42 protein-coding genes (1 of these 42 cut by a window edge) are annotated in these 48,279 nt (G+C 56.0%); 23 read left to right on the plus strand and 19 right to left on the minus strand.

What is annotated here, in order from left to right:
• Positions 1-184, plus strand: partial view of a DUF1207 domain-containing protein gene (locus NB063_RS16340; RefSeq protein ID WP_250929813.1) — the end only. The gene continues 956 nt to the left of window position 1, outside the view; only the last 184 of its 1,140 coding nucleotides appear in the window; its start codon lies beyond the left edge, outside the window; it ends in the stop codon at positions 182-184.
• A gap of 653 nt (positions 185-837) precedes the next feature.
• On the opposite strand, the gene NB063_RS16345 is transcribed toward NB063_RS16340, so the two are convergent.
• The 9 genes from NB063_RS16345 to NB063_RS16385 form a co-directional block, all read right to left on the minus strand.
• On the minus strand, positions 838-2,955 hold the full coding sequence (locus NB063_RS16345; protein ID WP_250929855.1) for an alpha/beta fold hydrolase: 2,118 nt from the start codon (positions 2,953-2,955) through the stop codon (positions 838-840).
• A 303-nt stretch (positions 2,956-3,258) separates the two neighbouring features.
• Positions 3,259-3,714 (minus strand): DUF1569 domain-containing protein, encoded by a 456-nt coding sequence (locus tag NB063_RS16350; RefSeq protein ID WP_250929814.1) that lies wholly within the window; start codon positions 3,712-3,714, stop codon positions 3,259-3,261.
• A 164-nt stretch (positions 3,715-3,878) separates the two neighbouring features.
• Positions 3,879-7,964, minus strand: a complete 4,086-nt coding sequence (locus NB063_RS16355) for an ATP-binding protein (protein ID WP_250929815.1) — start codon at positions 7,962-7,964, stop codon at positions 3,879-3,881.
• Positions 7,961-9,259, minus strand: coding sequence for a metallophosphoesterase family protein (locus tag NB063_RS16360; RefSeq protein ID WP_250929816.1), 1,299 nt, complete (start codon positions 9,257-9,259; stop codon positions 7,961-7,963). The genes NB063_RS16355 and NB063_RS16360 overlap by 4 nt, the downstream gene beginning before the upstream one ends.
• A gap of 229 nt (positions 9,260-9,488) precedes the next feature.
• Positions 9,489-9,662 (minus strand): hypothetical protein, encoded by a 174-nt coding sequence (locus NB063_RS16365; RefSeq protein WP_250929817.1) that lies wholly within the window; start codon positions 9,660-9,662, stop codon positions 9,489-9,491.
• On the minus strand, positions 9,659-10,408 hold the full coding sequence (locus NB063_RS16370; protein ID WP_250929818.1) for an alpha/beta hydrolase: 750 nt from the start codon (positions 10,406-10,408) through the stop codon (positions 9,659-9,661). The genes NB063_RS16365 and NB063_RS16370 overlap by 4 nt, the downstream gene beginning before the upstream one ends.
• Positions 10,409-10,501: 93 nt before the next feature.
• Positions 10,502-11,737, minus strand: coding sequence for a sulfate reduction electron transfer complex DsrMKJOP subunit DsrP (dsrP, locus tag NB063_RS16375; protein ID WP_250929819.1), 1,236 nt, complete (start codon positions 11,735-11,737; stop codon positions 10,502-10,504).
• An 80-nt stretch (positions 11,738-11,817) separates the two neighbouring features.
• Positions 11,818-12,747, minus strand: a complete 930-nt coding sequence (locus NB063_RS16380; RefSeq protein WP_250929820.1) for a 4Fe-4S dicluster domain-containing protein — start codon at positions 12,745-12,747, stop codon at positions 11,818-11,820.
• Positions 12,748-12,858: 111 nt separating this feature from the next.
• Positions 12,859-13,530: a hypothetical protein gene (locus NB063_RS16385; RefSeq protein WP_250929821.1), complete on the minus strand. Its 672-nt coding sequence runs from the start codon at positions 13,528-13,530 to the stop codon at positions 12,859-12,861.
• Positions 13,531-13,648: 118 nt separating this feature from the next.
• On the opposite strand from NB063_RS16385, the gene NB063_RS16390 reads away from it, so the two are divergent.
• From NB063_RS16390 to NB063_RS16410, 5 genes are all read left to right on the plus strand, one after another.
• The gene (locus NB063_RS16390; protein ID WP_250929822.1) at positions 13,649-13,906 is read left to right on the plus strand and encodes a chaperone NapD; all 258 of its coding nucleotides are present in this window, start codon (positions 13,649-13,651) and stop codon (positions 13,904-13,906) included.
• A complete protein-coding gene (locus NB063_RS16395) occupies positions 13,906-16,347 on the plus strand; it encodes a molybdopterin-dependent oxidoreductase (RefSeq protein ID WP_250929823.1) in 2,442 nt (813 codons plus the stop codon). Before NB063_RS16390 ends, NB063_RS16395 begins: the two co-directional genes overlap by 1 nt.
• On the plus strand, positions 16,344-17,135 hold the full coding sequence (locus NB063_RS16400) for a nitrate reductase cytochrome c-type subunit (RefSeq protein ID WP_250929824.1): 792 nt from the start codon (positions 16,344-16,346) through the stop codon (positions 17,133-17,135). Before NB063_RS16395 ends, NB063_RS16400 begins: the two co-directional genes overlap by 4 nt.
• A complete protein-coding gene (locus NB063_RS16405) occupies positions 17,132-17,941 on the plus strand; it encodes a 4Fe-4S dicluster domain-containing protein (RefSeq protein WP_250929825.1) in 810 nt (269 codons plus the stop codon). Before NB063_RS16400 ends, NB063_RS16405 begins: the two co-directional genes overlap by 4 nt.
• Before the next feature lie 72 nt (positions 17,942-18,013).
• A complete protein-coding gene (locus NB063_RS16410; protein ID WP_250929826.1) occupies positions 18,014-18,304 on the plus strand; it encodes a hypothetical protein in 291 nt (96 codons plus the stop codon).
• A 451-nt stretch (positions 18,305-18,755) separates the two neighbouring features.
• Here NB063_RS16410 and NB063_RS16415 read toward each other — a convergent pair whose 3' ends face one another.
• The 5 genes from NB063_RS16415 to NB063_RS16435 all read right to left on the minus strand — a co-directional run bounded on the left by NB063_RS16415 (position 18,756) and on the right by NB063_RS16435 (position 22,561).
• A complete protein-coding gene (locus tag NB063_RS16415) occupies positions 18,756-19,262 on the minus strand; it encodes a hypothetical protein (RefSeq protein ID WP_250929827.1) in 507 nt (168 codons plus the stop codon).
• A 46-nt stretch (positions 19,263-19,308) separates the two neighbouring features.
• Positions 19,309-19,782 carry a hypothetical protein gene (locus NB063_RS16420; protein WP_250929828.1) on the minus strand — a complete coding sequence of 158 codons (474 nt, stop codon included), beginning with the start codon at positions 19,780-19,782 and terminating at the stop codon, positions 19,309-19,311.
• A gap of 755 nt (positions 19,783-20,537) precedes the next feature.
• Positions 20,538-21,158: a macro domain-containing protein gene (locus NB063_RS16425; protein WP_250929829.1), complete on the minus strand. Its 621-nt coding sequence runs from the start codon at positions 21,156-21,158 to the stop codon at positions 20,538-20,540.
• Between the two features lie 280 nt (positions 21,159-21,438).
• Positions 21,439-22,083, minus strand: coding sequence for an MOSC domain-containing protein (locus NB063_RS16430; RefSeq protein ID WP_250929830.1), 645 nt, complete (start codon positions 22,081-22,083; stop codon positions 21,439-21,441).
• On the minus strand, positions 22,076-22,561 hold the full coding sequence (locus NB063_RS16435) for a DinB family protein (RefSeq protein WP_250929831.1): 486 nt from the start codon (positions 22,559-22,561) through the stop codon (positions 22,076-22,078). Before NB063_RS16435 ends, NB063_RS16430 begins: the two co-directional genes overlap by 8 nt.
• A gap of 162 nt (positions 22,562-22,723) precedes the next feature.
• Here NB063_RS16435 and NB063_RS16440 point away from each other — a divergent pair, with 162 nt between their 5' ends.
• The 10 genes from NB063_RS16440 to NB063_RS16485 all read left to right on the plus strand — a co-directional run bounded on the left by NB063_RS16440 (position 22,724) and on the right by NB063_RS16485 (position 33,263).
• Positions 22,724-24,061, plus strand: coding sequence for a thymidine phosphorylase (locus NB063_RS16440; RefSeq protein WP_250929832.1), 1,338 nt, complete (start codon positions 22,724-22,726; stop codon positions 24,059-24,061).
• A gap of 45 nt (positions 24,062-24,106) precedes the next feature.
• Positions 24,107-24,772: a tRNA (adenine(22)-N(1))-methyltransferase gene (locus tag NB063_RS16445; protein ID WP_250929833.1), complete on the plus strand. Its 666-nt coding sequence runs from the start codon at positions 24,107-24,109 to the stop codon at positions 24,770-24,772.
• A 145-nt stretch (positions 24,773-24,917) separates the two neighbouring features.
• Entirely contained in the window at positions 24,918-25,886 is a 969-nt protein-coding gene (locus tag NB063_RS16450) for a glycosyltransferase family 10 domain-containing protein (protein ID WP_250929834.1), read from the plus strand.
• Between the two features lie 105 nt (positions 25,887-25,991).
• Positions 25,992-26,957, plus strand: a complete 966-nt coding sequence (locus NB063_RS16455; RefSeq protein WP_250929835.1) for a glycosyltransferase — start codon at positions 25,992-25,994, stop codon at positions 26,955-26,957.
• 165 nt (positions 26,958-27,122) lie between these two features.
• A complete protein-coding gene (locus NB063_RS16460; RefSeq protein ID WP_250929836.1) occupies positions 27,123-28,109 on the plus strand; it encodes a GDP-L-fucose synthase family protein in 987 nt (328 codons plus the stop codon).
• Complete coding sequence (locus NB063_RS16465) at positions 28,106-29,377, plus strand: DegT/DnrJ/EryC1/StrS family aminotransferase (RefSeq protein ID WP_250929837.1); 1,272 nt, start codon at positions 28,106-28,108, stop codon at positions 29,375-29,377. The genes NB063_RS16460 and NB063_RS16465 overlap by 4 nt, the downstream gene beginning before the upstream one ends.
• 5 nt (positions 29,378-29,382) lie before the next feature.
• Positions 29,383-30,312 carry an alpha-1,2-fucosyltransferase gene (locus NB063_RS16470; RefSeq protein WP_250929838.1) on the plus strand — a complete coding sequence of 310 codons (930 nt, stop codon included), beginning with the start codon at positions 29,383-29,385 and terminating at the stop codon, positions 30,310-30,312.
• 60 nt (positions 30,313-30,372) lie between these two features.
• On the plus strand, positions 30,373-31,080 hold the full coding sequence (locus NB063_RS16475) for an FkbM family methyltransferase (protein ID WP_250929839.1): 708 nt from the start codon (positions 30,373-30,375) through the stop codon (positions 31,078-31,080).
• Positions 31,081-32,247, plus strand: a complete 1,167-nt coding sequence (locus NB063_RS16480) for a glycosyltransferase (protein WP_250929840.1) — start codon at positions 31,081-31,083, stop codon at positions 32,245-32,247.
• On the plus strand, positions 32,244-33,263 hold the full coding sequence (locus tag NB063_RS16485; protein WP_250929841.1) for a glycosyltransferase: 1,020 nt from the start codon (positions 32,244-32,246) through the stop codon (positions 33,261-33,263). Before NB063_RS16480 ends, NB063_RS16485 begins: the two co-directional genes overlap by 4 nt.
• Here the strand turns inward: NB063_RS16485 and NB063_RS16490 are convergent.
• A complete protein-coding gene (locus tag NB063_RS16490; RefSeq protein WP_250929842.1) occupies positions 33,260-34,417 on the minus strand; it encodes a glycosyltransferase family 61 protein in 1,158 nt (385 codons plus the stop codon). The genes NB063_RS16485 and NB063_RS16490 overlap by 4 nt on opposite strands.
• Positions 34,418-34,478: 61 nt before the next feature.
• A complete protein-coding gene (locus tag NB063_RS16495) occupies positions 34,479-35,282 on the minus strand; it encodes an FkbM family methyltransferase (RefSeq protein ID WP_250929843.1) in 804 nt (267 codons plus the stop codon).
• Positions 35,283-35,637: 355 nt separating this feature from the next.
• Here NB063_RS16495 and NB063_RS16500 point away from each other — a divergent pair, with 355 nt between their 5' ends.
• From NB063_RS16500 to NB063_RS16515, 4 genes are all read left to right on the plus strand, one after another.
• Complete coding sequence (locus NB063_RS16500; RefSeq protein ID WP_250929844.1) at positions 35,638-36,432, plus strand: DUF1796 family putative cysteine peptidase; 795 nt, start codon at positions 35,638-35,640, stop codon at positions 36,430-36,432.
• 202 nt (positions 36,433-36,634) lie between these two features.
• Entirely contained in the window at positions 36,635-37,090 is a 456-nt protein-coding gene (locus NB063_RS16505; RefSeq protein ID WP_250929845.1) for a flagellar hook assembly protein FlgD, read from the plus strand.
• Positions 37,091-37,144: 54 nt separating this feature from the next.
• Positions 37,145-39,583, plus strand: coding sequence for a flagellar hook-basal body complex protein (locus NB063_RS16510; RefSeq protein WP_250929846.1), 2,439 nt, complete (start codon positions 37,145-37,147; stop codon positions 39,581-39,583).
• 270 nt (positions 39,584-39,853) lie between these two features.
• Complete coding sequence (locus tag NB063_RS16515) at positions 39,854-40,837, plus strand: VanZ family protein (protein ID WP_250929847.1); 984 nt, start codon at positions 39,854-39,856, stop codon at positions 40,835-40,837.
• A 23-nt stretch (positions 40,838-40,860) separates the two neighbouring features.
• Here NB063_RS16515 and proB read toward each other — a convergent pair whose 3' ends face one another.
• Complete coding sequence (gene proB / locus NB063_RS16520) at positions 40,861-42,060, minus strand: glutamate 5-kinase (protein WP_250929848.1); 1,200 nt, start codon at positions 42,058-42,060, stop codon at positions 40,861-40,863.
• A 166-nt stretch (positions 42,061-42,226) separates the two neighbouring features.
• Positions 42,227-43,087 carry a KPN_02809 family neutral zinc metallopeptidase gene (gene ypfJ, locus NB063_RS16525; protein WP_250929849.1) on the minus strand — a complete coding sequence of 287 codons (861 nt, stop codon included), beginning with the start codon at positions 43,085-43,087 and terminating at the stop codon, positions 42,227-42,229.
• Positions 43,088-43,309: 222 nt separating this feature from the next.
• On the opposite strand from ypfJ, the gene rimO reads away from it, so the two are divergent.
• Both rimO and NB063_RS16535 read left to right on the plus strand, forming a co-directional pair.
• A complete protein-coding gene (rimO, locus tag NB063_RS16530) occupies positions 43,310-44,788 on the plus strand; it encodes a 30S ribosomal protein S12 methylthiotransferase RimO (protein ID WP_250929850.1) in 1,479 nt (492 codons plus the stop codon).
• Between the two features lie 256 nt (positions 44,789-45,044).
• Positions 45,045-46,022: a hypothetical protein gene (locus tag NB063_RS16535; protein WP_250929851.1), complete on the plus strand. Its 978-nt coding sequence runs from the start codon at positions 45,045-45,047 to the stop codon at positions 46,020-46,022.
• Between the two features lie 85 nt (positions 46,023-46,107).
• Here the strand turns inward: NB063_RS16535 and NB063_RS16540 are convergent, their stop codons facing one another.
• Positions 46,108-47,217: a hypothetical protein gene (locus NB063_RS16540; protein WP_250929852.1), complete on the minus strand. Its 1,110-nt coding sequence runs from the start codon at positions 47,215-47,217 to the stop codon at positions 46,108-46,110.
• A gap of 448 nt (positions 47,218-47,665) precedes the next feature.
• Between NB063_RS16540 and NB063_RS16545 the strand changes: the two genes are divergently transcribed.
• Complete coding sequence (locus tag NB063_RS16545; RefSeq protein WP_250929853.1) at positions 47,666-48,085, plus strand: hypothetical protein; 420 nt, start codon at positions 47,666-47,668, stop codon at positions 48,083-48,085.
• Positions 48,086-48,279: the final 194 nt, after the last annotated feature.

The raw sequence follows: 48,279 nt of genomic DNA on the forward strand, positions 1-48,279 counted from the left end.
ATTCCGTGAAGCGACGGAGTTTCACATGGCCACGACGCTGCAAGCGGGTTGGCAATACCAGGGGCCGAAGTCCGATCGGCGACTGCGATTCGGTTTGCAGTACGGAGACGGCCCGACCAGTCAGTTCGAGTTCTTCCAGAAGAACGAAGAGTATCTCGGCTGGGGCATTTGGTTCGACTATTAACTGAATAGCGATGCTTTCCGGCAGACGTAGTGGAGTTTTCGCCGCTCACGTAGCTGAGTTTCTCTGAGCCTGTGAATCTATACGCCGGGGGCGAAGCAATGTGGCCGTTTGCTTGGAACGTCTCTTTTTAGCGGAATGGCGCGAGCGGGCTGTTGTGTTAGGCGTTTCGCAAAAATTAGTGAGCCGACAGCGCTAGCTGCGGGCCTCCAATGGGCGCGTACTAGCCGTTAGGCCGTCGGCTCAATAAAACAACAGCCCGCGAGCCGTCCGGTCCCGCGTTACCGGACGGCTCGCGCCGTTCCGATACTTTTGAAATCCCGCAGTAATTAAATCGACGTCCCCCGCCAACGAAGCTTACGGGAACGCTCGTTCGCAGAGCGAACGGCCACACTAATAACTTCACAGTCTCTCTGCGGTTCCGTATGCGGGTTACATTCGCAATTGTCGGTCTTGGAGATACTGAGCTGCGCGAAACGCAAACCACGGACCGGCACTCGTGGCTTTTGGATGTCGTTACTTCGTGACTCACCATTTGCCAAACACGGAATCGAAGCGACCGCAAGGCTTCTGCTTACTTCCCCTCATCAATGGCCGGGTAGGAAGCGTTCGCGTTTTTATCCCCTGCAACGGAAACGCTGCTGCAGGCAATCCGGTTATTTAAGATTGGTGGCAGAGCCGTTGCTGCTCCCCGAAAGTCGGAAGATGGCTTGAGAACCCGCTGGTTTTTCGAAACGGAATCGCGGATCGGAGATCAGCCCCGTGGCACCGTCGGCGATCAAAGGGGTGCGTGTCGGTGCGTCCCAGGCGAGCCGATCTTCCGAATCGACTTCTCGAAGATGATCGAGCAAAATCCGTCGCACTTCGAAGATCGCTTTACCAGTCATATGCAAACTCGTGTGCGTCGCGTCGACGACCAGTTCGCTTTGCACGTCTTCCATTTTCGCGCTGGTGTACTCGACCACTCCATCGCCTTTGTAATTGCGTCCTGCTAGCATCGGTGGATCATCGAGTACGCCGATGATGTTGTGATAACGAATGTCCGGTGATGTCTTCGCTCTCAACATGACAGGAAAGATCGGTGAATCGGGTGCGAGCGAATCGACCGCATTGGCTTCGGTCAACAATCGTGTATCGCGAAAGAAGCCGGGATTGGCACGAGTCAGGCGGGTACTCGTTGAGATTGCCATCTTTGGCAGTTTGATGATCTTGCCCGCCAACCAACGCGTCGCGGAGTTCGCCAGGTCGCTTCCGCGGTGCGGTGTACCAATCGTGATCACGCGGCTGATCGATTTGTTAGGGCGAAACTCCAATGCACTGACGAGTTTGTTGACGTCTTGCTGTGGCCCCCGCAGTTTTTCCTTCGGTTGATCGCTGACGATGTTCCAAAAGTCATCGCCGCTATCGATCGTCTGCATCCGCGAAATCAGACCGCCCATGCTGTGTCCGACCAGCACCATGTTATCGATGGCGCGGTCTTGACCGGTCGCATCAAAGGTCTGTCGCATCGCGAACAGATCACTGCGAAGTTGAGTCGCGCTGAGCCAGAAGGGTTGTCCGGATGGATAGAGGTAGAACCAAAACTGATAGCGTTGGCGGATTTCCGGGAAGCTCCGCAGGTCATTGAACATGTCCATCCACGTCAACGGACTCGACCACAATCCGTGCACCATGAGCACCGGGATGCGATTGGGGTCGTACGGTTCGAGCATGTACAGACCACGCTTTTGTTGTGCGTCATCTGGGTCGAGCAACCCTTCGGTTGCGCGGTCACGTTTGCGATACTCGGGGCTGTCGAGGAAGTAGGCTAGCGGCGTGGTCAGGTCGGTTTCGAGGGGGACCCAATCGGGACCCAGTTTGATTTGATTGGCTCGCAACGGATCGAAAAACTCGAGCACGCAGACGGGTGTCTCGTTCGGATCGTCAGCCGCGTACGGGTTCGGCACGCTGTGGCTGGCCAAGCGGAGTTGGTTTGGCGATGCGGCGTGTGATGGGAGCAGATCGCCAGAGGCGGCGTACTCGCCCGCGTTACCCGTCGAGCAACGCAGCAGTGCGGTGACGGCGTAGCTGAGACCTTCGGGATAATATTTCTCGCGTGGATCGTTGGGCCCGCGAGGTTTGCGGACGGCAACCAATGGCACGCCGAGCCCAAAGGTGGTGTGCCGATTGCGGAGCGTTTTGATGTCGAAATCGCTGACAAATTCGTAGCGATCGAATTCATCCGGCTTCCACGCCCCTCGCATTTCCGTGCGAATGACAAACTTACGATCCGCGGTTTGAATCGTATACGTCTGGCCCGGCCGCAAGCGGTTTTCGGCACACAGCACGCGAAGCAGGTCTTCGAGCGATTCGTTGTACAGATCACAGACAGCGCGAAACTGAGGATCGTATTGGTTGCGGACTTCGGCGAGCTGGGGGCCGAAGAGGTATCGGTAACTTGTCGTCAGCGCGATGCCGTAGTGGTTCATCGCGTCACTGGTGCGGCCAATACGCTCGGCCTTCTTACCTTCCACGTACGCCAGTTCGGAAACGGCGTAGGTCAATTCAGGGTCGAGATTCTGACGATTGAGAGTGCGCAGTTGATGGATGCAAATGTTGCTATCGCTCTCATACGTTTCACTGAGCCCATAACGTCGGAGAGTGTGTTGGGTCCGCTCGCTGATCTCGGGACCACGCCAACGCAGCAGTTGCAGCGAATTTTCGAGAGCGTTGTCGCGGATCGGCCGGTCCTGCAAATAGCGAGCGGTCGCACAACCCGTCGAACCACAGGCCATCAAGACCGCGATCGCCACACAACCGAACCACGCAGCGTTTTTCACGCCGTGAGTGCCAGCCGCATGACTCGGTTGAGTCGCTGGTGCCGGTCCGTTAGTTGTCGTGGAACAGAACATGCGAGCGAGACTAGTGAGATGCCCCGCGCGACGTCAACAAAAGATAGGTAATCTAGGCGTGATCCAAGAAGAAACTGCAAAGTCCACCGCTAGAACGTTTCCCACGCCCAGCAGTTCATGGATCGCAACGACATCTACAGACCGTTGATGACGACCGCTGCCTTGAGATAGAAGGCTCGTCAACTTTTAGGCTTCATGAACGAAGCCGAGGTGCAACTCGAAGTGGCGGCATTGCAGTTGCTCGGTTTGCGTGTAAGTCAAATTCCCGAACATCGGATTACGGGGGACTTCTGTCATCGACGCGAACCGCTGATGTGCGGCACGCAACTCAGCCAACGCGGTTTCAACAGGAACGTCTTCTTTAGACCAAAAGTATTCCTGCATTTTCGGCGGCAACTTGAATCCGGGTTTTGGCCGCCCGTTGAGGATCTTGCCACGAATCATGGGGCCAAAGATTTTCAGGAGGAGCGGGACTTTTGGCGGCGGAGCGTCACCGACGGCCATTCGGATCGTTCGCGCGAGATGGTCGAGGATTTGTCCGAATGAAAAACTGCCCGCAGTGGTGGTTTCACACGTGGCGAGCCTTTCGACTTCGGCCATCCCCTCGTCGAGCGTTTTGAAGTGAAGTTCGCGATGATTCATATGCTGACTCGAAGGCTCGTTGAAGAATTTGCGACGCACGATTTTATCGTCCGCTGAGAGGGAACTCGTTCGCTTCTCCCGCAATTCATCTTCGTTGAGGCAATTTGCCGCAGGCAGGGCCGCGGACTGAAATGCTATCGGCCGGCGTTCACCGGGCCGAACAATTAAGAAGCCCGGCCGAGTTTCTCGGCTTTCCACCACGATCCGTCATCATCACGGACCCCGTCGTCAGCGATCCGGTCATCTGCGACCATCTCGTCGGCGGTTTCGGTTTCGTGGACGCGGTCTTCTTCGGCGAGCCACTGATTCCGTGTCGCTTGCGCGGCGGCTTCATCGGCGTCGATGCGGCCATCGGCTGGTTCTCGTTCGAACCATGCCCAACCGATCGAGTTGTCGACAACGCGAGTCTCGACAACCGGTTCCGGCTCCCGCTCGATCACAATGCGAGGTTTGCGAACCGGTTCGGGTTTCGCGGCCGGCTTCTTAATAATTTTGATTTCCGGAGCTCGGCGTCGTCGATGTTGACGATGTAGTCGTTCGAAACCGAATCGATATCGCGATTTCGGAGCCTTGGGTTTGTTCGGCTTGATCGCCCGGTTTTCGACCACGAGCGTGGCTGGGCGTGCAATCGGCAATGGCGGAGGCGTGACGGCGACCGGCAGTGGTTCGGGTTCCGGCTCGAGAGTTTCCGGTTCCGGCTCAGGGCTTTCCGCGACCGGTTCGGGTTGTTCCTCGACTTCCTCTTCGTACGACTCTTCCTCTTCGTATTCCGCTTCTTCGTATTCGTACGAGTCTTCGGGAGGCGAAAGGATGTGGGCGCGACCGGGAGTTCCCTGGGCGGGCATCTGACGAACTTCGACACCGATTTGGTGGAAGATCTCAACGATATGATCGTGGCAGGTGAACATCATGACTTGATGTCCAAGTTCAGCGAACGTTTGCAGAGTTCGAGCGGCGTGTTCGGCGCGCTCGCCGTCGAAATTGACCAGAACATCGTCGAGCACGAGCGGCAACATCACACCGCGACGGGCATAAGCGGCCGCGAGTGACAATCGCAGTGCGATAAAAACGGCTTCGCCCGTACCACGACTGAGGACGTCGAGCGGCAATGATTTACCTTCGCTGTCGTCAATCTTCAATTGGTTCGTACCCAACGGGGTCCAAATGCGGGTGTATTTCCCATCGGTGAGTTGGTTCAAGAACGACGAGGCTTCGCGAAGCGTTTCGGGTTGGCGTTCGCGTTCAAACGTTCCGCAAACATCCTCGAGCAGACAGCTTGCGGTTGCGAGAGTTTGCCAACGACGTGCGAGTTTTTCGAGTTTGCGATCGACGCAGCCGAGTTCCAACCTGGCGGTCATCAAGCGGTCGTCGTCGCCGAGTTGTTTCATGCTGGCGGCGAGTTCACCTTGGGCGGTTTGCATCGATGCGATCCGCGTTTCGGTTTCGCTCATCCGTGTCGTCAACGCATCCCAGCGACGCTCGAGATCGGATGCCTTGACACCTTCGATTTCGCGAGCGACATCGTCGTATTGAACTGACGTGCCGATCATGCTGCGAATCTGTTTATCGATCGCTTCGCGTTCCTCGTTTAATTGTGAGAGCAGCGATTTGCGATCAAGGATTTGGTAGAACTGTTCCGCTGTCGCGACACCGCACTTGGCCCACAACGCACGGCGTTGTTGTTCGGCACGTTCGATCGTGCTCGCGTGGGATGAATGCTGTTTCTTGTACTGCTGGTCCTGTGCCTTGAGGTCGCGACGTTGCTTGATCCAATGTTGTTGGCGTGCAAGCTCTTCGTGCAAGTGGTTGAGTTGATCGAGCGGGTTGCTACGGATCTTCAACGATGATGCGGTATTTTCGGACATCGGTGAGGCGGCACGCAGGCTCGATCGCGTGTCTCGATCGGCATACTGATCCTGGTCGACATCGCGGTGACCGTCTTCGTAGCCGTTCGGGCCGAGAGATCGGTATTGGGACTTGTCGCGATTCTGTCGTGAATCACGGTTTTTGTCGTGTTTCTTATCTCGATTGCCACGGTTGGCATCACGATCGGAAGCTTCGTAGTCGTCGTAGCGAGAGTCGTTAGACGCCTTGCTCTCTTCGGACGCGTCGAGCGCTTCGATGTACAACGTTTCGATGCGTTTGGCGATGGTTTGTCGTTCGCGTCGACGTTGTTCGCGCTCTTCACGAAGGTCATGCAAACGACGCAGGCTCGCTTGCAAAGTCTCGTATCCGTCACCGAGAGTGCGAACACTCTTGGGCGAAAGTGTGTTCGACAAACCGAGTCGGTCGAGAGTCGCGGTCCATTCGCGGCGGGCGGCTTTCATGCCGTCAGCGGCTTTGGTCGCCCGGGCGTACGACGCCTTGTAAGCTTGCGTTGCCGCTTCGTGTGCGTGGTAGATCGGCAGCGATTCTTCGAGTTCAGCTAATAACGATTCCGAATCACGAAGCCGGGCTTCGAGGGATTCGTTGCTGGTCGGTAGGTGTGAGTCGACTTCCTCGCGTTCCGATTCGACTTCGCGAATTTGACGACGAACGCTTTCGATTTGCCGTTCGCAGTCTTCAAGGTCGACGATCGTGCTACGTTGCCCTTTCTCACGGCTGAGGTAGTAGACGAGCAACGCCATCGCACCGAACATGATGCACAACATGCCCTGCGTGGGGTTCGGTTGTGCGACGAACGTCGTGATTTGGAAAACGTTGAATAAGCCGTACAGGACGAGCATCCCACCGACGACAAACGGCAGTCCGAGTAAAAACAACCGATCCATCGGCAATGCTTCATCGGTCGTCAGTTCGATCGATTCGCGTTCGAGATCGCGGTAGTGTCGGGTGAGCTTGTCGAGGTGCTGCCCGAGTTGAATGCGGTGACGCAGCGACGAGATATTGTCATTCTCGCGACGGATCGCTTGTTGCAAGTCGCTCGCGTGGGCACGGTTGAGAATGTCTTGGAGTTTCTCGCCGAGTTTTTCCGCACGTGCTTTATGCGTCTTGCCTTCGGTGCGAGATTGCTTGAGCAAGAACATTTGCTCTTTGACGTTTTTGGCCGGCGTCGAGAGTGCGGCAAGCGTGCTGCGTGACAAATCGGGCAATGCGCCCGTGTCACCTTCGGCGATTTGTAGCCGTTCGTGCTCGTCGATGCCGAGTCGGTCAGCATCCGCTTCGACTTGTTTGCGTGCCTTTTCGATTTGCGTATCGATTCGGGCGATCTGTTCCTCGAGAGCTTCGACCCAAGTCGCTTGTTGTGTGGCGGCTTCGATTCGCCCTTGGAGATCGAACAACCGTTTGTTGACCGGTAATTGTTCGGCTTTGTCACGCAGCGATCGGCGGCGACCGCGGATTTCTTCGATCTTTGCCTTGCGTTCTTCGATCAACGCTTCGATTTGAACGAGCTGCGAGGGGGCGTCGTCGGGCAGATGGGCTTCGCCTTCGATCGCTTTGATGTCAGCGTCGAGTTTGGCCCGCTTCTGCCACGGTTCGTGGACGCTGGTGGCGATCTCGACACAACGGGCTTCGCGTTCCCAGGCGACCATGCGTCCCCGGAGTGTTTCGATCTCTTGGCTTTGCGTCCGCCGCTGCGTCGCCATTTCGCTCCAGCGGCGAGTTTGGCCGGAGAGACGTTGGATTTCGTCGCGAAGTTTTTCACGGCGGCTGAGAAGACCCGCGAGATGGTTTGCGGCGGCTTCTTCTTCGGATTGCGATCCGTTGTCTTTGCCGATTAATTCGGTACGTCCCGCTCGCAAACTGCGCAGCACGTCGACGAGCGACACGCGGTCCAGTCCGCTGCTGAGTTTGTACAGTTCGTCGGCGGCCGAGGTGTCGTCGAGCGTGCTGAGTTCTTGGAGTTCGCGAATACCGATCGCGAACACGTTCGTGAAAATAGGTTCGTCAATCTGGCCGAGCAACATGCTCAATCGGTGTTGGCCCTGGCTGAGCCCATCGGTGCCCGTGACCGCCAACCGGCCCGTCGTGTCGGAATCCGTCAGTTGGCTGTGGCGTCGGATTTCGTATCCACCACCGGGACCCGTCACGCGAATCGCACCACCGGGCGTGCCGCCGTGGATCGGTGGGAGGTACTTTGCACGTCGTTCGGGTGTGAAGCCATACAGCATCGCACGAAGGAACTGCATCAACGTTGTCTTGCCGGCTTCGTTGGGACCGTAGAACAACGTCATACCTTCGCTAAGCGAGTCAACGCTTAACCCGGTCCAGACGCCGAAACCGTCAATTTGGATGTCTTTGATCTTCATGATTTGCGTCCCCATGACGGTTTGCCGCCGCGAAGCAGTTCGACGCCCAGCAGCGTCGCTTCGTCGAGCGTTTCATCGCGATGTTGCGCAGGCACGTCGCCGAGCAGCGTCGTCGCGGTGCTGGAGAGTTCGGGGTGTTCTTCCGTGAACGGCATCAGTTGCACGCTGCCAGACTTGCCCGGCGCGGTGCTTTGATCGGACACTGATGTCGTGGAGCCGGACGTCGATTGTGACTTGCGAAATTTGTCCGACGCGCGAAGGAAATCGCCGAGAATCGTGTCCTCTTCTCGCCATGACTTCGGATAGTTGCGTGGCGGACGAACCGTCAAACGCGTCGTCCACGCGGCGGGATTGCCGTTGCCGTAATCGCGTCGGAGGTTGCGAAGCAGTTCCACGGGGTCACCCACCGAAGTGATCATTTCGGGATCCGAGAGGGCGACGTCCCAAGCGATGAGCAGGTGACGGCCGCCGTTTTCGTTGGCGAGCGTCGTGACCTTTTGCCCGAGCAGATTGCGAAGGCTGCCGACGCTCCGGATTTCTTCGGCGTCGATCGTGACGTGGCAGTAGCGGAACCGATCGGATTCCACGCGGTGCACGCGAGCGGTTTGTTCGGCATCAACATCAACGACGCAGTAGCCGTGGGCGCCGCTTTCGTTGAGACCGCGGCCTTGAGGGGAACCGGGTTGGATCGCGCCGGCGGGAGCACCGCCTTCGATCTCGTTGTAGTTGTGTGCGCCGCCGAGTGCCCAGTAATCCATCCGGCCCGATGCGAGCGCATCAGCGTCTGCGGCACCGTACCCGACACCAACCGTAAATTCATCGGACGGTTCGGTTTGGAATCCAGGGACGTGCAATGAAGATCGTCCTTCGCTGCTGCGACCGACGATCGTGCAGACAACGCGGCCGGCCCTTTCGTAAGGAATCGAAAGCGGCTTGTCGCGGGGGAATAACGTCACGTTGGGCGGCAACGGAACCGCTTCGGGCCATTGTTTCGGATCGTCTGCGATCCCAGCGGCCCAGTAAACGGGAGTTCCGGCGGCGTGCAGTTTCTCGAAGTTATCGAGTAACAACGACATGCCATGCGGTCCGGCCGCAACCGGATGCAATAAGTCGCCGCTGAGTACAAGAAAGTCGATGTTATCGGCCAAAGCGGCGTCGAAAACAGCGGCAGCTGCGGCTCGGGGGGCGGTCGCGAGTGCCTCTCGAAGATTCGGTGGCAGTTGATCGAGATCCCCCAGCGGTGTTTCTAAATGAAAGTCGCTGGCGTGGATAAAGCGAAAAGATTCTCCCGGCATCGTTTCCTCCCTGAAAACGTCGAAATGGCATCCTGCCGTGAAACTTTAGCGAATCACCCAAAATTACGCAAAATCAATTTGCGGGAAACTCGTTTAAGTTTCCAAACGCCTGTTTGAAAGCTTGTTTCACACCTTCGGTGGCGCATGAAATGGCCTCGCTATCGGTGATTGAACACCGGATACCGAGGCCTATGAACGCTGAATTGCTTGCGTGAGCTGCCTATCTTGCTCAGTTCAGCAGCTTTTCCATCAAGAACTCGTTTTGGCTTTTGTATTTGGTCTGCGAGGTTCCAGGGATCGCCAAATGGCAATCTTGACCGACGCTATCGGCTTTTTCTTTCATTTTGACGCCGTAGACCGGGTGATGGATTCCGTGCCCCGCGTGCTTGGACGGTAACGTCATGTCGCCGCTGTAGGACATGAACAGCGGCGGGTCATCGTCGCTGACATAATTGAACGGTGAAAACTCGACGTAGAATCGTGGTGTTTGTCGTAGTTTTCCAACGCACCCTCGATCGTCGGTTCGCCAACCGCCATGTTGATCATGCGATGCTGCAAGACGTTCGGGCCTAGCCAACCTTCGATCACTTTCGGGTCGATGGACGTTTGTCCGCCGGTCACGGCAGCGGCCGTCACCCGTGTCGATTCACGTGCGATCGGATCGGAGGAATCAGGGTCGGCGAGGTCGTCATGGCACAACAACCACATCGATGTGCAGGCACCTGCTGATCCGCCGGTCAACGCGATGCGGTCTTTGCGGATGTTCCACTCATCGGCTTTACTGCGGATGAACTGAATCGCTCGCGCCGCATCATGAACGGGGGCAGGCAAAGGGGCTTCGCCGGTCAATCGGTAATTGATCGATGCGTAAGAGATGCCTTTGTCGAGGAACGGTTTCACATCGGCGTCACGTCGCGCCTTATCACCGGCTACCCAGCCACCGCCATGGATGTACACCAACAATGGGCGTGGGCCGTCACCTTCGGCCTGCCAGAAATCGATGACTTGCATTTCGTGCTCGCCGTACGCGACGTTCGCAAACGTCGGTGCGATCTGAGGTTGCGGGGTCTGCTTTTTATCTTGACCAACCAAACCGGTGGCGGATAAAGCGACGCACAAAATGGACAAGCAAACGACGTTCTTTTTCATGGGGGCTCTCTAGGTGAAGACGCAACGGGTAGCCGATCGTGCGTAACGATTCGCTACAGACGCCGAGATTGTAACGCGTCGCCAGAGACGAATCTAATGGCTCGGTTGCTTGAGCGTTGGGAGCGCGGTTTTGATGGCGATTGTAAAAACCATCAGTCCGAACGCCCAAATGCCAACAGTGACTTTCCACTCCAGTTGGCTGGGAACGTACTCGACGATCTCGTGCAGCGTGCTGGGGATGAAGCCGGGGATGATCAGGCCCATGCCTTTCTCGATCCATGTTCCCACAAATGCCATCGCGCAAGCCGCAATCAAAAGCGGTCGCCACCGCTCGGATAAAATCCCTGACCATAAAAACAGCAACGCGGCGGTGACGTTCAGACCGATCGCCGTCCATGTCCACGGAACCAACGCAGTTTTTCCATGCAGCCCAAAGAAGAGGTATTTGGCCGCACTTGCGTGAGATCCACCCGTGTAAAATTCCGTGAATAACTCAGACGCCACCATCAGCAAGTTGATCAAAATCGTGACGCGGATGATTTTAGTGAGCGTGGCGATCGGTTGCTCCAGGCCGGTGACGCCCGTCAAACGTTTGATCATGATCATCGAGACGATGATGAATGCCGGTCCAGAAACAAACGCCGACGCCAGAAAACGTGGTGCGAGCAATGCGGTATTCCAAAAAGGCCGGCCGCCCAGCCCGCAGTAGAGGAACGCGGTCACGGTGTGAATCGAAATCGCCCACACGATCGAAATCATCACAAACGGCACGTACCACACCGGATTCGGACGGTGGCCAAGGAATCGCATGTAGAGCAAGTAGCCGCAGATATGCAAATTCAAAACGAGATAGCCGTTGAGGACGATCACGTCCCAGGTCAGCATCGAGATCGGAAAATTGAATTTGCCGATGCCCGGAATCAGGTGCCAGAATCGATCCGGTCGCCCCAGGTCGGCGACGACAAACATCAGGCACATCACGATCGCGGCGACCGCTAGCAACTCGCCGATGATGACGACGTCGTGCATCTTGCGGTCATGGTACAGGTACGCGGGGATGACCATCATCACGCCTCCGGCAGCCAGGCCGACCATGAACGTGAAGTTAGCGATGTACAATCCCCAACTCACTTGGTCGGTCATGTTGGTTCCCACCATCCCGCCAGCAACCTGGTTTGCCCACGCATTGGCGCCGACCAAAAAAATGGCCGTCAACATGGTCATCCAGGCGTAAAAGCCGAACGATCCCTCGGTCGCCAACCATAACGAACGCCCGATGAATTTCGGGTAGCTCGAGATGTGGTTCTGTTTGGTCGCGGTATTGCTCATGATGATTTCGCGGGGAACAGCAATGAGTTGAGTGATTGAGTCATGCGAACGATCCTACGTGGTAGGAATCGCGGTGTGGGCTAGTCGAAGTAGTAGAAGAACGCGGGCTTGGTACCGAGTTCTTCCTTGAGGATGTAGACGCGTTTGTTCTCGAGGATCCAGCGGATGTTGGAGTCCTTGTCGAGGATGTTGCCGAACACGCGAGCGCCCGTCGGGCAGGCTTCCAAGCACGCGGGTAATTTTCCTTTGCGTGTTCGGTGCAGGCAGTAGGTGCACTTTTCAACCACGCCGACTGGCCGAACGCGGTTACTGAGATAGCCTTGGTTTGGGTTGATTTCTTCCGCCGGAATTTCGGGCGCTTTCCAGTTGAATCGTCGCGCGTGATAGGGGCAGGCCGCTTCGCAATACCGGCAACCGATGCACCAGTTGTAGTCAACGACAACGATGCCATCCTCTTCCTTCCAGGTCGCCTTGACCGGGCAAACGTCGACACACGGTGGTTCATCGCACTGCTGGCATTGGACCGGCAAGTAAAACTTGTCGTCCTTCGGGACCGCGCCCGTATAAGTCGTCGAACCTTGCTCCATATCCATCGTGCCCTTGGGCATTTCGATGACACGAATGTAGGACTGGTTGGTGGCACGGTCGTGGTTGTTTTCTTTGTGACACGCCTCGACGCATTTGCCGTTGCCGTTGCAAACGCTCAGATTGATCGCATAGACAAACTTGGTCCCAGGAATCGGTCGGTCGTCAGAGATTTTGACGTCGACACCGTGTTTTTCCTTGGCTTCGGCCTCCAATCGGGCGATCACGTCGGTTTTCTGTTCCGGCGACAATTCCGTGTAATGCTGCTGCATGAACTCCGCCGCCGTGGTGTTCTTGGCGGCTTGACGCAGCGGTGAGACGGCGGCGACAAATGCGGCCGCGCCTAGCGTGGCAAAGCCGCCTTTGACGGCAGCCCGACGTGAAAAGTTCTCGACGATCGGAAGGCTCGGTTTCGACGTTTCCATCTGGTTGTCTCGGGTTGGGGAACCAAGCGTGAGGTTGCGGGAAATGATGTGGTGGTTGAGTCAGGCGGCGAGGGTTTCGACTGCCGGTCGCGGCCAAAAAAGCATCACGTTTTAATGGTCGTCGGAATCGGTATGCGGCATGTTAAAGCGGTCCTTCGGTTTGAAGTCCACGATCATCTTGGGGAACGCCGGTGCGTGCGGATCATGGCAATCGACGCAGTTGTTCTTGACTTGCGGACCACGCGATAAATCCCAGAACCCGTTTATTCCACCATGAGCCCCGTGGGCAAACGAAGTCGCTTGGGGGCCATGGCATTGGGAGCACAGCGTCATCACGTCGCTGTAATCAACCCGCGTCCCGTCGGCTAATCGTAATGAGTCGGCATCGTCCGGGTTGTGGCACGAATAGCACGCGATCGTACCGTGGTTGAATTGCATGCCCTGATGAAACTCGTCGAGCGTCGTGGCGTTGCGATTTTGAAAGGCAGGGGGGCGAACGCTGTGGCAAGTCGAACACGCGACCGTGCCGCTACGGCCCTGTGGATCGCTGCCCGCTAATTCGATGCGAGGTGGTCCGTCGGGGCGGCGAATGGTGACCGTGTAGGTTGGCGATTTGGGACGAGCGGGAGCCTGCGTCGCCGACTCAGCCAACAAGGCATTTGCCGGTGCAGACTCGTCGTCAGCAGCAATCACGTCGGAGTTCTGATCCAATGGAGTAACCAAAGCAGCGATCACCATGGATGCGATCAAGCTGACGAAAATCAAACTTGTGATTCGAGGCATCAATTTTCTGTCCAAAACAAGGTTCCCCTGACGGCTCTAATTGTATACCATGGGGTGCATGTTGTTGGGAACTGCAATTCCCACAAAAGACACACTCTTTTCTGAAAGCCTAACACAAGTGCCAGTCAGCGGGCTCGTCGTCACGTTTCAAACTCCGGTAGATCAGTACCGGGAGACGATCGAATTATTGAGAGCGGTACCTGAAATCGAAACAGGTGAGTTCAAAAACGGTAAGCTTGCGATTGTCGTGGATTCTGAAACACGGCATCGCGATCAAGAGATTTGGGATTCGGTTCGGCAAATGCCAGGGGTCATCGACTTGGCCGTCGCTTTCGTCGGTTTCGATGACGATCAAAATCACACGAGGGATGAATGATGGATGCGAAACGCCGGAGTTTTTTAAAATCAACCGCGATGGCGGCGGCCTGTTCGATGGTGACGAGCGAAGCCGGATTTTCATTGCCGGTGCTCAGCGCCGATGACGGTCTACCCGATGGCGATGGTCTCACGTGGAACAAAGCCCCGTGTCGTTTTTGCGGAACCGGTTGCCATGTGCAGGTCGGTGTCGAAGACGGCCGCGTCGTTGCGATTGCCGGTGACAAAGCCGCTGATGTGAACAAGGGATTGCTGTGCGTGAAAGGTTATCATGTGGGAGGCATCCTGTACGGCAAAGATCGGTTGACCAAACCGCTGCTTCGTAAGGATGGCAAGCTCACCGAAATCGAATGGGACGACGCGATCGATATCGTTGCCAAGCGAATCATGGATGCGCCGGACAAATTCGCTTTCTATGGCAGCGGTCAGTGGACAATCCCAGAAGGCTTCGCCGCTCAGAAATTCATGAAGGGTGGGCTCGGCAACAATCACATCGACCCGAACGCGCGTTTGTGCATGGCGTCCGCGGTAACGGGATTCTTGGCGACGTATGGCGTCGACGAACCGGCGGGGTGTTACGCCGACCTCGATGAGTGTGACGTGTTAATCACGTGGGGGAACAACCCTGCCGAAATGCACCCGGTGCTGTTTTCTCGAGTGACGGACCGGCGTTCCCGTGGCGAAACCGTTCGCATCATCGACATCGGAACGCGACGAACGAGAACGACCGATGCGGCCAACGATTACCTGGAAATGCAGCCGCACGGTGATGTGGCAATCTCGTTGGGGATCATGCATTTATTGATTCAGAACGAAAACTACGACAAATCATTCGTTGAGAATTTTTGCAACTTCCGGGGTGCCGAAGCGGATACCCCAACGTTGCAAGGTGAAGCGATCAGCGAAGAAGACTTTCGCAAACGGATTGCGAAGTACACGCCCGAGCACGTCGAAGAACTGTCTGGCGTCCCGGCGGACAAGATTCGCATGCTCGCCGAACTGTTCGCAAACCGTGAAATCCGCATCACGTCGTTGTGGTGCATGGGGATGAATCAACACACGATGGGAACCGCGATCAACTCGCTCGTTCACGGAGTGCACCTGCTCAGTGGTCACTTCGGTCGCCCTGGAGACGCGCCGACGAGTCTTACCGGGCAACCGTCCGCGTGTGGAACCGTTCGCGAAGTCGGAACGTTGGCGCACGCGTTACCCGGCGGCCGTGTGGTTGCCAAACCCGAGCATCGGGCACAGTGCGAAGAAATGTGGAACGTGCGTGAGGGTAGCATCAATCCCGAGCCCGGCTATCACACGGTAAAGATGTTTGAACAGTTCACCAAACCGACATCCGAAGGCGGTGACATCAACACGCTGTTTGTGCAGGTGACCAATCCGGGGCAGACGCTGCCAAACTTGAACGCACTGTTCAACAGCAAGGATGGGCTTGAGGACAAATTCTTGATTGTCTCGGAAGTCTACCCGACTGCGACCACCAGGCTCGCCGATTTGATTTTGCCCGCTGCATTGTGGGTGGAGAAAAACGGCATGTTCGGCAATAGCGAGCGTCGGACACAGCAGTGGTTCAAGATGGTCGATCCGCCCGGGGAAGCTCGCGATGACTGTTGGATGACGATCGCGATCGCTCATCGGCTATTCGAGCTCGGCCATGAAGGGATGAAGAACAAAGACGGTGAATTCATTTTCGCGGTCAAGGATGAGAACGGCAAAGAAATCCCGGTTTGGGAATTCGAGCACTACTACGACACCAATGTCGACAAGCATTTGTTCGAAGAGTATCGAGCGTTCACGACGATGAAGCACAAGAACCTCGCGCCATATGATGAATATGTCGCCGCGCGAGGCCTGCGGTGGCCCGTCGTTGAACAGTCTGATGGTTCATGGCGGGAAACCAAGTTCCGGTTTGCAGCATTCGACGATCCGTTCGTCGCCGAAGGGCAAGAGTTTGAGTTCTATCATTCGTCCTCCAATGATGGGCGTGCCCAGATCTGGTTCCATGAATACGCTCCGCCCCCGGAAATGCCCGACGATGAGTATCCGTTCTGGTTGTGCACGGGACGTGTGCTCGAGCACTGGCACACCGGGACGATGACGCGGCGCGTCTCGCAACTCAGCCGTGCGATGCCGACGTCCTACGTCGAGATGCATGCCGAAGATGCTCAGGCGGCCAACATTCGCCAAGGCGAAACGGTTGTCATCGAATCTCGCCGTGGTGTTTGTGAATTGCCGGTTTGGATCGATGGTCGCGGACGTCCGCCTCGTGGCACGATTTTTGTACCGTTTTTTGACGAGACGAAACTCATCAATAACTGCACGCTCGAGGCTCATGACCCGTTCTCCAAACAACCCGATTACAAGAAGTGCGCCGTGAGGGTTGTCAAAAAGTCGACGGCGAAAGCGAACGCAACCGAGATGGTGCATTCATGAACAAGCGAATCACGACCGTATTTCTCTCGCTCGTCATCGCCATCGCCGCAGTCGGTTATTTCGTCGGCATCGGAGACGGTGTCCCCGTGCCCGACGGATTTCATGATTCGCCGCTGGCCGATCGGGAATTGAATCAGACCGGCGGGGATGCAAAACTGATCGAAGCGGTCAGCTACGCCGAGATTGCGGGGACTCAGATGGGGCCGACCCAATCGTGGCAAATGGTCCCCAAGACGCTGCCGACTAGGTCCTATGATTTGTTCGCTGAGATCAAGCCGAGCGAAGAAGAGAAGTTGGCGTCGAGTCAAACCCGTTCGTCACGTCGCGCGTACAACGGAGCGCCGCCGGTCATCCCGCATGCGATCGAGAACACGACTGATGCGGCTTGCTACGCGTGTCACAGCAACGGCATGAAGATGGGTAATCTCAAAGCCAGCGTGATGTCGCATCAGTTCCTTGCCAACTGTACCCAGTGTCATGCGCCGATGGCCCCGGCACCGTTTCGAGACGTGGACGCGAGTGTGAATACGACGTTTGTCGGTTTGCCGGCACCCAAAGCCGGCAAGCGGGCCTACCCGGGTGCACCGCCCACGATTCCACACTCGCAGTGGATGCGCGAAAACTGCCTCGCGTGTCACGGAGGTGGTAACGGTTGGGCGGGGATGGAATCGACGCACCCCTGGCGAACGAACTGTACGCAGTGTCACGCTCCCTCGGCATCGCTCGACCAAGCGGTCGCGTCGGACACGATTCCCATGCTGCCACCATTGGAAGTTGTTGGAGAGTGAGAACAGGCTCGGAAAGCGATAGCAAAGGCGAACCGAATTTCGCGAAGCGAATTTGGCGGTCATGCGTTCGGTTCTTGAATTGCTGTTCGCCGGTTCGTTTCTTGTGCGGCACTCATCATCAGGAGAATCGCAAACGAAAATCTGGGCTAAGCCGACGTGACCTCTTTCACGGGCGTCTTTGGAAATCCGCTCGCCCGACGCAGTTCGAACCACTCGTCACTCGATATCCCAAGCCGGTTGTCGACGAGACACCGGTTTCGAAACCACGCAGTATCAGCGGAATCAATATCGATCCGGTTCCGCCGACCAACCTCGGTGTCACGTTGCGGTCAAAACCGGTTCCCGTTTTCCGTCCGCCGGGCGCGATCGATGAAGCTCAATTCCTGGTCGGTTGCACACGTTGTGGCGACTGCATCACAGTCTGTCCGTATGACGCGATTCGAACGGCAACCGAACGATACGGGAGTGTTGCTGGGACGCCCGTCATCGAAGCCGACACGCAAGCCTGCATGATGTGCGAAGATTTTCCCTGCATCACTGCATGCAAACCTGGTGTGTTGGTCGATTCGATCCCAAAGGTGATGGGCACCGCGCGAGTGACCGAGCACCTCTGTTTGGCGCATCACCATACGACGTGCACCGTGTGTAGCGAGCGTTGTCCCGTAGAGGGAGCAATCACCGTGCGCGATGGCAAGCCAACAGTTATCGAAGACATTTGCACCGGATGTGGCGTCTGTCGTTACGTATGTCCTGCGCCCGAAAACGCTATCCTGTTGATGCCCGCGTTCTCTCGCCCTGGGATTTAGCAAAGACGCCCACGCTCGCGACCGAGTCACCCCGCTCCGCGATCTACTCTCCACGATAACAAGCTCGTCTCCATGCTCGACAATGAACCGCTTCCCGAAATACTTCAGGCCGAATGGGCGGGGGATCAAGTGAGGGCGTTGTTCGCCGATCTCGCCGCCGGTGCCGACGTTCGGCATGTCCAGATGCGCACGCCGGAGACCGACGGTACGGTGTCACTCGCCGAAGCGGAATCGGCGTTTGTTGCCGGCCAGGCGATCGCGATCCAAGTACGCTATGTGTTCGAAAACGAAATGTGGTGTGACACCATCATGCCGGGAAACCCAACAACCAAAATCATCCGCAATCGTCTACCAAACGGCTAGTTCGTCGTCCCCGCTTAATTGCCACGTTACTCCGATCTTGCGCCTTGGCAGTCCAGTTCAATGGACTGCAGAGCACGCCAACCAACCTTTTGGACTTTGTTGTTAGTCCCCAATTGTCGACCGCACTCCGTCTATGGAGCTGAAGAACGCGGGTTCTGCGAAGGGGCGACCGGGCGACTTGTGCTGCTCCCCTGTATCCCGGGCTACTATCTCGACCTGATCCAAGAAACGGGACTGTAGTTTGTCCGGAAACCAACTGCTCACATTAGCTGTTGCGTCGCTCGAACGCATTCGAGACGCAACGCCATTTTCTCGACCCGCGTGAAATGGAATGTGGTCGATGTCGGGGAAGGCGTAGAAAGCTTGACGACGATCGAGCGAGAGGCGAAAGCGTTCCCCGCCGAACAGGCGAATTCCGCCGCTATTGAAATTGGCGCCCCGCCAACGTCGGTCAAGTCTCGGGAAGATCGTTGAGAGCAACCGAGGCATACTCATCGGATTCAACGAACGTCACGACCGAATCGCGTAACTGTGCGATGATCGTGTCTGACGCGTCTACAGCGAACATCTCAAGTTCCACTTTGGATCCTGCTGGGCTGGCGAGAATTTGGCGAACGGACTCGGGTGTGAGTGGATGAATGTCAGCTTCTTTTAGCAGGTCCAGGATTCGTCTTTCTTCTTCGGAACGCACTTCAACTAATTCGTCGTTGAAAAAGAGACGAGCAGGATCGGCGGACGTTTCGATGACGTGTTGGTTCAAACGTACTGAACATCTTTGCCCTGAATCCGCGATCGCATAAAGCGTGGTCGTTCCACCATCAAGCAATATTGATGAATAGACCAGCGTGATTTTGTTCGCGTTTTCCAGGGAAAATAATTCTGATTCCCAACTCTGAGCTTTCTGTCCGCAGCCCACCAACGAAATCGCGACGATGATCGGTAGTGTCAGATAACGCATGCTTTCGTTTACGGTTCGCGGGGCAACACCAAACGCTAGGGTACGCTCAGGGCTCGAAATAAATTGGGTCGTACAGATCCCAGTAGCCGGTGAAATAGATTGCGCAAAAAACGCTGTAGAATGCGATGTTGGCAACAACGATCATGGCGATGCCGTGGAGGGCCGCGATCCCAAGTCCGCGGAATCCACGTGTAACGACGAGATAGAGTACGAGAGAAATTGGGCAAAATAGCAAGTGAAGCATGCGGAGTACGGGATGAAACGTGACTGCACGTATGCGGGCGTCATTAATTGCCCAGGTTGTCCCAACAATGGCGAAAACAATGGAGTGGACGCAGTAAGCGGTTGCGCTGTCGTAGTGAAACACGCCGAAGGCAGATGCAAACGCAACGGTCGCGTAGAGCGAGAGAAGGAGAAGGGTTTGCGTTGACCTTTGGATGCGGTCGCGCTCCCGAGAGCCCAGTGGCATATCAGACGCGGAATACGGCTGGACGTCAGGAGGAATGTCCGGTGTCGTCATCGAGGTTCATTCAAGGCAGTGGATCTTAGCTGGATAGCGTCACTTTTCACGTAGCTCGATCTCTCCGCGACCGAGAATGGCTGGCGATATCTGCTTTCGGAGCCTCGGATAAACTCAGCTACGTGAGAGGCAAAAACTCCGATTCGTCTGCCAGAACGTGACGCTGTCTAGTTGGTCAAACAACTTCAGCTTGTGACGTATCGTGGATTCGGGCGCACTGCAAGATTTTAGCTTTATATCGCTGGAAACTTCTAGTCCCGCAGGTTCAGGCTTTGCGTGCGCGACTAAGAAAGAGGGATGAAAGGCACGCTCGCGTGTGGCAAGAGAAGACGATCGTCGGAGTTTGTGCCTTCACTGCGGTCGTGTAGCGTGTGTTCTGCGACTATTAACCATGCAGCCAATGTGCAAACCTCACGTCGTCGGCCACTCCGCGTCGATTATCTGTTATCTGGCGTAATGAACTCGATCAACATCCTACCCTTGGTTGGACTGACGATCGAATTCTTTTCGCTTGCGCGAGAGTTTGAATGCGGACCTGCTGGTTTGAGTGGATGCAAATCAAACCGTGGAGAAAGAGGCTGTGGAAAAGACGCAATTGCTTCCCTGCTCCGATGACAACGGCATTGCTGCGAAACGCTGCCAAGTTTGATGTCGCAGCCGATCAGAAAGTGCTCGTTGCGTTCTCAACGTCGCGAGACGAGGGCTGGTTGTAGTCCAGAAGGTAGTCCGTGGAGGATTTCATCTGTTCGATCACATCATCGCGTGACCTGGCGTTTGCCATCGTAATGGATCGCGCGTTGTCGGCCGGCAACCATGTCCCAATCCATGCGGTGGGGCGGATTGAGATAGTGACGGTAGGCAACAGCCATTTGCCGGGCGACCTCAGTGTACGGCACGCCACCAAAGCCAGCGCCCATGGCAGGAAACACGACCGTTTCGATCTGCGTTTGGCTCGATGCTTTGTGGCGATACACGGCAAGAAGTGATGCCCACGTTGCCGCATACACCTTGTCGGTGCCCACGATTGAACCCGGAACACGCATGGTCGGCGAGTGAGCTATGAATGGATAGTTGGGTTTCCCGGTCGGTTCAATGAATGACGAGCCAATGGGTTGCTCGCCGAGATACTCATCCATGATTCGCGTTTGCACGCGGCGCATCAGATCCTCGCCGTGGAATCGGATCACGGCCGCATCGATGCCAGCGTTCATGATCCCGAAGGCGTTGGCAGCAGTGACGAAACAATCGTGCGGCGGCAAGTCTTCGAAGCGAGATTGAATCACCGTAACACGCGGCAGGCCGTCAAAGCGATCACGGAAGGCATCGCACATTTCTGCCTCGGGATGGATGAGCCACAGATCGATCGGTAGTGCCATTAAGTTGAGATTCTCCAAGTAAAAGAACGACGGGCGTGTTGGCTGACCGTCAGGACGATTGATCTTAACGCAGAACCCGCCGGCAATACAGGTTTAACGCAACATCGACTCACGAAACGACTCAGTCACATAGGACTCCGAGAGTACAGAGAAGACGGCAGACAGGACTCTCGGTGACCACTGTGATCTCGGTGGCTCAACCGTCCACGCACCGTTTCCGCCATTAGACTTGATGCAGATGGCTGGGGCGTCGACTGGGATGCGGGCTTTGGATGAGCGATTATCGGTCGAGTGTTACTTGCCAGGACTTGGAAAGTTCGGGGCAGGCGGCGAGACGGCGGTCATCTTCGCTACGCCGTGGTTTGGCGAACATGACGTCGTTGGCGAAGTCGACTGTGAACTCGGGATGGAGTCGCTCGGTGAGTGTCATCGTTTGGCCGGCTTCGATTTCGCCTTCTTGAAGGACTCGCAAGTACCAGCCCGTCATTCGGGTTTGTTGGACACGTACAGCTAGTTTGGGAACGCCCCATCGTGTCGACAACTTCCAGCACGGTTGACGCGCCTGTGAAACCTGCAATACGCAGCTTCCGACTTTAAAAATGTCGCCGATGCAAACCTCTTTGCCGGTGATCCTCGCGAGCGTGAGGTTTTCGCCGAATGAGCCGTCCGCCCAATCGATTTGCGGGAATTCACTCGACCAGTGCTTGTAGTGGGCTTGCGGGTACGCCAAGACCGCTTTGTCGGGACCGCCGTGGTGAACCAGGTCGGATTGTTGGTCACCTTCGATATTGGTGAAGCGGACGCGGACCGGCCCCGAGATGGGATCTTTGATAATTGCCGACGTCCAGTCTTTTCCCGTTTCTTCCGCGGAGAAGTTGCGAGGCTTTCCGACGTGAATGGATATCACCGCGATAGGATCAACCATAGAGATGCGGCGTTTCAATGCCGTTGGTGCGAAGGTAGACGAGCAAGTGCGCGCGATGATGTGCCACGTGGCTGACCATGTACATTCGATAGATGATGTAGCGAGGTTGGGTCAGGACCGGCTGCCCACCGACGAGCAGTGACCACTCATCTTCGAGCGTATCGAGCGAGAAGTCCGCGATGACTTCTTTGGCCGATTCGATGTTCTTGTCGAACGCTTGAAGAGCATCTGCGACGGTCGCCATTTCAGGCGTCGTGTGGGGCGGTCCGTCGGGAGGGGCGACGTCAAACACGTTTTCACGCAAAATGATGTTCGCCCAACTCGGTATATCGGCGAGGTGGCTGACGTTCCATCGAATCGAATGCAGTGACTCGTCGGCTTGGTAATCCATTAACGCGTCGGGGGTGATTTCGATCACGCTGCGGGTGGAAGCCGACTCGATATCGAATTCTCGCAGCATCAGCGAACGCAAATCCATTTCAAGATCCTTTGTGTGGCGGCGGTGCAAACTCGGCAGAGACGCAATCTTAACGGTTCGCTGCGATGATCAACAATCAGTGTTACGATGTGGCGGAGCGGCCGAGGGGGCATTGTCATGCGTTTGCCCAGAGCGGCAATCCTAATTTGAGGCGTCTACGGCATGTTGTGCACGAATCTGATTCGCAAAAAACGCTTCGGCAAAGTTCTGGACGCTGACGAATGGCATTTCTTAATTGATTCTTTCTGCGATGGCAGTGTCACTGACGCTCAAATGGCGGCGATGGCGATGGCGATCTGCATTCGCGGGTTAACTCCGGATGAGATTTTTTGTTTGACGAACGAGATGCTCGCTAGTGGCACACGCTTGCCACGGGTCAGCGATCGTCCGCGGGTCGACAAGCACAGCACGGGCGGTTTAGGGGATAAGGTATCGTTGATCCTTGCTCCGTTGCTTGCGAGCCTCGGCTGTGATGTGCCGATGATCAGTGGCCGGGGACTCGGCCGGACCGGGGGCACGTTGGATAAGCTCGAGGCGATTGAAGGTTTTCAGACCTCATTGTCAATCGAAGAATCGTCCAAAGTGCTTGCCGAGGTGGGGGCGTTTATTATCGGAGCGGATGAGAGAATCGCCCCGGCGGATCGGCGTTTGTATGCGTTGCGAGACGTGACCGCGACGGTGGAGTCAGTCGGGTTAATCACCGCCAGCATCCTGAGCAAAAAGCTTGCCGCGTCGCTCGACGCTCTCGTGATGGACGTCAAGGTCGGCAGTGGCGGATTCATGCCGACTCACGGTGAGGCGATCGAATTGGCCGAGAGTCTCGTTCGCGTTGGCGAGCAATCGGGGATGCCGACGCGGGCCATCTTGTCGGACATGGATCAACCTTTGGGAGACGCGTTCGGGGCATCGATCGGGAATGCGATCGAGGTCAACGAGGCGATCGCGGTTTTGTCCGATCAAAGATCCTCCGAGTTAAACAGTCCGGTGCGTGAGCTGACGATCGCGTTGTCCGCTTCGGCACTCGTTCAAGCTGGAGTGATGGCCGACTTAGCGACCGCCGAGACGAAGTTGCGAGAACGTTTAGCCAGTGGACATGCGATGGAACGATTTGAAAAAATGGTTGTTGCGCAGGGGGGACATTTGAACGGTCCGCTGCCAGTGGCTCGGCGACGCGACTTTTTGGCCGAGCGAGATGGATTTGTTGAGCGAATCAATTGTCCGGCGATAGGGGACGCGATCATCGCGGCTGGAGGCGGAAGAAAGCGGGGTGGCGAAAAGCTCGATCACCGCGTGGGGATCCAAACCTTTGTCCGGGTGGGGGATGCGGTGAAAAAGGGGCAGGTGCTCTTTGCAATATTTGATGATTCGGATTCAATCGCCACATCGATTCAGAACGCATCGGGGCCGTGGGTTTCACTGAGCGAGACCCCGGTTGCGGCGAGAGATTTGATTCTCGAATCGATCCCGTCGGACCCGGTTGCCCAACATGCGACGACCTGAATTGTTGTTGATTGCCACTATCTACTTCTCATTTTAACTGCCGTCGTGCCGCACCTCGATCAACGACTCAAAGCCGTCGCGTGCCAGATCCGCTGTGGCACCCACGCCGATATCGGTTCGGATCATGGGCATTTGCTCAAAGCGTTGCTGGCATCGGGCCGGATCGAACGTGGCATTGCGATCGAGAACAAGGTGCGCCCTCACGCAAATTCGCAGGCGACGCTTGCCGGGTGCAACGCGGACGTGCGGTTGGCCGACGGGCTGGCCGGAATCGCGAGCGGAGAAGCCGACTGTCTGAGTATTTGCGGGATGGGAGGAGAATCGATCGTCCGTATCCTGGAGGCGTATCCGGACCGCGTCCCCGTCACCGCGATTCTGCAGCCCAATCGCAGACCGGAATTGGTGCGGGCTTGGGCCCTGCGGAGCCACTACAACCTCGCCGATGAGAGGATCGCCCACGGTCACTGGCGGTACGTGATCCTGCGGTTCGAAAAATCACAGAATTGCCCGGCAAACTGTCAAAGCCACCACGACCCCGCCTACGACGGCCTCGACCGGGACGCCGCCTTGCTATTGGGCCCTCACCAGCTCCACCGCCGCGACAGCGATTTCATCACGGCACTTCGAGAAGAACAAACGTATCTCCGCTCACTTGCCCGGCTTACCAAAGAAGCCACCAACCGTCTCGCGGTCATCGAGCGAGTGATCTAGCGGGCTAGCCATCAGACCAAGCGTCTAACCGAAATCCCAACTTTGGCTGATCGACTCGCCTTGATGGCAAGTTAGGCATTTTGCTAGCGTCCGGTCGCGACGCACCACGACGATCCCCCTATGCCTAATGCGAGGCGAGCCCCCGATGCCGCGAGTACTACTGTCGAGCTGTTGCCCGAACTGGCCTCTCCTACGACAAACCCCCGGTTCGCTCGGTATCTGGGAAGATTTTGAGTTCGTCATGGGACCGAGTGCGGAGGACGTCGACGCGTGTGTCGTCTTGGATAATCCCGTATCCAGCATGGCGGTGACCTGTTGTCCGCAGAACACGTTCTTTCTGTCGTGGGAACCGCCCGAAATTCGTACGTTCAATGCGACATTCCTTAATCAATTTCGGTGGATTCAGACGTGTCATCCAACGGGACATCCCGGGCTCATTGAATCGCAGCAGTCACATCCGTGGCACGTCGGCGTGGATTCCGACCATGGATTTGCGCCGGTTTTAGACTACGACGCATTGCATGCGATGCCGCGTCCTGAAAAGAGCGGCTTGATTAGCGTGGCGATTTCAGCCAAGGCGACGACGCCCGCTCACCGGCAACGTTTGGAATTTGTGAAGCATTTGAAGAGGCGTTTGGGAGACCAGTTTCATATTTATGGACGTGGTCACCAATCCATCTCCGACAAATGGGCGGCCCTGGGAAACTATCGATATCACATCGCTATGGAGAATGCGTCGCGTCCGAACTACATCACGGAGAAACTCTCTGACGCATTTTTGGGACACTGCTTTCCGTTCTATTTCGGTGCCCCCAATGCCACTGATTTCTTTCCGGAGGGGAGTTTTCAACCGATTGATATTTTCAATATCGATGAGGCGATTGAAATCATCTGCGACGGAATTCAATCGGATCTGGATGTTGTCCGTCGGCATGAGGCCGAGGCCGCCCGGCTAGCGGTGCTCGATGAATTGAATCTGTTTCCCATGCTCGTCGGTTTGCTGCGTGAGAAGATGGTGCAGGGACCTAAGCAGACTTTCACGGTCTATCCCAAAAAACACCGTATCAAAATCGGAGTTTCCAATCTTTCTCGTGTTTTCCGTAAGGCCGCATAGCGAAAAGTGGCGTTCGACGACGTCGTCTCAAAACTCATTTCTCGCCATGGGTAATCGAACTGCTAATCCTGTGAGTTCGTGATATGCAACACTAAGGACATCCAAATGAAACCCAGTGACATCGATGTCGTGATGCCAATTTACAACGCTGAACGCTATCTCGAGTTGGCGGTTCGGAGTCTCTTGCAGCAAACGTATCCGAATTTTCGAATCGTTTGTATTGACGATGGAAGTACGGACGGCTCGTCGGACATTTTGGCGGCGTTGGCCAGAGAGGACTCCCGCGTCGCGGTTTTTCGTCAGGAAAACAAAGGTTTGGTTGGGGCGTTGAATGCGGGGTTGTCTCAATGCACGGCGCCGTTGGTGGCACGGATGGACGCCGATGACATCGCGATGCCCGAACGGTTCCGGTTGCAGCGTGAGTTTCTCAATTCGCATTCGGACGTCGTCGCGGTGGGTGCCGCGATTCTTGAACTCGACAGCGATGGCGAGGCGTTAGGGGTCGATCAATTTGGCTCGACGCACGAGGCCATTGAACGCGACATGTTGCGGACAAAAACGGGCATGGCGCACCCAACGGTGATGATGCGACGCGAAGTCGTGGACTCGCTCGGCGGGTATCGGCTGAAATACGAGTGGATTGAAGACCTGGATTTGTGGTTGCGGATGGCGGAGGTCGGTCGGCTGGCGAATCTCCCTGAGGTGCTGCTGTGTTATCGTCAACACGGTTCGAGCGGCACGTGGAGTGTGGGGCAGAAACGGCGTGAGCGATTGGTGGCACTCATGGAGGAGGCCCATCAGCGTCGGGGGCTGCAGCTCCCGAGTAGCCTTGTTGAACGCTGCATGGCTCGTCGGTCTCCATCGGGGCCAAATAAATGGGCCCGCAAGGCGTCACGCAACGGCCAATGGGGGGTCGCCCTGAAGCATTTGGCTCGGCAGTGGAGTGCCGCGCCCCTGAGCCTGCTGACGTGGCGAATCACGGTGGAGGCGACATTGCGTTCGGCCACATATCGGCTCCGCGGGGCAGACAATACCTTGCCAGAAGTCCCTGAAATCAAACGGGCCGCCTGACCGCTCAAATCGATTCGGGTTCGCTTTTTACAGGGTTTTTGAGGAAATGCGGGTTGGTTTCCAAAATCAAAATTGATGAAGAAATTCGCCTATCTGTTTCCCTCGAGTCTTGTTTAGAATCCGTCTTTCGATTTAATTTCCCACACCAAAGGAAACGGATTTCCTGTGGATAAAAATGACGCAATTCTCGTGACCGGTGGCACGGGCATGGTTGGTACGCGGTTGGTGGAGCAGCTCCAGTCCGCCGGGTATACCAATCTTCTTGTTCCCACGCGGAAGGAGCTCGATCTATGTGACGAGCAGTCGGTCAACGCTTGGTTTGATCGGAATCGACCACGCTACGCGTTTCTAATCGCCGCCAAGGTGGGCGGGATCGCTGCAAATATCGCCGATCCGTCGGGCTTTCTAGCCGACAACCTGAAGATCATCGTCAATCAAATCACCGCTTGTCATCGTTCCGGCGTTGAGAAGTTGTTGTTGCTGGGAAGCACCTGTATCTATCCCCGCGAATGTCCCCAGCCGATGAAGGAAAGTCACCTTCTCAGCGGACCGCTCGAGCCAACCAATGAAGGTTACGCACTCGCCAAAATCGCGGGACTGAGATTGGCTCAGAGCTATCATCAGCAACACGGAATGAAATGCGTGTTGCCGATGCCTTGCAATATCTATGGCACGAACGACCATTTCGATCTAAGCCGTTGCCACGTGTTGAGTGCGTTGGTCAAACGGTTCAGCGATGCTGTCGCCAACGACACGGAAGAAGTCGTTCTTTGGGGATCAGGAATCGCTCGACGTGAATTTATCCACGTTGATGATGTCGTCGACGGAATGCTGTTTTTGTTTGAAAAAGCCGCTGACGGAGAAATCGTCAACCTTGGTTCTGGGACTGATGTTTCGATCGCGGAACTCGCCAGCATGATTGCTGAAGAGACCGGGTTCCAAGGTAAGATCGGCTGGGATACCAGTCGTCCAGACGGCATGCTCAAGAAATGCACCGACGTGAGTCGTTTGCATGAGTTGGGCTTTCAAGCCAGCGTATCTTTGCGAGATGGAATTCGCCAAACGGTCGCCCAATATCGCACGCTCAGTGGAGCGTGTGAGAAATCATTGGACGATGTGACCATTCAGAAATCGACACGGAGAGTCGCGTGAACACCAATACAAGTGCCAGTTTAGACCAGTGGTTGGATGAAAATCTTCAGTCGCCGGAGACGGGGCGGGGCAAATACTGGTTCCCGTTGACGTTGCCGACGTTCGGGAAAGAAGAAATTGCCGCCGCGATGCGGTGCATGTGTGACTACCAAACCTCGATGGGTGGGCTCACGCGAGACTTCGAAAAAGGCTTTGCTGAATTTACGGGAGCCCACGATGCGGTGATGGTCAATAGCGGATCGTCGGCGGATCTGCTGCTCGCATTTCATCTTGTCAATCCGATGAATCCGCGAATGAAGGCGGGGGAAGAGGTTTTGGTTCCCGCCGTGACGTGGCCGACTCAGGTTTGGTCACCCTTGATGGCCGGGTTGAAGGTCAAGTTGGTAGACGTGGATCCCGCAACGCTTAATATCGATTTCGATGATCTGCGTCGCAAAATCACTCCAAATACCAAGTGCCTTTTCGCTGTGCATTTGATGGGCTATCCCTGTGACATGCAGGAACTGCAGAGCATCTGTGACGAATACGGTTTGTTGCTGATCGAAGACTGTTGTGAGTCGATCGGAACGAAGTTCGCCGACCGGCATGTCGGTAACTTTGGGATCGGCGGGACATTCAGTTTCTTTTTCTCCCATCACATGACCACGATGGAGGGAGGGATGATCATCTGTAATTCCGATGAGGACGCCGAAGCACTTCGTGTTTTGCGAGCCCATGGTTGGTCTCGCGCCCATATTCCGGTGAGCCAGCAGACGGTGGACCAGCGATTTCAATTCATCAACTGGGGCTTCAACCTCCGCCCTACCGAACTGAACGCCGCGTTTGGTATCGAGCAGTTGAAAAAGCTCGATGCGATGAATCAACGTCGGAGCGAACTTGCCAAGAGATTCGATGATTATATCGATAGCACGCCCCTCTTAGATCGCGTTTCGATGCCCGTCGAGGGGACATCCTGTCCGCTTGCCACGGTCGTTCGCTTGTCCGGGGCGGCCTCCGGTTGCCGTGTTGACGTGCTCAACCGATTGGAAGAAGCGGGTGTGGAGACCAGGCCTGTTGTGACGGGAAACCTGGCCCGTCAACCCGCCGCAAAGCTGATCGGCGATCTCAATCCCTCCGATTTCCCCGGTGCAGAAGAGATCCATCACGGAAGTTTCTATGTTGGTCTCAATCCGGTGTTCGACGACGTGATGTTCGAGCGAATGATTCGCACGGTGGACGATGCCGTTCGCCAATCTGTTCAAACAGTCAAAACAAGCAAGGCGGCCTAGGTTCGATGATCGTAACACGGCTACTCGGTGGACTTGGCAATCAGATGTTTCAGTACGCATTTGGGTACTATCTGGCCAAAAACGCATCGGAAGATCTCGTTCTGGATGTAAGTGGTTTTGAAAGCTACACGCTCCATGAGCTTGCGATTGACCAGTTTGATATCACCGCGTCGAGATTGCCTGCTACCGAGATGGCACGTGTTCCAAATCGGTATCGAGGGAAGCCAAGATGGACGGAATCACTCGCCAATATCGTCGGGACGATTCTGCCTCGAGATAAGCGTCCCTTGCAACTGCGGAGAGAGAAGCCGTTCGGCTTTTCGCCAACATATCTTTCTGAGGCGTCGGATGTCTATTTGGATGGCTATTGGCAGAGCGAACGGTTCTTTCCCGGGGTACTGAATGAACTCAAACGGGAGTTCGCTTTGAAGAAACCACTGTCCGATGCTTCGTGCCACACGCTCGATCAGATCAAGTCAGGTGTGAGCGTCTCGATCCATGTTCGTCGTGGCGATTATGTCACCAACTCGGAGTCGAGCAAAATCTATCGCTGTTTGGATGCGGATTATTATCGAAATTGCTTGACGGATCTGCGGGAGCGGTTTTGCGATTTGAAGGTGTTCCTCTTCTCAAATGATATTCCGTGGTGCCTGAGCGAGTTGGACGTCGGTGTCCCATTAAATCCCGTTACCCACAACGACGCCACGACTGCCTACGAAGATATGTACCTGATGAGTCAGTGCGATCACGCCATCATCGCCAATAGCTCGTTCAGTTGGTGGGGGGCTTATCTCGGTGGCAACGAACCAAACCGTCGAGTTTATTATCCCGATCCGTGGTTCCATCCCGGGACCCTCAACGGCGATTCGATGGGATGTGAACGGTGGGTGAGTGAACGTGAGATTAAGACGAAGCATTCCCGAGTGGCTGCCTGAGCAACTCGTCATACCAATTTGATTGCAAACTGGCAATTCGTTCGGAGCGTAGAGTAAACGATGACATCACCATTATTAAATTATCGAATCAGCCGTAGTGTTGCGAAACGCGCCGATTCATTCCTCAGCTTGATCGGCATTCGAGACCGAATCCCCGTTGCCACTCACGCTCGTAGTCATCGACAGTGGGTTGCCAACGATGGCGACACAACCCATCGCACCGAGTATCAATTGGAGGCGAGTGATATTGTTTTTGATGTCGGTGGTTACCGAGGCGACTGGGCTGCCGAAATCTATGATAAGTTCGGCTGTGAAATACATGTGTTTGAACCGATCTCGAATTACTGCGCCGAGATATCGGACCGGTTCGTAGATGTCGACCGTGTGCACGCCCATTGCTGTGGCCTTTCCGCGGAAGACGGTTCCTTTTCGCTGGGGATCTCAGACGACTCAACGTCGCAGTTTGTGTCAGGGTCCCAAAGCGAGACGTGCGTCTTGAAGTCGGTTTCCGATTTCCTCGAGGAACGAGGGATCAGTCGAGTGGCCCTGTTGAAGCTCAATATCGAAGGCGGGGAATACGATCTGCTCGAGCATCTCATTGAAACGAATCTGATTGAGGTATTTGAGAACATTCAAGTTCAGTTTCATTGGTTTGTGCCCCATGCCCGCAGTCGCATGAAGCAGATTCAGACGGCGCTCGCAAAGACCCATGCGATCACCTACCAGTACCCGTTCGTTTGGGAGAACTGGGTGAGGGACGCAGCGTAGATGAGCATCGCGATCCACGGACGTGCTGAGGGGGCCGATCGCCGAAACGCAGAGTTTCGCAAGTCGATCGTGCTTGGCTCCACTCAGTCCGGTTGGGGCGGTGGCGAAGTGTATCTGATGGCGTTGGCGAAGGGGCTTCGGGATCGAGGTGCCGATGTTCATTTTGTCGCCCGGAGCAACGGTTCTTTGCACGACAACGCAGTCGACGAGGGGTTTCCGGTAAGGACGTTGGATTGGAAGGGCCGGAATCCCTTCCAACTATGGGGTCTGCGTCGATGGCTGTGCCGCGAGAGTTTCAGCATTGTGCACTGCAATGACTCCCATTGTCTGACTGGGCTAGGAGTCGCTGCTAAGGGGATCGGCGGGTTAAGCGTGATTGGCATCCGCCATACGATGTTCCCGATCCGATCCGTCTTTAAGTACTCACGTGTGGCTGATCGGGTGATTTGCGTTTCCCACGCCGTTGCCGATGCGTGTAGGCAAAGAGGCGTGATGGCTGACAAGCTGAGTGTCATTCACGCCGCGATTAGTCGTCCGAATGTCTCTAGTGATTACGTGGCTGGATTGCGGTGCGAGCTCCTGCCTGACGCTAGCCACAAACTGATCGTGGCGGTTGGCAACCTATTGGAATGCAAAGGGCATGAGGCCCTGATCCGGTCGGCGCACCGGTTAAAACAGGACGGTCTCAAAGTTCGAACGGTGATCGCGGGAGAAGGTGATCAACGGGAGCATCTCGAGTCACTGATTCGGGAACTCGGCTTAAACGACGACGTGCGGCTTTTGGGATTTCGCAATGATGCCGAATCGCTGATCGCTGCCGCGGATGTGGTCGCTCACCCTTCCTACAACGAGGGGCTGTGTCTGACGGTTGCCGCTGCCATGATGTTGCGCAGGCCAATTGTTTCGACGGCGGTCGGTGGCTTGCGAGACGTTCTGGGGATCGACCCGCGGATGCAGAGTGATGGGCCGTATGCGTGCGTGTTCGAAGCGGGCGACGAGTCGTCGCTTTCGAACGCCCTGCACAATCAGCTCGCCGATCCGACGAACGCGGAATCGCTGGACGATGCCTGTCAATTTGCAATCAACCGATTCACAACGGCAAGGATGGTGGACGCCACGATTGGACTCTACTCGGAACTACGCCAACCGAAGGTGCGAGCCGCGTGAATGCTTCTCAGATCGAAAAATTGCAGCCAAACCGTGCAACTGATCGCGTCAATATCGTCGCCCGGAAAAACGGAGTCGGCATCGACCGCGACGTCAAATTGATTGAAGACGCCCTGCGCGATTCGGTAGAGGTGGCGTGGAACGAGTACCGAGGGCTCGATTCGTTTTGGAGTGGTGTGACGAGATCGCTATTTCAGACGAGCCGCGGCGAATCGCCTTGCCTGCATTTGATGGCCGAGCGTGTTCCGCGGAGCGTCGCGACTCTGGCCGGCAAAGTGGCGTTGATCCCAAACCAGGAGCGGTTTCCACGGCGTCATCTGTCTCGGCTTCGGCATGTGGATCGGGTGCTCTGCAAGACCCGGCACGCGTATGAAATTTTTTCGCAGCACGCCCGAGCCGTCACTTATATCGGTTTTACGTCAGAGGATCGAAACCTGCCTGATGTGTCCGCCGACTATCAACGGTTTTTCCACTTGGCGGGCAAGAGCACGTTGAAGGGGACATCGACGCTCGTCGATGTCTGGTCCCGCCATCCGGAATGGCCCGAACTTACCATTGTTCAATCGGCCTCCAATGCGCCCGCCTCGGTGCCGCCCAACGTTCGGCTGTTGACAAATTATCTCGAGGACAGCGAGCTGCGCGAGATGCAAAATTGCCACGGCGTGCACTTGTGTCCTTCGTTGTCTGAAGGGTGGGGGCACTATATCGTCGAAGGGATGTCCTGTGGCGCCGTTGTTGTCACGACCGATGGACCTCCGATGAACGAGTTAGTTACCGAGGAACGTGGCATCGTCGTTCCGTGGAATGACTCACAGCCGAGGCATTTGGGGACCAATTGGCATGTCGATCCTGCGGCGTTAGAGGCGACGATCGAAAGATTGCTGCTGATGCCTGATGGGGAGAAATGTCGCCTGGGTGCGAACGCTCAGCAATGGTTTGAAATGAACCACGAGGGGTTTCAGTCGCGGTTTCGCGAGGTTGTTCGAGAATTATTAGCCGAAGTCAATTCGGGCTAAGAGCACGACTTCGCAGACGCCACCGCTGGCAGTGATTCGATCGTCTCACTGACCGCCTGTTCCAAACTCGGCAGGGGGCAATCAATGGGACCACGCCGCTTGCGTTGTTCTGCCGTTACGACTTGCAAATGGTGTCCGAGATCCTCGGAAAGCTCCGCGAAACAGGTGCGGTCGCAGCGATTGGGTCTGATCTCGATCACGTGCAGGGGTGGCCGAGCGAAGATCATGTTGGTCAACCCGGCACCATGCAGTCCTACGACAATCTGGGCATCGTGAAAGAGGCGGATCTGTTTCTCGATCGAGTACTGTTCCAAGAAATGTGTTTCGAAATCGAATCCTTCCAATAGTTTGGAGACTTCGCGTTCGTTGGCTAAGTTGCGATTTTTGGAGTGTCGACGACTGACATAGATTCTTCGCGTCGCAGTGGTAGTCTGATCGGCATCTATCAGCCCGAGTGCAGACTTCATCAGTGGGCCTAAATGTTGCCGGGCGGTCGCGGAATAGAATGAGGGCACTATCAAGTTTTCGGCGCGGATCAGCAATCCTTCGTGTGGTTCGATGATCTTCTCACGGGGAATGCCAAGCATGTCCAATGATTGTTGTTGAAACGACTTGTGACAATCGATCAGGTAGGCGTCTGCATCGAGAAGGTCGGCTCGTCGGACCAGTTCAATCCGCGGTAGCACTTCACTGAGCCAGTGGAAATAGTTGTGAGCGGCGACTTTATTGAGGACGACGACGCGTCCTGAGATGTAAGTGGGACGCGGGAATCGAGTCGGCGTGGCAATCAGTCGCCGGAGATAACGCGGGTCGAAATATCCGTGCGAAAAATCCTTGGCTCGGAGACGCCCGGCGATATAGCGAACCTCTTGAAGAGCTTGATCTTCGATGCCCACCCAGTCGCAGTTGCGACCGTGGCACCATCCGTCACGGATGGATGCTACGTAGCTGTCGGGGAATTTGTCGTTTTTCGCGGAGCTTGCTGTCTCCAGGCCGTGCACGTCGATCCGATCCGGAAACTTCGTCGCCAGTTGCTCCATCGAGGCGAAATTGTAGTGTTTGCGTTCGCCGCGTCGAAATGGCAGCAGCGTGGAAGGCGCGAACACATATTTCCCATAGTGAATCAAACGTCGATTATGACTCGCAATGTCCACAATGAGACCCTTTCCAAGATGCCGCTGCCCACGGAGGCATGCGTGATCAACGTAGCGTTGTTTAGGCTGCGCGTCGGTTGACGGATGATTCGGATTGAGTTGTTGCGGAGACCTTGCGGATGGCGATCAGATCGAGCTCTTCGACGATGAAGCGGTATCCGTATTGGGACAGCATTTCGAGGCATTCATCGACATCATCGTTGGACAAATGGCGATATTCGAAACGCAGGATTTTTGGCGTTAGACGGGTGAAGTCGATCGTTTTGATGATTTCGTAGTCATATCCCTCGGCATCGATCTGCAACAAGTCGACCGAGTCGATGTTTGCGTTCTCGAGAACTTCATGCAACGTCAGGCATTGCACGTTTTCGGAATAGATTTGCCCCGGTTCCACTCCATGTTTGATCAGATGGTTGCGGTCGAACGAGGCGCACTCCAGGTCTCCGCCATCAAGCATGTAAAACGGACGCGAGCCGCTGACCTTGTCGATTGCGGCATTAACGAGAATCAAGTTTTCATTGTCCCCGTGAAGATCTTGCAGGCGTTTGTAAACGTTCGGCTGCGGCTCGATCAGGATGCCTTTGACAGGAAATCGATTCACGATGTGAAGGATTTCGTCATTTTGAGCTCCGTCGAATGCGCCTACCTGCAGGAACGTGAGATGGCCGGTTTGGATTACCTGTTCTGCGATCGCCAGCGACAGCACGCTGCCGTAATGAAGGTCCGGTTGGTCGACCATGATCCGCGGTTCACGGCTGCGTGCAAGGCCGATCCGCCGCAGCAGCCGGGCTCGCATCCGTTTGACATCGGTACCGGTTGGGCATCCGGGAAATAAACGTCGACGAAGCTGGCGAAAACGTGCCATCGATAATCCTTTTTAGTCCACATCCAATCGAAGATATTGGGCGAAGTTAGACAATCGAGCGTTTCCATTTCAAGCTCAACTGGGTGGGCACAGGTTTGCGGACGGGCGGAAACGTGGTTTTGTTTCACGCCGGGAAACACGAAGATTGATTGACGCCAGGCACGTTGATTTGCTAGTTGCGGGTGTGCAGGCTTGATTCCGGCCGAGTGAGATGGGTCGCTTTCCAAACCCGTGAGCCGTGTTGGACTGCCTCGATTCGCAAACCCACTCGCCTGACGCGGAGCGAGATGCTTCCTTGCATGACATGCTGTGGTGAAGCAATGAGTTTTGGTGAGCAATAATCAGAGAAAGCGAAATGCGAAACCAAATGGTGATCTCGCTCGGTGGCGGATGCGACATCGCGATGATACTCGGCCACTATCACCTACGTCACACAAGTCTGCCTTTTGATTGGTTGTGGAACCTACATGATGGGCTCGACGCGGTAACGTCCATCATCGAACGTGACTTCGAAGGGATTCGAGGCCGCGAGGCCTACACGCAATCGAAACATTTTCGTTGGCCAAACCAGCAATCGGTTGTGTTCAAGGAGCATCCCCACATCGCTCACGTGCACAACAATCCCTTGGAAGACCAGCACGCGCTGGAAACGTTGGACCGGAGGATTGATCGGCTAGCGGGGATTCTTGCTGAACCGCAACGTGAGATCGCTTTTGTTTATTATCGGCGGTTTGATGAAGGGCCCGAGGCATTAGATGACTCGGCCGTTGAGGCGGGGATGGTGAGACTGGTTAACGAGTCTCGTCGATTCATGGAAATGGTGAATCGCAAATTCACTCGTTCCAAATTTCGCTTGCTCAGCGTCTATTCTGCGGACGAAGCATGCGTGAACGATCCTTCGTTTGCCGACCGTTTTGGGCAGATCGCGGGAGCTAATCCTTTGCCGGAGCTCGATTTTGACTACGTAGTCTGCCGTCCCGAGAATGACCGACAAGCGAATCGCAAATGGCAAAAGCAGTGGGCGAACATCTTGCTACGGCATGGCGTGATGAGCCGCGTTGATGTGATGAAAAGCGTGCCGTTGTCGACAAAACGACGACTTCGCCAAATGTTGCCACGACGGTTTCGACGAAACCAGAATAGGCACTGAGCCGTGTTCGCTGAAAACCTGCGTTTGGGCGGACACTTGAGACGCCCTCACCCCAACGACTTGTGAGTTTACGGTAGGGGACTGGCGGGTTGAGATGTTGACGGTTGTGACTGAATCTCTTGTTTTTGTGGACCAGGATGTGTTACGTCGTGGTTGTGAGTTGATTTTTTGATTTCATTTTCTCCTTTGAGGATTGTTGCCCATGTCCGCTGCCTCCCAGACCGGAAGTTCGACTGCTGCTTCCATTGCGGATTTTTCTTCGACGTCGTCGAGCTCGGGGACCAACGATGGGTACAACGATCTCGGGACGGATGACTTCCTCAAGTTGCTGATTCAGGAACTGCAGAATCAGGATCCGCTCAACCCGATGGACAACTCTGAGATGGTTCAGCAGATCGGTTTGATCCGTGAAATCGGGGCGACCGACGAGTTGACCGGTACGCTGACGACGTTGTCCGACAACCAACAGCTCGTTACGGCGAGCGGATTGATCGGGAAACAGGTCTCGGGACTTGCGACAGACTCCAGCCAAGTTGAGGGAGTGGTTGATCGCGTCACCGTGGAAACAAATGGTCAAAACGAAGCACGTTCGATCAAAGTTCACGTGGGTGGAAAGACGATGATTCTAGAGAACATTCGCGATATTCAAACTGGGTAGGATTTGCCGATTCGATCGGTGAGCCTGACTCGGTAACGTCTCAGGAGAACACCCGTGGGTTTGCAATCCGCTCTGACGACCGCTCTGACTGGCCTAAGTGCCGCCGAAACACAAATCGATGTGATCGGTAATAACCTTGCCAACTCTCAGACGGTTGGCTTCAAATCGTCGGATGTGGTGTTTGCCACCCAGTTTTTGCAGACGCTGTCCCTTGGTGGCGGCCCCTCGGCGAACAACGGGGGGACCAACCCTCGGCAGATCGGTCTCGGGGTTCAAGTCGCTGAAATCGCGGCGAACCACAACCAGGGGACGATCGAGATCAGCAGCAGTAGCAGCGATTTGGCGATCCAGGGAGAAGGCTTCTTCCAGGTCCAGGCTGCCGACGGCGAAATTCTCTACACCCGCAACGGGATCTTCAAACTCAACAGTGACGGAGAACTCGTCAATGCGACCGGTCAGCGTTTGCTCGGCTACGGAATCGATGATCAGTTCCAGTTGCAGACATCGACACTCACTCCGCTGACAGTTCCGCTTGGTACAAAAACGGTTGCGAAGGCGACTGAGAACGTTTCTTTTGAAGGAACGCTGACCCCGGAAGGCGAAATCTCGAGTGCCGCGCAGGTGATTGAGAGTCTGCATTTGGGTGACAATCAAGTTCCGCGACCCGATGCGTCAGGGGTGAATGCGTCGACCGCGCCGATCGCCGATACTTCCACAACGACCGCGACGGCTGGAGCTGCGGGGACGTTGGGGTCGGGGACGTATCGGTATCGTGTCGCCTTAGTCGACTCCAATGGAAATGAAGCAGCGGCGAGCAACGTGATCAGCGCATCGGTTGGTCCAAATGGCAACATCAACCTGGCTAATTTGCCCAACGACCCGACCGGTGGCACGTTTCCGACGGTGAATATCTATCGGACCGGGCCCAACGGGAGCGACTACTTCCTGCTGGATTCAGCCGCCAGCGGAGGAGCCTACAACGACACCGGGGCCACCGCCCTGACATCGACGCCGCTCAATGATGAGAACCTGACGGGCAATTACACTTACATGATCACCTATTACAAAGCGGGTGACCCTGAGAGCCGTCCGAGTGCTTACATCGGGCCGCAGAGTGTTGTCGATGGACGCATCACGTTGTCGAACTTTCCGACGCCACCGACACCGCCGCTCGGCGGCGGCTTCCCCGCCTACGATGAGGTGCGGATCTACCGGAACCTCTCCGGTGACCAAAACAACTTCTATCTCGTCGGCAGCGTCGCGCCGGGAGAAACGTTTACGGATTCGCGAACCGACGCAGAAATTTCGGATCTGGATGATTCGTCAAACCAATTGCTGGACATGAACGGTCCTGCGGTTAACAGCAACACGTTGCTGACGGATGTACTTCGTCGAGACGGGCTCGTGTACGAACAAATGTTCCGGGAAGGGACGCTCAGTTATACCGGACGCAAGGGCGGTAGCACGCTCGGTACGAAGGATTTGGAGGTCACCGCGACGACAACGATGCAGGATCTGCTGGACTTCATCGCCGACGCGTCGGGGATCCAAACGTTGCAAGTCGATTCGCAAAACCCGATTCCCGATTCGGAAAACAACATCCTCGGTGAAACGGGAACGCTCAAGCCGGGCGTGTACATCCAAGACGGTAAGATTCGTCTGGTCTCCAATAACGGTGAAGCGAACGCTATCGACATCGATCTGTCGTCGTTCCGTTTGACCGACGATGTCGGGCAAGTCACGACACCGAATATGGCGTTCGGCGTCGTCCAAGAGGGAATTGGTCAAAGTGCCGCAACGGACTTTGTCGTTTACGATTCGCTCGGCGTTCCGATCAGCGTTCGTGTGACCACCACGTTGGAGAGTCGGACAGACGAAGCGACCATTTATCGTTGGTACGCCGACAGCTCCGACAATTCGGTGCCAGGAAAGAATGACATCGCGGTGGGTACCGGCCTGATCCGATTCGACGGCAACGGTAACTTCGTGACCGCAACGGAAGAAACAATCTCGATCAATCGGCAAGGTTTACCGAGCGTCACGCCGTTGCAGTTCGAAATGGACTTTTCGCTCGTTTCGGGTTTGGCGACACAGGATGCGACGCTGGCGGCGACCCGTCAGGACGGTAGTGCACCGGGGGTGCTGAACAGCTTCACGGTGGGTGAGGACGGAACGCTGCTGGGAACTTTTAGTAACGGTATATCACGCGACCTTGGCCAGCTGCGATTGGCACGATTTGCCAACCCTGCCGGTTTGGAAGCTCGTGGTTTGAACCTGTACGCTCAAGGCGTGAACACCGGATTGCCCGTGACAGGACAACCGGGCGAAAACGGCATCGGAACGACTATCGGTGGTGCCCTCGAGTTGTCGAACACGGACATCGGCAACGACCTCGTTGAGCTCGTCTTGGCGAGTACCCAGTACCGAGGAAACAGCCGTGTCATTACGACGGCGCAGCAGTTGATTGACGAGTTGTTGAACCTGCGTCGTTAAATTGACGGCCATTAACGTCGGCTAGGAAGTGAGTGAGAGCCCCTTTGGGAAAGAGGCCTTTACGGACGCTGTTTTTTGGCGGAAGTTCAGTTTCGGCGGGCATCACGGATTGGGTCGGTGAGGATAGGAAGGTTCGCTTTTGAGTGAATCTTTTCCACTTCAGCCGACCGCATGATGTGTCGCCCGAATGTAAGATTACACTGAATCGTCCGTCGCGTTTCTCACTCCGAACGGTGTCCCATTAGCAATCTTGTGTTAACCGATCCCGATATGGCTTTCCCCCCCGAGGATGCGGCCGCCCGTTCGGTGGGGTTGATGGCGTTTGTCGGGTTGTCTGTCGCCATCTTCATGTTGCTGGTGCCGCTGCCCTTCGAGGGGCGTGCGGGCGCGGTTCTCGGTGATGTCGCTCACGCGCCGCTGTTTGGCAGCATCACCATTGCAACCTTGTTCTTATGGCATCGGCTTCGCCCGCTCGACTCGTTCGGACGCGAATGGTACGGCCGGATGGCTTTGGTGGCAGTGTGCGTGTTTCTCGGCGGCATCCTGATGGAGTTCGCTCAGACGATGACCGGCCGTACCGCGGCGCTGCATGATGCGATCGCGAATGGGTTGGGCGTGATCGCAGCGGTGGCGATTTGTTTCGCGCTACTGAACTTGCGATATCACAGCCAACGGCGTTGGGTGAGTGTGATTGCGACTGGCGTTGCCATGTCCATGGTCGGGGTGGCGATGGCGAGACCCGTTCAGGTCGGGATGGATATCGTGGCGGCGCATCAAGCGTTCCCAATGCTGGGGTCGTTTGAAAGTGAGATGGAGTTAACGCGGTGGTACTTCGACGATTGCTTGGCCGAACGAACGGACGAGCACACGACCGATGGGAATCACTCGCTGAGGATTTTGGTCCGGCGTTCCGAACACCCGGCGGCGACGTTGATCGAAACGGTTCCGGATTGGTCGGATGTGAAGACTTTGGAACTCGATGTGACCCTTGCCGGTTCTTATCCGACGTCCCTTGAAATGGTTCTCAAGGTGATGGACGAGGACCGCGCCGATTACCATGCCGACACCAGTCGCAAGTCGTTTGCGTTGGAGCCGGGCAAGACGACGCATTTGGTAATGAGCCGTGAAGAGATTCTGACGGGCCCGGACACCCGCAATCTCGATCTCACGCGAATTCAAATGGTCAGTCTGCAGCTGATATCGCCCCAGACGTCTTCATTTGTTGACATTGATCGCATCGTCGTCACGCGTTGACGTGACGTGTTCAGCGGAACGATCTATTCGGCGAGGCTGCGTAAGACCAAGTTGTTGCGGTGGATCACGTTTTCGTAGGGGCGATGGCCGAGAATGGATTCGATCTCGGCATTGGATCGGCCCGCGATAAGAGAAATCTCGTGACTGCGGTAGTTCACGAGGCCTCTCGCGATTTCTTGATCATTACGATCGATCAGGCTGACGACGTCGCCGTGCGAGAACGTGCCTTCGACGCGTTCGATGCCGACGGCTAATAAGCTTCGGCCTTGATTGCAGATGGCCCGGGTGGCCCCGTCATCGAGGAAGAGGCTGCCTTGGACGACCGCGGCGCTACCGATCCAGCGTCGTCGGCCCCGGAGGGTTCGTTTGGGCGGGATGAAAAGTGTTCCGACCCGGCCGCCCGCAAAAATTTGATCGAGCACATCGTCTTGGCGTCCAGGACCGATGATGGTGGGATGGCCGTGTGAGTTAGCCAATCGCGATGCACGCAATTTCCCTTCCATGCCGCCTTTGCTGACCGCGGAACTCTTGTCTTCAGCCATCGACATGACGTCTCCGTCGAGTTCGCGAACGACTTCAATCTTCTTGCTACCGTCGCTGTCGGGGTGCCCGTCGTAGAGACCGTGAACGTCGGTCAACAAAATCAACAACGCATCGTTGAAGAGGCCGGCGACGTGCGCGGCCAAGCGGTCGTTGTCACCAAACGTGGTCTTGAGCTCCGCGACGGCCACGGAATCGTTTTCATTGACCACCGCGATCGCGCCGAATTCGTGAATGCCGTTGAGAGCGTTGCGGACGTGCAGGTAGCCGCTGCGGCGACGCAAATCGCTCTTGGTGAGCAGGACTTGCGCGGCTTGATATCCGTGACGCAGCAGCGAGTTCTCATACGCCTTGATCAAGTCGGCTTGGCCGATCGCCGCAACCGCTTGCAAGCGAGCAATGCCGACAGGGCGGGTCGGCAATCCCAGTTTGGCCACACCAGCACCGACGGCTCCGCTGCTAACCATGATCACGTGCCGGCCCGAATCGGCGATGCGGGCCAGCTGCGCGGCCAGCAGATCGACTCGGGTAAGGTCGAGTTTTCCTTCGCTCGTCGTCAGTACTCGCGTGCCGACTTTGACGACGACGCATTTCGTTTTGGCGATCACATCGGCGCGGATTGCGTCTTGGGCGGCAATATCGTCATCGGTGTTGCCGTCCGAGGATTCACAAGCGGAATTCAAAGTTTTGTCAGAGATTGAGGGAATGAGTTGGGCGGAACGACTACTACTTTGTCACAACCTAAAAAGAGGTAAATGACGTGGCAAGGAGCCTTTGGGGGGACTCGTGGGAACGAACGGGTGGTTGTCTCGTTCGCCGGTGAGCCTCGATGGCTGGTGCAAGGCGCGGCTAGAGTGTTTCAGCACTAAACGTGTCGCCGAGGCTGAGGTCGCCGGTATGGAGGCCTTTGCTGAACCACTCGACACGCTGTTTGCTGGTGCCGTGATTGAATGTTTCGGGTTGCACGTAACCTCTGCTGCGACGCTGCAGCGTATCGTCGCCGATCGCTTGGGCCGCCGTCAACGCTTCTTCGATGTCGCCATTTTCGATGATATTGTGCATCCGGTCGGCATGGTGCAGCATCACGCCGGCGAAGAAGTCAGCCTGCAATTCCAGCTTGACGGAATACTTGTTGTATTCAACCTCGGGAACACGCTGACGGATTTGGTCGACTTGATCGGTGTAGCCGAGCAGTTTTTGCACGTGGTGGCCAACTTCGTGGGCAACGACATAGGCTTGGGCAAAGTCACCGGGGGCGCCGAGTTGCCGAGCCAATTGGCTGAAGAACGACGTGTCGAGATAGACCTTTTGATCAGCAGGACAGTAGAACGGGCCCGTTCCACTGCCGGCGATTCCGCACCCGCTACGAACCTGGTCTTTGAACAGCACGAGGGTTGGCTTGCGGTATTCCATCCCGTTTTTGGCGAAGAGCTGAGTCCAAACGTCTTCGGAATCGGCGAAGACGGTGGAGACGAACTCGCCGGCTTCCTTTTCGGCCGGCGTGAGTTCAACTGCCTGGCCGGGGGCTGCCCCGGGGGCGGCTTGGTTTTGTTGTGCTTGTTGAAGGAACTGCTGCGGGTTCCCGCCGAGCAACGCGATCACGATGGCAATCACGATAATGCCGATTCCGCCACCGGCGGCCGCTGCGGGGCGGCCCATCGTGCGGCGATCCTCAACATTTTCGCTCTGTCGTCTGCCTTTCCATCGCATGGCGAAGCCTTTGTCAGCGAAAAACGCTGTCCTTTGAATTAGATGAATCGTGGGGAGTGCCCAAATTGTGGCAAACCGCTGGGGGAATCGGAAGGCGACCGGCTCGATTGCTCGGCCACCAATTGGAAATTTCAAATTGTCAAAGTGACCGTTTCTGGTCTAATGCTCGCTTGACCAGTCATTTTCGCCCGCCCTTTCTTCAGACCACCCCGTCGCGTTTCGATGCAGCTTCCGATCTACCAAAAGCCCGAAATCAACGTCGTTTCGCCTCCAAACTCACCGGGAGCGAACTCCGGGCTGGTCGACGAACAGGCTGGCGTGTTGGGTGCAGTCGAACCGACCACAGCGCAAGCTCGCGGGCATTACGCGGTCGTCTCGCTCGGTTGCCCGAAAAACTTGGTGGACACTGAGCAAATGCTGGGCCGACTCGATGCGGACGGCTACCGGATGGTCGATTCGGTCGAGGGAGCGGATTTCGTCGTCGTCAATACGTGTGCGTTTATTGATTCGGCCCGCGATGAGTCTTTGGCGGCGATCGATGAGATGTTGACACTCAAGCGTGAAGGGAAGTTGCGAAACGTTGTCGTGACCGGCTGTTTGGCCGAACGCCAGCAAGGAAAATTGCTCCAAGAGCGACCGGACATCGATGCGCTCGTCGGTGTGTTTGCGAGAAATGATATCGTCAGCGTCGTCGACGATTTGTATTCCGGCCTTGAAGAACAGCGGACCGTGTTTAAGCCTGCTGCGGTGAACCCGCTGAGCGACGCCGTTCGATCCGCCGTAACGCCACGGCACTTCGCATACCTGAAAATCAGCGAAGGGTGCGACCGGTTGTGTACGTTCTGTGCGATCCCGAAGATGCGGGGCAAACACTTCAGCAAACCGATCGAACAGATCATTGAAGAGGCCGAACGGCTCGGTCGCAGTGGCGTGCGAGAACTCGTCGTGGTGGCGCAGGATACGACGTACTACGGCATGGACCGATACGGAAAACCACGACTTAACGATCTGTTACAACAGCTCGATCAAGTCGAATCGATCGATTGGGTTCGGTTGATGTATTTCTATCCGATGTACATCGATGATTCGCTGATCGACACGATTGCGAACGCACGTCGAATCGTTCCGTACATTGACATGCCGCTGCAACACGCGAGCGACGCGATGCTTCGCCGCATGTCTCGCAAGACGACGCGGAAGCTGCAAACTGAGATCGTCCGAAAACTACGCGAGCGTATCGATTCGCTCGTCATGCGTACGACGATGATCACTGGCTTTCCCGGTGAAACGGAAGACGATTTTAAGGAGCTGATGGATTTCGTTGAGGAGTCGCAGTTCGAAAATCTTGGTGTCTTCACGTACTCCGTCGAAGAAGACACGCCGGCGGCGAAGTTGCCCAATCGGGTCGATCCCGAGGTCGCAATTCGACGTCGTGATGAATTGATGGCGTTGCAGCAGTCGATAGCGTTTGAGTGGAATGGCAGCCGCGTTGGTGGTGTTGAAGAAGTCTTGATCGATGCCGAGATGCCTGAGCAAGAGGGTGTCTTCATTGGGCGTACCCGCAGTGAAGCACCGGACGTGGATGGGCTGGTGTATGTGTCTCAGGTTAGCGAAGAGTCGCCTGTTGAAATCGGCCAGATCCGCCAATGCGAGATCGTCGCGTCGCAAGGTTACGACCTCGCCGCAGCGGCAATCGACTGAGACGTCGTAGACACGTGGCGGCTTGAAGAGCTAACGCCTCATTCATCTACGAGAACATCGGGCTCCATGGTCACATGTCACGTGCGATGGGGCCTATTTCTTGTGCGTGAAGAATCTAGATGTTGCGCCGGAGGATACGGCCGTTGCCTCGTTCGATCCGGGATGCCAGGAGCGGGTGTCGCGTGAAAGCGAGTGCTTTAAGATATTGGGAAGCTGTTTCTGATTTGCCGCTTTCCTCTTTTGCACGAGACCACTGATGATTGTCCCTACCTATTGGGCTGAGGCAAAACGGACGATCAAGCACGAGAAACGCCAAATGACTTTGCGGCGTTTCGGCTGGTCGGACGAGAGTCAGGAGGCGGCTGAAAAGCATGCCGATAAGCGACTTGAAGAAGCGGTGGAGCGAGTCGTTGGTGGCGTGCCGACTTTGCTCGCCGAGCCCAAGGTGCCCTACAACGGGGCGGATGGGTTGCCGATCCGAGAGGAAATCGTTTCGCGTCATGGTGACGCGGTGATTACTCGCAATGCTTATGGCGCGTTGTGCCTCAATACGCCGGATGTCCTGTTCGCCGATGTGGATGCCGAGAGTAGCGAAGGATGTTCTCCGTATTTCTATACGCTGCTGATCTATTCGATCGGCTATGCCGCGGTCACATGGCAGTTTGACGAGGGGCGTTCGATTTTCCTGTATTTGTTGGGTGCGATCTTTTTCGTGACCGTTTTTGGAAGTCTGTGGCATTGGGCGATCGACCGGATTCAAGGCTCGCCGAAACAGGCCGCTTTGAAGCGAATCGAACGTGCTGCCGCACAGCATCGCGGTTGGAGCATGCGTTTGTATGAGACACCGCGAGGGTGGCGAATTTTGGTATCGCATGACACGTTTGATCCTCGCAGCGATGAGGTGCGAGCGTTCTTTCAATCGATCGGAGCGGATCCAATTTACGTTCGGATGTGTTTTAACCAAAACTGTTTCCGTGCTCGCTTGTCACCGAAACCGTGGCGGATCGGCATTGACGATCACCTCAAGCCTCGGCCAGGTGTTTGGCCGGTGTCGGCGGAGCGATTGCCGGATCGAATGCGGTGGGTGAATGACTACCAGCAGAAATCGAAGGGATACGCATCGTGTCGATACGTAACAACCTTAGGTAATGCGGTCCCTTGTTCGACGGCCAGGGAGATCATTCGACTGCACGACGAGATGTCATCGGCGATGTCGGAGAAGTCGATCGCGTAAAGCTCACGTGCGTTTTTAGAATCATGCGAGTCCAGTGCCGTAGGTGTTGTTCGACAACCGTGCCTCGTTTAACGCAAGGTGTCAATCAACCGTATACTTCGTACTCGTCCTGGTCAGCACAGAAAGGGTCAATCATCTTGCCCGACCAGACCACGAGTCGATGGCTGGTTGGCCACTGAATTGCGATCGCAAGTACTGCAATTCCTACAGCGCCGAAACCCAAAAACGCGGGGGTTTGAATCAGAGCGGCGAGGCAACCAGCGGCCGAGAATAACCCAATCATGGCGACGAAGAAGGTCCGGTGCACGCATGACAGGCGACGACTTAATCGGCAAGTGCGATAGATTTCACGGGCGGGGTTGTCCCACTGAGCGATGAAGCTCCGCAGTGCCACGCCACGATGGTGTTCCCGAAGGCTGCGTTTGATGAAAGCCTCTCGGTTGCGCCGGTAAATGGGGAGTGCGGCGAAGCGAATGATTGATGCTCCGATAAAGCACAGGATTGCCAGAGCGATCGCGGGCAACCAATCGATTAGCTGAGCGTTAGTATCCGATGGTCGATCGGCAAGCAGCAAAGACGTGAGTGGCAATGCGACCGCGATGATCGAGACGACACGCAGGAATTTCAATTGATCGGCAACGCTATTCATCTCTACCCGGCGTTGCAGTTTGTGCGGCATGTTTAATCGAATTCGCATGCCCAAGGATCGGAGCCCGGTAGGCAAAACGAAGTGGATCGAGGCTACGGCGAGTACCGCACTGAGAGCAACGATCGGGCGTCCCGTGTCGAAGGTGTAGCCCATCCACGTGCAGCCCGCGTGAATCAGACTGACGATTGCGACACTCAGAGCAATGCACCAACCGGTCGTACTGGCGAGGCAGGTTGTGGTCGCCAATACACGCTGCCTGAAGTGCAATCGTTGTCGTTCCAGTCGGGACTCGTCTAGCGGACGGAATAGACTGGTTGGCGTTCGGGCGACCGTCGTATCGGCTTCGATCGGTTGGGCATTCGCCGGTTGATCAGTGACGGATACCTCGTCGGCAAAAACTTGGTCGATGGCGGTTTCTGTGCTGCGGTCTTCTTTCGCCGTGCTGGCAGAGGATTTCGAAACCACGATGGGTTCGTACTTGTCTGCCGACATATCTTCCGTCGAATCGAAATCGTTGGATCGAGTTGAGCTAGGATCCCAAAGCACTGGATGGCAGCTTGTATTGAATAGATGAAGATGAGAGACGCATTCGCTTCAAAAAGACGTGCGTATTTGCTAGCTAACACCCGCAAGTCTAGCTCGCCAAAAGACCCAAATGCCAGAAGTTAGTGGGGTAAAACTGCGAATTAAGCGTCTGTAGCGTGTGTGCGAGTCCCCCTAAGGGGGTTGTCTTAGCCGGTCTATTCGGTGCAATCGGAACCGAGGTGTCGCGGTTTTTAAGCACAGTACAGCGACGCAGAGGGTTGTTTTGGGGGGAGAGCTGTGTGGTTGAGGGAGGCTGGGGAGCAAATGTCATGAAGTCGGTGGACGTCGAAATTAGGGACGCAACCGATTTGTTTCTGGCGGGGTGACCAAACGTGTCACGGGGGCCGCGAAGAATGCTTGCAGTTGAACGGCGTTTGCCTCTGTTTCCGCGACTGCGAAGGACTTTTCGATGACTCAGCTCACCCTTTTTTCGGATCTCACCACTTCGCTGGCACCGGCTGCTCCCGTCGTTGCTCCGGTTGTCGCTCCCACGTCGTCCGCAGCGGAGGCTCCTCAAACGGGCGGGGAAAAGAAGAGCGAACAGGACACTTTATTGAAGCTCGCTACGTTGATCCGTGATGGCCGGGCCCAGATCGAGGCCCAATCGCGGAGCCGCAGCCGTCCGGTCCAGTCGATCGGCGATTTGGCTCAGTCGGTGCTGTTGCGACACGATTTGGTCGCCCGCCGTCGGGCAGTGGCGGCTGAGAACCGAGCTGCCGCCGTGCGTGACGAAGTGGCTTGCACCGTGGCGGCCCCGAACGCGGCGGCTACTCGTGTCCCGGCGGTCGGATTGGTCCAAACGCCCGCTCAAGTTCATGTCGCCTCGTAAATCGGTCGAAAACTGAGGCTAGTGCTTCGTCTCACGGGAACTTGGGAGTTGCCTGAATCGGAGGGTTCACGCCCTGCCGCTCACAGACTTAGCGAACGGCGCGAGGGGACGTCGATTGTTTTAGTGCCTTTTTTAGCGGAACGGCGCAAGCCGTCCGGTCCCGAGTCACCGGACGGCTCGCGCCGTTCCGCTAC

Origin of the sequence: Aporhodopirellula aestuarii (assembly GCF_023701485.1) — a bacterium.
Lineage (GTDB): Bacteria > Planctomycetota > Planctomycetia > Pirellulales > Pirellulaceae > Rhodopirellula > Rhodopirellula aestuarii.

Bases quoted from the DNA above. Each gene is read 5' to 3' on its own strand.
- NB063_RS16500 (WP_250929844.1), top strand. From the start codon at position 35,638: ATGCGAAACCAAATGGTGATCTCGCTCGGTGGCGGATGCGACATCGCG.
- NB063_RS16475 (WP_250929839.1), top strand. From the start codon at position 30,373: ATGACATCACCATTATTAAATTATCGAATCAGCCGTAGTGTTGCGAAA.
- NB063_RS16545 (WP_250929853.1), top strand. From the start codon at position 47,666: ATGACTCAGCTCACCCTTTTTTCGGATCTCACCACTTCGCTGGCACCG.
- NB063_RS16410 (WP_250929826.1), top strand. From the start codon at position 18,014: ATGCTCGACAATGAACCGCTTCCCGAAATACTTCAGGCCGAATGGGCG.
- NB063_RS16395 (WP_250929823.1), top strand. From the start codon at position 13,906: ATGGATGCGAAACGCCGGAGTTTTTTAAAATCAACCGCGATGGCGGCG.
- NB063_RS16440 (WP_250929832.1), top strand. From the start codon at position 22,724: ATGTTGTGCACGAATCTGATTCGCAAAAAACGCTTCGGCAAAGTTCTG.
- NB063_RS16415 (WP_250929827.1), bottom strand. From the start codon at position 19,262: ATGCGTTATCTGACACTACCGATCATCGTCGCGATTTCGTTGGTGGGC.
- dsrP (WP_250929819.1), bottom strand. From the start codon at position 11,737: ATGAGCAATACCGCGACCAAACAGAACCACATCTCGAGCTACCCGAAA.
- NB063_RS16370 (WP_250929818.1), bottom strand. From the start codon at position 10,408: ATGAAAAAGAACGTCGTTTGCTTGTCCATTTTGTGCGTCGCTTTATCC.
- NB063_RS16430 (WP_250929830.1), bottom strand. From the start codon at position 22,083: ATGGTTGATCCTATCGCGGTGATATCCATTCACGTCGGAAAGCCTCGC.
- NB063_RS16435 (WP_250929831.1), bottom strand. From the start codon at position 22,561: ATGGATTTGCGTTCGCTGATGCTGCGAGAATTCGATATCGAGTCGGCT.
- NB063_RS16470 (WP_250929838.1), top strand. From the start codon at position 29,383: ATGATCGTAACACGGCTACTCGGTGGACTTGGCAATCAGATGTTTCAG.
- NB063_RS16360 (WP_250929816.1), bottom strand. From the start codon at position 9,259: ATGCCGGGAGAATCTTTTCGCTTTATCCACGCCAGCGACTTTCATTTA.
- NB063_RS16380 (WP_250929820.1), bottom strand. From the start codon at position 12,747: ATGGAAACGTCGAAACCGAGCCTTCCGATCGTCGAGAACTTTTCACGT.
- ypfJ (WP_250929849.1), bottom strand. From the start codon at position 43,087: ATGCGATGGAAAGGCAGACGACAGAGCGAAAATGTTGAGGATCGCCGC.
- NB063_RS16480 (WP_250929840.1), top strand. From the start codon at position 31,081: ATGAGCATCGCGATCCACGGACGTGCTGAGGGGGCCGATCGCCGAAAC.
- NB063_RS16365 (WP_250929817.1), bottom strand. From the start codon at position 9,662: ATGACGTTACCGTCCAAGCACGCGGGGCACGGAATCCATCACCCGGTC.
- NB063_RS16495 (WP_250929843.1), bottom strand. From the start codon at position 35,282: ATGGCACGTTTTCGCCAGCTTCGTCGACGTTTATTTCCCGGATGCCCA.
- rimO (WP_250929850.1), top strand. From the start codon at position 43,310: ATGCAGCTTCCGATCTACCAAAAGCCCGAAATCAACGTCGTTTCGCCT.
- NB063_RS16420 (WP_250929828.1), bottom strand. From the start codon at position 19,782: ATGACGACACCGGACATTCCTCCTGACGTCCAGCCGTATTCCGCGTCT.
- NB063_RS16350 (WP_250929814.1), bottom strand. From the start codon at position 3,714: ATGAATCATCGCGAACTTCACTTCAAAACGCTCGACGAGGGGATGGCC.
- NB063_RS16385 (WP_250929821.1), bottom strand. From the start codon at position 13,530: ATGCCTCGAATCACAAGTTTGATTTTCGTCAGCTTGATCGCATCCATG.
- NB063_RS16450 (WP_250929834.1), top strand. From the start codon at position 24,918: ATGCCGCGAGTACTACTGTCGAGCTGTTGCCCGAACTGGCCTCTCCTA.
- NB063_RS16505 (WP_250929845.1), top strand. From the start codon at position 36,635: ATGTCCGCTGCCTCCCAGACCGGAAGTTCGACTGCTGCTTCCATTGCG.
- NB063_RS16345 (WP_250929855.1), bottom strand. From the start codon at position 2,955: ATGGCCTGTGGTTCGACGGGTTGTGCGACCGCTCGCTATTTGCAGGAC.
- NB063_RS16400 (WP_250929824.1), top strand. From the start codon at position 16,344: ATGAACAAGCGAATCACGACCGTATTTCTCTCGCTCGTCATCGCCATC.
- NB063_RS16535 (WP_250929851.1), top strand. From the start codon at position 45,045: ATGATTGTCCCTACCTATTGGGCTGAGGCAAAACGGACGATCAAGCAC.
- NB063_RS16355 (WP_250929815.1), bottom strand. From the start codon at position 7,964: ATGAAGATCAAAGACATCCAAATTGACGGTTTCGGCGTCTGGACCGGG.
- NB063_RS16455 (WP_250929835.1), top strand. From the start codon at position 25,992: ATGAAACCCAGTGACATCGATGTCGTGATGCCAATTTACAACGCTGAA.
- NB063_RS16425 (WP_250929829.1), bottom strand. From the start codon at position 21,158: ATGGCACTACCGATCGATCTGTGGCTCATCCATCCCGAGGCAGAAATG.
- NB063_RS16515 (WP_250929847.1), top strand. From the start codon at position 39,854: ATGGCTTTCCCCCCCGAGGATGCGGCCGCCCGTTCGGTGGGGTTGATG.